This window comes from Ruminococcus sp. YE282 (assembly GCA_900101355.1).
In the GTDB taxonomy this organism is placed as follows: Bacteria; Bacillota; Clostridia; order Oscillospirales; family Acutalibacteraceae; genus Ruminococcoides; species Ruminococcoides bromii_A.
This window is the reverse complement of the sequence record FMUV01000002.1, coordinates 1-57671: the sequence shown is the minus strand read 5'-3', so window position 1 is coordinate 57671 and position 57671 is coordinate 1. Positions and strand designations below refer to the sequence as shown.

Annotated in this window: 56 protein-coding genes and 1 pseudogene (1 of these 57 running past the window's edge); 39 read left to right on the top strand and 18 right to left on the bottom strand. The window is 37.1% G+C overall.

Going from position 1 to position 57671, the window contains the following annotated elements; genetic code table 11:
* The 3 genes in view from BLP46_RS01510 to BLP46_RS01500 are tightly spaced (at most 14 nt apart) and all read left to right on the top strand, a layout consistent with a single transcriptional unit that may run on beyond the window.
* Positions 1-1294 carry the 3' portion of an ABC transporter permease gene (locus BLP46_RS01510; RefSeq protein ID WP_092974525.1) on the top strand. 77 nt of this gene lie to the left of the window's left edge, so only the last 1294 of its 1371 coding nucleotides appear in the window; its start codon lies off the left edge, out of view; the stop codon is at positions 1292-1294.
* A gap of 14 nt (positions 1295-1308) precedes the next feature.
* Positions 1309-1989: an ABC transporter ATP-binding protein gene (locus BLP46_RS01505; protein WP_092974522.1), complete on the top strand. Its 681-nt coding sequence runs from the start codon at positions 1309-1311 to the stop codon at positions 1987-1989.
* Positions 1979-3187, top strand: a complete 1209-nt coding sequence (locus BLP46_RS01500; RefSeq protein WP_092974519.1) for an FtsX-like permease family protein — start codon at positions 1979-1981, stop codon at positions 3185-3187. The genes BLP46_RS01505 and BLP46_RS01500 overlap by 11 nt, the downstream gene beginning before the upstream one ends.
* A gap of 110 nt (positions 3188-3297) precedes the next feature.
* Here BLP46_RS01500 and yajC read toward each other — a convergent pair whose 3' ends face one another.
* The 3 genes from yajC to queA form a co-directional block, all read right to left on the bottom strand.
* Positions 3298-3732: a preprotein translocase subunit YajC gene (gene yajC, locus BLP46_RS01495; protein WP_092974516.1), complete on the bottom strand. Its 435-nt coding sequence runs from the start codon at positions 3730-3732 to the stop codon at positions 3298-3300.
* A gap of 210 nt (positions 3733-3942) precedes the next feature.
* The gene (tgt, locus tag BLP46_RS01490; protein WP_092974513.1) at positions 3943-5073 is read right to left on the bottom strand and encodes a tRNA guanosine(34) transglycosylase Tgt; all 1131 of its coding nucleotides are present in this window, start codon (positions 5071-5073) and stop codon (positions 3943-3945) included.
* Between the two features lie 10 nt (positions 5074-5083).
* Entirely contained in the window at positions 5084-6109 is a 1026-nt protein-coding gene (queA, locus tag BLP46_RS01485; protein ID WP_092974510.1) for a tRNA preQ1(34) S-adenosylmethionine ribosyltransferase-isomerase QueA, read from the bottom strand.
* A gap of 218 nt (positions 6110-6327) precedes the next feature.
* Between queA and asd the strand changes: the two genes are divergently transcribed.
* The 9 genes from asd (at position 6328) to BLP46_RS01440 (ending at position 14870) form a co-directional block, all read left to right on the top strand.
* A complete protein-coding gene (gene asd, locus BLP46_RS01480; protein ID WP_092974507.1) occupies positions 6328-7413 on the top strand; it encodes an aspartate-semialdehyde dehydrogenase in 1086 nt (361 codons plus the stop codon).
* 15 nt (positions 7414-7428) lie between these two features.
* Entirely contained in the window at positions 7429-8331 is a 903-nt protein-coding gene (gene dapA / locus BLP46_RS01475) for a 4-hydroxy-tetrahydrodipicolinate synthase (protein ID WP_092974504.1), read from the top strand.
* Between the two features lie 103 nt (positions 8332-8434).
* Positions 8435-9196 carry a 4-hydroxy-tetrahydrodipicolinate reductase gene (gene dapB, locus BLP46_RS01470; RefSeq protein ID WP_092974501.1) on the top strand — a complete coding sequence of 254 codons (762 nt, stop codon included), beginning with the start codon at positions 8435-8437 and terminating at the stop codon, positions 9194-9196.
* A gap of 224 nt (positions 9197-9420) precedes the next feature.
* Positions 9421-10314 carry an ATP-binding cassette domain-containing protein gene (locus tag BLP46_RS01465; protein ID WP_092974498.1) on the top strand — a complete coding sequence of 298 codons (894 nt, stop codon included), beginning with the start codon at positions 9421-9423 and terminating at the stop codon, positions 10312-10314.
* A gap of 1 nt (position 10315) precedes the next feature.
* Positions 10316-11116, top strand: a complete 801-nt coding sequence (locus BLP46_RS01460) for an ABC transporter permease (protein WP_092974495.1) — start codon at positions 10316-10318, stop codon at positions 11114-11116.
* A 163-nt stretch (positions 11117-11279) separates the two neighbouring features.
* A complete protein-coding gene (locus tag BLP46_RS01455) occupies positions 11280-11507 on the top strand; it encodes a putative Se/S carrier protein (RefSeq protein WP_167669138.1) in 228 nt (75 codons plus the stop codon).
* Positions 11504-12682 (top strand): aminotransferase class V-fold PLP-dependent enzyme, encoded by a 1179-nt coding sequence (locus tag BLP46_RS01450; RefSeq protein ID WP_092974489.1) that lies wholly within the window; start codon positions 11504-11506, stop codon positions 12680-12682. Before BLP46_RS01455 ends, BLP46_RS01450 begins: the two co-directional genes overlap by 4 nt.
* 62 nt (positions 12683-12744) lie before the next feature.
* The gene (cdaA, locus tag BLP46_RS01445; RefSeq protein WP_092974486.1) at positions 12745-13614 is read left to right on the top strand and encodes a diadenylate cyclase CdaA; all 870 of its coding nucleotides are present in this window, start codon (positions 12745-12747) and stop codon (positions 13612-13614) included.
* Positions 13611-14870 (top strand): CdaR family protein, encoded by a 1260-nt coding sequence (locus BLP46_RS01440; RefSeq protein ID WP_092974483.1) that lies wholly within the window; start codon positions 13611-13613, stop codon positions 14868-14870. Before cdaA ends, BLP46_RS01440 begins: the two co-directional genes overlap by 4 nt.
* Before the next feature lie 43 nt (positions 14871-14913).
* Here BLP46_RS01440 and BLP46_RS01435 read toward each other — a convergent pair whose 3' ends face one another.
* Positions 14914-16083 (bottom strand): FtsW/RodA/SpoVE family cell cycle protein, encoded by a 1170-nt coding sequence (locus BLP46_RS01435; protein WP_167669137.1) that lies wholly within the window; start codon positions 16081-16083, stop codon positions 14914-14916.
* Between the two features lie 206 nt (positions 16084-16289).
* Here BLP46_RS01435 and BLP46_RS01430 point away from each other — a divergent pair, with 206 nt between their 5' ends.
* The 7 genes from BLP46_RS01430 (at position 16290) to BLP46_RS01400 (ending at position 21775) form a co-directional block, all read left to right on the top strand.
* Positions 16290-17957 carry a formate--tetrahydrofolate ligase gene (locus BLP46_RS01430; RefSeq protein ID WP_092974477.1) on the top strand — a complete coding sequence of 556 codons (1668 nt, stop codon included), beginning with the start codon at positions 16290-16292 and terminating at the stop codon, positions 17955-17957.
* On the top strand, positions 17957-18382 hold the full coding sequence (tsaE, locus tag BLP46_RS01425; protein ID WP_173311347.1) for a tRNA (adenosine(37)-N6)-threonylcarbamoyltransferase complex ATPase subunit type 1 TsaE: 426 nt from the start codon (positions 17957-17959) through the stop codon (positions 18380-18382). The genes BLP46_RS01430 and tsaE overlap by 1 nt, the downstream gene beginning before the upstream one ends.
* Positions 18379-19086: a tRNA (adenosine(37)-N6)-threonylcarbamoyltransferase complex dimerization subunit type 1 TsaB gene (gene tsaB, locus BLP46_RS01420; protein WP_092974474.1), complete on the top strand. Its 708-nt coding sequence runs from the start codon at positions 18379-18381 to the stop codon at positions 19084-19086. The genes tsaE and tsaB overlap by 4 nt, the downstream gene beginning before the upstream one ends.
* Entirely contained in the window at positions 19083-19535 is a 453-nt protein-coding gene (gene rpiB / locus BLP46_RS01415; RefSeq protein WP_092974471.1) for a ribose 5-phosphate isomerase B, read from the top strand. The genes tsaB and rpiB overlap by 4 nt, the downstream gene beginning before the upstream one ends.
* A 430-nt stretch (positions 19536-19965) precedes the next feature.
* Entirely contained in the window at positions 19966-20220 is a 255-nt protein-coding gene (locus BLP46_RS01410) for a helix-turn-helix domain-containing protein (protein WP_092974469.1), read from the top strand.
* Positions 20221-20551: 331 nt separating this feature from the next.
* Complete coding sequence (locus BLP46_RS01405; RefSeq protein WP_092974466.1) at positions 20552-21082, top strand: GNAT family N-acetyltransferase; 531 nt, start codon at positions 20552-20554, stop codon at positions 21080-21082.
* A gap of 156 nt (positions 21083-21238) precedes the next feature.
* Entirely contained in the window at positions 21239-21775 is a 537-nt protein-coding gene (locus tag BLP46_RS01400; protein ID WP_092974463.1) for a GNAT family N-acetyltransferase, read from the top strand.
* A 95-nt stretch (positions 21776-21870) separates the two neighbouring features.
* Here the strand turns inward: BLP46_RS01400 and BLP46_RS01395 are convergent, their stop codons facing one another.
* The 4 genes from BLP46_RS01395 to BLP46_RS01380 form a co-directional block, all read right to left on the bottom strand.
* Positions 21871-22497, bottom strand: a complete 627-nt coding sequence (locus tag BLP46_RS01395; protein ID WP_092974460.1) for a manganese catalase family protein — start codon at positions 22495-22497, stop codon at positions 21871-21873.
* Positions 22497-22751 (bottom strand): spore coat protein CotJB, encoded by a 255-nt coding sequence (locus BLP46_RS01390; RefSeq protein WP_092974457.1) that lies wholly within the window; start codon positions 22749-22751, stop codon positions 22497-22499. The genes BLP46_RS01395 and BLP46_RS01390 overlap by 1 nt, the downstream gene beginning before the upstream one ends.
* Positions 22744-22944 carry a spore coat associated protein CotJA gene (locus BLP46_RS01385; RefSeq protein WP_092974454.1) on the bottom strand — a complete coding sequence of 67 codons (201 nt, stop codon included), beginning with the start codon at positions 22942-22944 and terminating at the stop codon, positions 22744-22746. Before BLP46_RS01385 ends, BLP46_RS01390 begins: the two co-directional genes overlap by 8 nt.
* Positions 22945-23100: 156 nt before the next feature.
* On the bottom strand, positions 23101-23730 hold the full coding sequence (locus BLP46_RS01380) for a hypothetical protein (protein WP_092974451.1): 630 nt from the start codon (positions 23728-23730) through the stop codon (positions 23101-23103).
* Positions 23731-23923: 193 nt separating this feature from the next.
* Between BLP46_RS01380 and BLP46_RS01375 the strand changes: the two genes are divergently transcribed.
* From BLP46_RS01375 to BLP46_RS01335, 8 genes are all read left to right on the top strand, one after another.
* Positions 23924-25081, top strand: coding sequence for a hypothetical protein (locus BLP46_RS01375; protein ID WP_092974448.1), 1158 nt, complete (start codon positions 23924-23926; stop codon positions 25079-25081).
* Between the two features lie 314 nt (positions 25082-25395).
* Positions 25396-27339 carry a threonine--tRNA ligase gene (thrS, locus tag BLP46_RS01365; RefSeq protein ID WP_092974442.1) on the top strand — a complete coding sequence of 648 codons (1944 nt, stop codon included), beginning with the start codon at positions 25396-25398 and terminating at the stop codon, positions 27337-27339.
* A gap of 11 nt (positions 27340-27350) precedes the next feature.
* Entirely contained in the window at positions 27351-28151 is an 801-nt protein-coding gene (locus BLP46_RS01360) for a M15 family metallopeptidase (protein WP_092974439.1), read from the top strand.
* Positions 28152-28244: 93 nt separating this feature from the next.
* On the top strand, positions 28245-28448 hold the full coding sequence (gene rpmE / locus BLP46_RS01355; RefSeq protein ID WP_092974436.1) for a 50S ribosomal protein L31: 204 nt from the start codon (positions 28245-28247) through the stop codon (positions 28446-28448).
* A 65-nt stretch (positions 28449-28513) separates the two neighbouring features.
* Entirely contained in the window at positions 28514-29143 is a 630-nt protein-coding gene (locus BLP46_RS01350; RefSeq protein WP_092974433.1) for a YigZ family protein, read from the top strand.
* Between the two features lie 149 nt (positions 29144-29292).
* Entirely contained in the window at positions 29293-31059 is a 1767-nt protein-coding gene (dnaG, locus tag BLP46_RS01345) for a DNA primase (protein WP_092974430.1), read from the top strand.
* A gap of 27 nt (positions 31060-31086) precedes the next feature.
* Complete coding sequence (gene rpoD, locus BLP46_RS01340; RefSeq protein ID WP_092974427.1) at positions 31087-32187, top strand: RNA polymerase sigma factor RpoD; 1101 nt, start codon at positions 31087-31089, stop codon at positions 32185-32187.
* Between the two features lie 13 nt (positions 32188-32200).
* Entirely contained in the window at positions 32201-32572 is a 372-nt protein-coding gene (locus BLP46_RS01335) for a metallopeptidase family protein (protein ID WP_092974424.1), read from the top strand.
* A gap of 107 nt (positions 32573-32679) precedes the next feature.
* On the opposite strand, the gene BLP46_RS01330 is transcribed toward BLP46_RS01335, so the two are convergent.
* The 6 genes from BLP46_RS01330 to BLP46_RS01305 form a co-directional block, all read right to left on the bottom strand.
* Complete coding sequence (locus BLP46_RS01330) at positions 32680-34029, bottom strand: peptidoglycan-binding domain-containing protein (protein WP_092974421.1); 1350 nt, start codon at positions 34027-34029, stop codon at positions 32680-32682.
* On the bottom strand, positions 34030-34485 hold the full coding sequence (locus BLP46_RS01325; RefSeq protein WP_092974418.1) for a hypothetical protein: 456 nt from the start codon (positions 34483-34485) through the stop codon (positions 34030-34032).
* A 193-nt stretch (positions 34486-34678) separates the two neighbouring features.
* Positions 34679-36397: a hypothetical protein gene (locus BLP46_RS01320; RefSeq protein ID WP_092974415.1), complete on the bottom strand. Its 1719-nt coding sequence runs from the start codon at positions 36395-36397 to the stop codon at positions 34679-34681.
* Between the two features lie 35 nt (positions 36398-36432).
* Positions 36433-38679, bottom strand: a complete 2247-nt coding sequence (locus BLP46_RS01315) for a YARHG domain-containing protein (RefSeq protein ID WP_092974412.1) — start codon at positions 38677-38679, stop codon at positions 36433-36435.
* A 248-nt stretch (positions 38680-38927) separates the two neighbouring features.
* Positions 38928-39386 carry a TspO/MBR family protein gene (locus tag BLP46_RS01310; protein WP_207645193.1) on the bottom strand — a complete coding sequence of 153 codons (459 nt, stop codon included), beginning with the start codon at positions 39384-39386 and terminating at the stop codon, positions 38928-38930.
* 71 nt (positions 39387-39457) lie between these two features.
* Positions 39458-39847, bottom strand: a complete 390-nt coding sequence (locus BLP46_RS01305; protein WP_092974409.1) for a TIGR04086 family membrane protein — start codon at positions 39845-39847, stop codon at positions 39458-39460.
* Positions 39848-39981: 134 nt separating this feature from the next.
* Here BLP46_RS01305 and BLP46_RS01300 point away from each other — a divergent pair, with 134 nt between their 5' ends.
* Positions 39982-42129, top strand: a complete 2148-nt coding sequence (locus BLP46_RS01300) for a Tex family protein (RefSeq protein ID WP_207645192.1) — start codon at positions 39982-39984, stop codon at positions 42127-42129.
* Between the two features lie 200 nt (positions 42130-42329).
* Here BLP46_RS01300 and pyrB read toward each other — a convergent pair whose 3' ends face one another.
* From pyrB to BLP46_RS01285, 3 genes are all read right to left on the bottom strand, one after another.
* Entirely contained in the window at positions 42330-43400 is a 1071-nt protein-coding gene (gene pyrB / locus BLP46_RS01295) for an aspartate carbamoyltransferase (RefSeq protein WP_092974403.1), read from the bottom strand.
* 119 nt (positions 43401-43519) lie between these two features.
* Complete coding sequence (locus tag BLP46_RS01290; RefSeq protein WP_092974400.1) at positions 43520-44836, bottom strand: dockerin type I repeat-containing protein; 1317 nt, start codon at positions 44834-44836, stop codon at positions 43520-43522.
* 239 nt (positions 44837-45075) lie between these two features.
* Complete coding sequence (locus BLP46_RS01285; protein ID WP_092974397.1) at positions 45076-45960, bottom strand: DegV family protein; 885 nt, start codon at positions 45958-45960, stop codon at positions 45076-45078.
* A 134-nt stretch (positions 45961-46094) separates the two neighbouring features.
* On the opposite strand from BLP46_RS01285, the gene BLP46_RS01280 reads away from it, so the two are divergent.
* The 11 genes from BLP46_RS01280 (at position 46095) to BLP46_RS01230 (ending at position 57093) form a co-directional block, all read left to right on the top strand.
* Entirely contained in the window at positions 46095-46391 is a 297-nt protein-coding gene (locus BLP46_RS01280; protein WP_092974394.1) for a YlmC/YmxH family sporulation protein, read from the top strand.
* A 285-nt stretch (positions 46392-46676) separates the two neighbouring features.
* Positions 46677-47627 carry a hypothetical protein gene (locus BLP46_RS01275; protein ID WP_092974391.1) on the top strand — a complete coding sequence of 317 codons (951 nt, stop codon included), beginning with the start codon at positions 46677-46679 and terminating at the stop codon, positions 47625-47627.
* Positions 47628-47825: 198 nt separating this feature from the next.
* Positions 47826-48554, top strand: coding sequence for a 30S ribosomal protein S2 (gene rpsB, locus BLP46_RS01270; RefSeq protein ID WP_092974388.1), 729 nt, complete (start codon positions 47826-47828; stop codon positions 48552-48554).
* 39 nt (positions 48555-48593) lie between these two features.
* Positions 48594-49505: a translation elongation factor Ts gene (gene tsf, locus BLP46_RS01265; protein ID WP_092974385.1), complete on the top strand. Its 912-nt coding sequence runs from the start codon at positions 48594-48596 to the stop codon at positions 49503-49505.
* A 242-nt stretch (positions 49506-49747) separates the two neighbouring features.
* Positions 49748-50449: an ABC transporter ATP-binding protein gene (locus tag BLP46_RS01260; RefSeq protein WP_092974382.1), complete on the top strand. Its 702-nt coding sequence runs from the start codon at positions 49748-49750 to the stop codon at positions 50447-50449.
* A gap of 1 nt (position 50450) precedes the next feature.
* On the top strand, positions 50451-53162 hold the full coding sequence (locus tag BLP46_RS01255; protein WP_092974379.1) for an ABC transporter permease: 2712 nt from the start codon (positions 50451-50453) through the stop codon (positions 53160-53162).
* 117 nt (positions 53163-53279) lie between these two features.
* Complete coding sequence (locus BLP46_RS01250; protein ID WP_092974376.1) at positions 53280-53534, top strand: DUF1490 domain-containing protein; 255 nt, start codon at positions 53280-53282, stop codon at positions 53532-53534.
* Positions 53534-55633, top strand: coding sequence for a heavy metal translocating P-type ATPase (locus BLP46_RS01245; protein ID WP_092974373.1), 2100 nt, complete (start codon positions 53534-53536; stop codon positions 55631-55633). The genes BLP46_RS01250 and BLP46_RS01245 overlap by 1 nt, the downstream gene beginning before the upstream one ends.
* A gap of 162 nt (positions 55634-55795) precedes the next feature.
* Positions 55796-56089: a DUF2325 domain-containing protein gene (locus tag BLP46_RS01240; protein WP_092974370.1), complete on the top strand. Its 294-nt coding sequence runs from the start codon at positions 55796-55798 to the stop codon at positions 56087-56089.
* Complete coding sequence (locus BLP46_RS01235; RefSeq protein WP_173311391.1) at positions 56082-56639, top strand: DUF3793 family protein; 558 nt, start codon at positions 56082-56084, stop codon at positions 56637-56639. Before BLP46_RS01240 ends, BLP46_RS01235 begins: the two co-directional genes overlap by 8 nt.
* Before the next feature lie 31 nt (positions 56640-56670).
* Positions 56671-57093, top strand: coding sequence for a flavodoxin (locus tag BLP46_RS01230; RefSeq protein ID WP_092974367.1), 423 nt, complete (start codon positions 56671-56673; stop codon positions 57091-57093).
* Positions 57094-57529: 436 nt separating this feature from the next.
* On the opposite strand, the pseudogene BLP46_RS13515 reads toward BLP46_RS01230, so the two are convergent.
* A pseudogene (locus tag BLP46_RS13515) lies at positions 57530-57671 on the bottom strand (IS256 family transposase); the annotation flags it as partial.

Below are 57671 nucleotides of genomic sequence, written 5' to 3'. Positions count from 1 at the left end.
AATGTTTTTTATGGTTATTTCATTGGCGTTAATTCCTTGTTTTTCAATTACGGTTACTAATTCGGTTAATGAACGCAAAGATGATTTTAGGTCTCGTTGTTTAGAATTAGACCCGTGGGACAAAGAACTTACAATTGATGCATTGGACAGTATAAGAAAAATCAATCATGTACAGGAAGTTGATATGCTCCAGGGTATGAGAGATATTGGCTTTGATTTGATTGAAATAGATGATGAAAATGCAAATAATGCTCAGAAACAAAGTTTTACTGTTCCTGAAAATGCTAATATTATAACATCATCATTAATAGGCAGTGAGAAAAGAAACGTTATTGCGGGTAAAAGCCTTGATGAATCACCCGAATACAGTTGCATTGTTCCTAATACCATTGATTTGTCTTCAGGTTCCGAAAATGACGATTCTGATTACATTGACGGCAAAAGTCTTATAGGAAAGACGCTTGTGGTTACTACAAGCGAAACAAATAAATTTGCCTTGCTTTATAATTACTTTAACAATGAGCAAAGCGGAAACGAATGGGTGAGTTTGCCGTCTCTTGTTTTTAAACTTAAAGTAGTAGGTACATATTACAAATCTCCGACAAGTTTTGGGTATGGAGGAACTGTGTTTGTTTCTGAAAAAACAGGTAAGAGTATCGTTGAACAGGAGTTAAAAGCAGGCGGATATGATTTAAACTCTAATAAATCCGATGTTGAAAAATGGTGGAGCACGCCAAGTTTGCGTACACACTATGTTGTTGTAGATAAATATGATAATATTTCATATGTTTATAGCGAGGTAAGTAAGATGGGATATACCTGTGCCAACGACCCCGAGTTGGGAACAAGCGAAAGCGTATTTATTATGGCAAATATTCTTAATGTTGCAAGTTCTGTTTTGGTGATAGCTCCTGTGGTATTGTTTATTTTTATTATTATTCAATCAATAGTTTTTAATATTAAAAATCGCAAGGGCGAGATAGGTCTGCTGAAATCTGTTGGATATAAGGACACACAGATATTTCTTACAATGTTTTTTGAACAGCTTACATTAATATTTAGAGGCTTTTTAATCGGAGGTGCTTTTTCAGCTGTATTTATTGCTGTTGCAAATCTTATTAATTGTAATTCCGAATCTTATGTAAATCGACTTTATATTGTAAAATGGAGCGATTTTATTACATTATTGGTTGTATCATTGGTAATTGCTATGTTTATATTATTTCTATGCCAATTAATAACCGTTAAAAAGATAACCAAAATCCAACCCAAAGATGCAATGTATGATAATTAAATCAAGGAGAGAGTATGAACACAATACAATTAATTAATGTTACAAAAACTTATAAAAACGGAGTCACGGCTTTACACGATGTATCTTTGACATTAAAAGAAGGAGATTTCATATCTGTTATGGGACAGTCAGGCAGCGGAAAAAGCACTTTGCTTCAAATAGCGGGATTGCTTGATATTTGTACATCGGGTAATGTGATTATAAATAATGAGGATGTCTCAATGGTTGCCAAAAATAAGCTTGCAGATATTCGTTTAAAATCACTTGGATTTGTATTTCAGGCTTTTAATCTGAACAGTCATCTTAAGGTTTATGAAAACATTATGGTTCCTATGCTAATAAATCCGGATTTTAAAGATAAAGCTCAAATGAAAAAAAAGGCAGAGGAGCTTACAGAGCGATTGGGGCTTTCTCATCGTATTAACCATTATCCGTCCGAGCTTTCGGGCGGCGAACAGCAAAGAGTTGCAATTGCAAGGGCTATGGCAAACGAACCTGATTTTATTCTTGCCGATGAACCGACAGGTAATCTCGACAGTAAAAATGAAATTATGATTTTCCAAGAGTTGAAAAAATTATCAGAATCAGGCAAAGGCGTACTTGTTGTCAGTCATAATGACGCAGTAATTCATTTTGCAGACAAGATATTCATAATGAAAGATGGTGTATTAGGGGAAAACATAAATGAAAAATAGATATCTTAATATGTTGGTTAAAGCCTCTGTGTTGTCTAACAAGCTTGCAATTTCATTCTTTTCGTGTTTCGTAATGTTAGAAAGTATTCTTGTCTTAATATCATTGGGAATAATTATTCCGTTGAAATCAAATATAGAGAACAATGTAAACAATCATATTGTTTGCAGAGAACTTGACGCTAAGTTTAATGAGAATCAGTCAAATGACGAGATAGAGGAGAGTGTTGCAAAAATTAAGAGCTTGGAACACGTTGTTGATATGTATCCCTTACCTGAACAGATTATCGCAACAGAAGAGTCCGGCAGTTTATTTAGTGAATATAAACTGTCATATGTGCATAACGGTTTTGATTTGAAAATAACTTCAGGAAGAAAATTCGATGAAAACGAGACCGGAGTTGCATTAGTTCCGGACAAAATAAGCGATTTTAACGAAAGTAAGCATATTATTAATGAAGTTTCAGGCTCGGATTTGATTGGCAAAACACTTGAGTTTGCAGATGAATGTCAAAACCTGCATAAGCTGAAAATCGTAGGTGCATATAATGCGTCAGACCCGATTTTTCAAAGCGGTGAAGTACTTATTCCACAGAAAGAGTTGTTGGAATTTGATAAATTGCTTTTTAAAACCTCAAACGGGAGAAACATATCCTCATCATTCGGCAGGTCATATAAAATTCTTATAGATGATGTTTCAAATGTTGATTTTATAAAGAATGAGGTTACATATTATTGTAATGCTTTTCAAGAGCCGCTTAATTTTGATGTACAGCTTTATAATATTGCTCTGTATATATTGCTTGGTGCATTGCTTTTGTTTATAGTTTTAGCAATTATCGGGCTGTATTTATTTGTAAAAGGAAGTACAGATAACAAGACCAATGAACTTGCTTTATATCGTTCTCTCGGGTATAAATCCACGCATATATTTTATATTTTGTTTTCGGAGTATATGGTATTTGGATTTATATCAGTTATATTGGGCAGTTTTATAACTGTGGTTGTTGAGCACTTTTTTGTAAATCCATACCTTTATTCCTTAGTAGGTAACTCTATTATGGAAATTAAAACAAGTGTGAATATCTTTGATGTGGTTGCGATTTTGCTCTTTTTTATTGCTGTACTTTTTGTTGTATGCAGAAAAGCTGTCAGACGTTCAGAGTATATTGATTTGACTGTTTTGTTAAGAGAAAGGTAATCAAAATTACTTTATCATGTAAAACGTTTTGTCTGTTTAAAATGTTTAATATAAAAATTGTGCATCTGCCGTAAACACAGCAGATGCACAATGATTTCTATGAATATTTATTATTTATCAGATTCGGTTTTAGCAGTTGAAGCATTCTGTTCTTCGTTCTTTTTGCGATTGAACAAACCGAAACTCTTTTTCTCTGTCTTTGAATCAGCAGGTTTTTCCTTAACAGTGTCAACAGTAGAAATACACCATTTTTTGAATTTCATTTTAACTCTGTCTGAACCTGTTTCAATTATGATAGCGTCTTCGTCATCTTTGATTGCGACAACTCTGCCCATAATTCCGCCGATAGTAGTGATTTCATCACCAATTTCAAGTGAGTTTCTCATCTCGGCTTCTTCTTTTTTCTTCTTTGAGTTAGGTCTTATCAGGAAGAAATACATAAAAGCAATAATAACAACCCAAATCAAAATCATGGGAAGCATACTGCCCAAACCTGCTGGATTGCTTGCCTGAGTATCGGCTAAAATCGGTAAAATATTTGTCATTCTTTTCATTCCTTTCATACAATATATTGATTATATCAGTTTTGTACATCAGTTGCAAGAATTTTTTGAAATTTTATTAATTTAAAATTCATTCTCTGTGATATTTATGCATAGCGTCAGCTACTCAGTGCTTCAGCGGGAAATTATAGTCTCAGGTGAATTTCCGGTGTGGCGTTTGCCGCCAAAGAATTACGCCATCCGCACCAAGATTTATATTCTTACTCCCAAAATATTACGCTGTTTTTCGTAAAACTGAGTGAAAGTACCGTTGTCAAGCTCGTTTCTGATTACTTCCATAAGATTATTATAGAAATATAGGTTGTGCATAACGGCAAGTCTCATACCCAGCATTTCTCCGCTTTTCAGAAGATGTCTTATATAAGCTCTTGAGAAATTTTTACAGGTTGGGCAGTCGCAATGTTCATCAATCGGCCTGTTGTCAGTTTCATACTTTGCGTTGTTAATGTTTCTTACGCCTTCCCAGGTGAAAAGCTGACCGTGTCTTGCGTTTCTGCTCGGCATAACGCAGTCAAAAAGGTCTACGCCTCTTGCCACTGCTTCAAGAATATTAACAGGCGTGCCTACGCCCATAAGGTATCTGATTTTGTCCTTTGGCGCATAAGGTTCAACGTTTTCAATGATTTCATACGTTTTTTCAGTGGTTTCACCGACTGCAAGGCCGCCTATTGCATATCCGTCAAGGTCAAGCTCTGCAATTTCTTTCATATGTTCAATTCGCAAATCATTATATATTCCGCCCTGGTTAATGCCAAACAACATTTGCTCTTTATTTATGGTAGTATCAAGACTGTTAAGGCGTTTCATTTCTGCAACGCATCTTTTTAACCAACGTGTTGTTCTTTCAACGCTCTTTTTTGTATAATCATACGGAGACGGATTTTTAACACACTCATCAAATGCCATTGCAATTGTTGAACCGAGGTTGGACTGAATTTGCATACTTTCTTCCGGACCCATAAAAATCTTTCTGCCGTCAATATGAGAATTAAAATAAACGCCTTCCTCTTTTATGTTTCTCAGATTAGCAAGGGAAAAGACTTGGAATCCGCCGCTGTCGGTAAGAATAGGTCCGTCCCAGCGGGTGAATTTATGAAGACCTCCAAGCTCTTTTACCTTTGTATCTCCGGGCCTTATATGAAGATGATAAGTGTTGCACAGCTGAACCTGACATTTTAAATTCTTTAAGTCAAGCGCAGAAACTCCGCCCTTGATAGCTCCGCCGGTTGCCACATTCATAAAAGCAGGAGTTTGAAAAGTTCCGTGCGGAGTAACAAATTCCGCTCTGCGGGCATTGCCCTCGGTTTTAATAAGTTTGTACATAATTTTCCTCCTAATATATAAACATAGCGTCTCCAAAAGAAAAGAATCTGTACTTTTCCTGAACCGCAACCTTATATGCATTCATAATTTTATCGTATCCCGCAAAAGCACTGACAAGCATTATAAGGGTGCTTTCCGGAAGGTGGAAGTTGGTTATAAGTCCGTCAAGCACCTTGAATTTATATCCCGGATAAATGAATATGTCGGTAAATCCGTCGCAAGCTTTAATTTCTCCGTATTGTGTTGCCACGCTTTCAAGTGTTCTGCATGATGTTGTACCGACGGCAATAACACGTCCGCCGTTTTTCTTGGTTTTGTTTATAAGCTCTGCGGTTTCTTTAGGAATTTCATAATGTTCACTGTGCATTTTGTGCTTTGTCACATCATCAACCTTAACCGGTCTGAATGTTCCCAAGCCGACATGCAAGGTAACATACGCAATATTTACGCCCTTTGCTTTTATCTTGTCCATTAATTCGGTTGTAAAATGAAGTCCGGCAGTGGGAGCGGCAGCCGAGCCGAGTTCATGACTGTAAACGGTTTGGTACCTTTCCTTGTCTTTTAATTCTTCGGTTATATAAGGGGGAAGAGGCATTTGACCGATTTTGTCAAGAGTGGCAAAGAAGTTCTCGTCACAGTCAAAGTCAACCACTCGATTACCGTCGTCTTTAACCTCCAAAACTTTTCCTTTTAAAATACCGTCGCCAAATGAAAATTCGGCACCCTCACGTGCTTTTTTTCCCGGCTTGCAAAGAGTTTCCCACTTGTTTCCGCTTATTTGTTTTAACAGCAAAAACTCCACTCTTGCGCCTGTTTCGGCTTTGGTTCCGTAAATTCTTGCAGGCAAAACCCTTGAGTCGTTGCATACAAGCAGGTCGCCCTCGTTTAAACTGTCTATGACGTCACGAAAGTGCTTGTGTGATATTTCTCCGCTTTTTCTGTCAAGCAGCAGTAGCCTTGAACTGTCGCGCGGTTCAACGGGAGTTTGAGCAATGAGTTCCTTAGGTAAATCATAATAAAAATCGCTTGTTTTCATTTTAATCCTCTCAACCTTGAAAAATCTTCATAAAATATTAGAAATCATATCAGTAAAATAATTGACAATGATAATGTAAAATGTTATATTATAAATTAATAATAGGCAGTAGATGTTAGTTTGAAACAGCTTTTACAACATACTGTTTCTATAATATAATATTTAGTCGAATAAGGCAACTGCTTTTTTAAAAAAATGTTTAATTCGGAGGTATCATTGTGAAAAATTATAAGGTAGGTATTATCGGAGCAACAGGAATGGTTGGTCAGCGTTTTGCACTTTTGCTTGAAAATCATCCCTGGTTTGAAGTAACTGCTCTTGCGGCAAGCGCAAGAAGTGCAGGCAAAAAATACAGCGAAGCTGTTGACGGAAGATGGCATATGACTGCTCCGTTGCCTGAAAAATTTAAAGATATGGTACTTATTGACGCAGAAAATGTTGAAGAAGTTGCTTCAAAAGTTGACTTCTGTTTCTGCGCCGTAAATATGAAAAAAGACGAAATAAAAGCTCTTGAAGAGAAATACGCAAAGGCTGAATGCCCAATCGTTTCCAATAATTCGGCTCACCGCTTTACACCGGATGTACCTATGGTTATTCCTGAGATAAATGCAGACCACATAAAGATTATTGAAGCTCAGAGAAAACGTCTCGGAACAAAACGCGGATTTGTTGCAGTAAAATCAAATTGCTCGCTCCAGAGCTATGTGCCTGCAATCCATCCTTTAAAAGAACTCGGTGTAGATAAGGTTCTTGCTTGTACATATCAGGCAATTTCAGGCGCAGGCAAAACTTTCAAAACATGGCCTGAAATGATTGATAATGTAATTCCGTATATCGGCGGCGAAGAAGAAAAATCTGAGAAAGAGCCCCTCAAAATCTGGGGCAAAATCGAAGGCGACAAGATTGTTACCACTGATGATATTTCAATCACATCACAGTGCATCCGTGTTCCTGTTTCCGATGGCCACACAGCGGCAGTATTTATGTCATTTAAAGACGGCGTAAAGAAACCTTCTGTTGACGAAATTATCAAAGTTTGGGAAAATTACAGCGGCAGAGCACAGGAATTAAAACTTCCGAGTGCACCAAAGCAGTTTTTACATTACTTTACTGAGCCTGACCGCCCACAGATTAAGTCTGAGAGAAACCTTGAAAACGGTATGGCAATTTCTGTCGGCAGACTCAGAGAAGATACTCAGTATGATTATAAGTTTGTTTGTATGTCACACAACACATTAAGAGGAGCAGCCGGAGGCGCAGTTCTGCTTGCAGAGCTTCTTTGCGCTGAGGGCTATATGGATTAATTTGGAGGTTTATTTATGTCAAACCACATTTTTACAGGCTCGGGTGTTGCAATAGTAACACCAATGAAGTCTGACGGTTCGGTTAATTACGATGAATTTGGAAAGATTCTTGAATTTCATGTTCAAAACGGTACAGACGCAATTATAGCCTGCGGTACAACAGGCGAATCGGCAACTCTTTCAGAAAAGGAACACTGCGAAGTTTTGTCCTTTGTTGCCGAAAAAATTAACGGCAGAATCCCTGTTGTTGCCGGAACAGGCAGCAACGACACTTCAACTGCCGTAATGCTTTCAAAATCAGCTCAAAAGACCGGTGCAGACGCACTTTTGTGTGTTACACCGTATTATAACAAGACTTCACAGGCAGGTCTTATCAAGCATTACAATGTAATTGCAGATGCAGTTGATTTGCCTATAATACTTTATAACGTGCCGTCACGTACCGGCTGCAACATCAAGCCGAAAACTTATCAGGAACTTTGCAAGCATCCAAACATTGTTGCTGCCAAGGAGGCAAGCGGCAATATTTCTCAGGTTGCGCTCATTCGTTCACTTTGCGGTGATAATCTTGATATTTATTCAGGAAATGATGACCAAACAGTTCCGTTTATGTCGCTTGGTGCACTTGGCGTAATTTCTGTGTTTGCAAACATTTGTCCTGCAGAGATGCACAAGATTTGTCAGCTGTGTCTTGATAATAACTTTGCTGAAGCTCAAAAGCTCAATTTCCACTATCTTGAGCTTATGAATGAGCTCTTCAGCGATGTAAACCCAATTCCGATAAAAACAGCTATGAATCTTTTCGGATTTGATGCAGGCGAATGCAGACTTCCGCTTGTTCCGATGAGTGTTGCAGGTTATCACGACCTCAAGGATTGTCTTGCAAAGTATGATTTGCTTGGCAAAGCTCCTAAATAATAACATTAAGTTGGGGCGATTTTTCGCCCCACTTTTTTTAAAGTATTAATCTATGATATTTAAAATTTTCGGAATTAACTAAATTCTGTAAAGGGGAATAAAAATGGTAAATGTAGCGATAGTCGGCTGTAACGGCAAGATGGGCGGTTTTGTTGCCGCAGCGGTTGCCGAAAACAAAGAGACTAAAACAATGTTCGGAATTGACGCTTTTGGTGAAAAGGACTTCGACTTTCCTGTTTACAAAAGTTTTCTTGATGTAACAGATAAACCTGACGTTATAATTGATTTTTCAAACCCTGCTGTTCTTGACGATATGCTTGAATTTGCTGTTAAAGATTCCGTTCCGTGCGTAATTTGCACTACCGGATACTCTAAAGAACAGGTTCAAAAAATAAAAAACGCTTCTAACAAAGTGGCTGTTTTTTATTCGGGAAATATGTCGCTCGGAATCAATGTTTTGATAGAGCTTGCAAAAAGTGCCGCAAAGGTACTTGGCGGTCAGTTTGATATTGAAATTATTGAGAAGCATCACAACCAGAAACTTGACGCCCCGAGCGGAACCGCCCTTATGATAGCAGACGGAATTTCATCAGAACTTTCCGAAGAACCACAGTATGTATTTGACAGACACACTTACCGCAAGAAGCGTGAGAAAAACGAAATCGGAATCTCATCAATCCGAGGTGGCACTATTGTCGGTGAACATGAAGTAATATTTGCAGGTCATGATGAGGTGGTAACAATTTCACACCAGGCTCAGTCAAAGGAAGTATTCGCAGTCGGTTCGGTTAATGCCGCAGTATTTTTGGCTAATCAAAAACCCGGAATGTATGATATGGGCAATCTTCTTTTATCAAAAATCTAATAAATAGTTTTAAAAACGTTAAAGGCACGATTTTTTAAAGTCGTGCTTTTTTTATTTTTAAACTATTTTTAAAAAATAAAATAAGTATATTAAATTATATTTACTGTTTATTGTTGTTGATAAATGATGATTTATAGATATAATTTATTTTGAAATTTGAAGGTCACAGAAAAGTTTAGCAACAAATTAATTGCTATCATGTTTATACTGAAAGGAGTTTTGTTATGAGTACTGTATTAAAAACGTACAACCTTAACAAAAAATACGGCAGCAAATTAGTTTCAAACAATATCAGCCTTACAATTAACAGAGGTGATATTTACGGCTTTGTAGGGAAAAACGGTGCAGGAAAAACCACGCTTATGCGTCAAGTGTTAGGTATGGCTTTCCCGACGGACGGTATCATTCAACTGTTTGACGGTGAACCTCTCGATTTGGCACGTCGGAAAATCGGTTCTCTTATCGAAGCTCCCGCTGTTTACAAAAAATGCTCTGCATATGAAAATATGAAACGCTTTGCATTTCTTTGCAACAGTTCTGACAAACAAATTAAAGATATACTTGATTACGTTGGCTTGGGCAACACAGGAAATAAGACTGCCGGACAGTTTTCACTCGGTATGCGTCAACGCCTCGGCATTGCAATTGCGTTGCTCGGCAATCCTGAATTTTTGATATTAGATGAACCGATTAACGGGCTTGACCCAACGGGTATTATTGAAATAAGAGATTTAATCCTAAGGCTTAACCGTGACAAAGGCATTACTTTTATGGTATCGAGTCACCTTCTCGAAGAACTTTCAAAAATTGCTACCTGTTACGGATTTATTTCAGAGGGACGGCTTATAGAAGAAGTTACCGCAAAAGAACTTGCTGAAAAGTGCAGCGATAGGGTGAAAATTGAATTGGATAATCCCGAGAAAGCAATATCTTTGCTTTCAAATTCTGTTCCGCAAGATATGATTCACCTGCATGAGGGTATCATTTATATTGACACAGGACTTGACAGGACCGGTGAATTTAATAAAATGCTTGTTAAAAACGGTGTAACGGTTAAACAAATCTGTCTTCATTCAATTAAACTTGAGGATTATTTCTTACGTAAGGTAGGTGTCTGATATGAGTAAAGTATTTTCTTTTGAACTTCATAAATTATTCAGATCAAAGAGTTTTTATATTTGGACCGTAATCTCAATTGCATTAAGTACTTTGTTCTTGGTTGTTTCTTTCTTTGTATATAAAACAGTTAATTCAGAAGCTTTTATCCTGGCTGTTCAGGAAAGCGACCCATCAACAAACAGTTTAATCATGCAGCCCGAAAACGGTATTATCAGTATGGTTAGGTTTTTTGCAAAAAGCCCGATAGCATTTTGTATTATGGTATTTGTGTACAGTTTTGTTTGCGATGACTTTGAAAACGAAATTTTGAAAAATGTAATTTCAAAGGGTTACAGCAGAACAGTTATTTTTATCGCAAAATATATCACTTTGTTAATTGCGTCTTGTATAATTACGGCGCTGAACGCAATAATTGTTTTTGCAGTTTCAACCGCTTTATACGGCAATATAGGAGAGAGTTATGGCACTCTGATTCCGCAAATGTTGCTTTTGTTTTTTGGAATTATGACATTTACAGGACTGTTTTTTATGCTTTGTACAATCGTAAAAAAGAATGCTCCCGCTGTTATAATATCAATTCTCTCTCTGTTGCTTTTACCGCAGGCTCTCAGTCTTGTGAATATGGGATTGAAACTTAAGAACTTTGATTTCTGTGTTTTGTGGTTTGGAAGTCAGTTTGATTCTATATCAAATGCAAACGTAACGGCGGGAATGCTTGCGGGGGCCGCAGTTTGCTTTGTTATTTATTTTATAATAACTTATATTGTGTTGATTGTTTCGGTTAGAAAAATGGAAGTTTAATCAGCTTATTCCTATTATAAATGAATATTAAATATAATAAAGCACGGTGTAAAAACCGTGCTTTTTGTGTACCAATTTATTTTCTGACATAGTATGTTATTAATAACAGAATAGCGATATATGCAAAACTATGTGCGGAATAAAACAAGAAAAGGTGAAAAATATGGAAAATAATCTAATAATATTTGATTCGATAACGCCTGTTATGAAAAGCAGAGATTTGCTGAAAAATCACAGAATATCATCAAGAATCGTAAGAACTCCTGCCAAACTTCGCAAAAAATCTTGCGGATACAGTCTTTATGTCAAAAACGGTTTTAGTGATGCATTGAAAATTATCAAGGACAATAACGTGCGGTATATCGGTACTTCAGCCGTTGATTATATATGATTTATTTTGATAACGGAGCAACAACATTTCCAAAGCCTGAATGTGTTGTCAGAGCGGTAAACGGAGCGCTAAAGTATTATGGCGCTAATCCCGGAAGAAGCGGACATAATATGTCGCTGAAAGCGTCCGAAACAATCTATAATTGCAGGGTGAACTGTGCTAAACTTTTTGGTATAGATAAACCGGAAAATATTATATTCACTTCCAATTGTACAGTTGCACTTAATACGGTAATTAAAGGCTTGCTTAAAAGCGGAGACCACGTTATTATTTCATCGCTTGAACATAATGCTGTGGTTCGTCCGCTTGAATTTATGAAAAATTACGGTGTTGAATATTCAATTGCCGATTATGTACCTTATGATGATGAAAAAACAATAGATAATTTCAGAAAACTAATTAAATCTAATACAAGACTTGTGATATGCACGCATGCATCAAATGTTTTTGGTGTAAAGCTGCCCGTTGAACGCATAGCGGCACTATGCAGAATTTACGGAATACTGTTTTGCGTTGATGCGGCGCAAAGTGCCGGTGTTGTTCCGATTTCTTTAAAAGATACCTGCATTGATTTCTTGTGCACCGCAGGTCATAAGGGACTTTACGGACCTATGGGCACGGGAATACTGGTTATAAATTCCGAGGAAACACCCGAAAGTTTGATACAAGGCGGTACAGGCAGTATGTCTTCCTGTCGTCGTCAGCCCGAAATGCTTCCGGATAAATATGAAAGCGGAACGCCTAATTTACCTGGAATTGCCGGGCTTAATGCGGGGGTAAAGTTCGTTTTGCAAAGAAGCCCGGGAAAAATCGAAAAAAATGAGATGATGCTTGCACAGCGTATGTACGACAGATTAAGCAATATTAAAAAGGTGAAACTTTATACAAAGAGACCTGATTCAAAGTCATTTGTTCCCGTTATATCTTTTAACATTGACGGTTATGAAAGCGAACAGACTGCAGTACTTCTAAACGACCGTTTTAATATAGCTGTAAGGGCGGGACTTCATTGCGCTCCTTTGGCTCACGAGTTCTTTCATACGGATGAAATCGGAACCGTCAGAGCAGTAATGTCGGTATTTTCAACACAAGGACAGATTGAATATTTTGCCAATGCTGTTCATAAAATTTCCGATTTTAAAAATCCGTCAAAAAAGGTTGCAATTAACATTTAGTGTGTGTTAAAATAAAATAAAAATTTTAAAACAGATAATTTTATAGAAAGGAGAACGGAATTATGGATTTTTTTCACTATTTATTGTCAATAATTAAGACAATTCAAATTAGAGATATCATTGATATTATTGCGATTGCGTTGATTATATTTGCGTTGTTTAAATTCATTCGTGAGACACGCGCCGTTCAGCTTTTAAAAGGATTTTTCGTTCTCCTTGTTATTTATATTGTATCCTCTGTGTTTGGTTTTGTAATGCTGTCGTCATTGCTCCGAGCCTTTTTTGAAGCCTCGGTTGTTATTGTCGCCATAATATTTCAGCCCGAAATTAGAAAAGCACTTGAACAAATGGGAAGAAACGATACATGGAGTAAATATATCAAAATTTTTTCCAGACACGGAAAGACCGATGAATGGAAAAAAGCTGTAAGAAAATCTATTATAGATTCCGCTGACACCGCAGCACTGTTTTCTCATTCTAAAACAGGCGCATTGGTTGTTTTTGAACGTGAAACAATGCTTTCCGATATTGCCTCAACAGGCACTATTATTGAAGCTGAAACTTCTGTCGCACTGCTCGGAAATATCTTTTTTAACAAAGCTCCTCTTCATGACGGTGCAAGCATAATACGTGACGGAAAGCTTTTTGCTGCCGGATGTATTCTTCCTTTGACAGACAATAAAAATGTTGATATAAACCTTGGCACTCGTCACAGGGCAGCCTTGGGAATCAGTGAGCAAAGCGATGCTGTTGTTCTTGTAGTCAGTGAAGAAACCGGCACAATTTCGCTTGCAATAGACGGTATCTTACTGCGTGATTTTTCACGGGATTCCCTTGTTGCAAAGCTTGAAGAACTTTTGCTTGACGAATATGAGGATGAGGACCTTAATTCCAAACGTTCTCATACCAAAAAAGGGAGGTCTAAATCTTGAAAAAGAAAAAATTCTCCCTTAATGCACTTATGATGAACAACAAATTCTTGTTGGTTTTGTCAGTAATTATTTCACTTGTAATATGGATTTATATGAGTACGGGTACAACGAGCGATACAACATTAACGCTCAGCAATATACCGATTCAGATTGATTTGTCTGATGAGGCAAGAAACTCAGGTCTTCAGATTTTTTCCGGAGCTGAGCAAACCGCTTCGGTTACCGTTACGGGCAGCAGAGCAACTCTCGGAACAATGTCCGAATCCGATGTAACCGTTACGGCGGCGGCAAATACGATTAATTCATCAGGCAGCTATTCTCTTCCTGTTTCAGCTACCAAAACCAATCCGTCGAGTAACTTTCAGATAACGTCCGCCGTTACACCGTCTAATATCAATGTTGTTGTTGATTATTTACGCGAGAGCTCTTTCCAAATTCAGGAAAACGTTGTGTATAAGGTGTCAGACGGTTACTATGCTTCAACTTCTTTAGCCACTAAGTCAATTGTAATTTCGGGTCCGCAAACCGAAATTTCCAAGATTGATAAAGTTTCTGCAACGGCTGAAATAAACGGTACTCTTACGGATTCATCAACTACCGATGCTGAAATTGTCCTTTATGACAGCAGCGGTAATGAACTATCAACCGATTTACTTACAATGGATTTCGATAAGGTAAAAGCAACCGTTTCTGTTTTGCCCGAAAAAACGGTATCCGTAAAACCAACATTTACAAACAAGCCGAGCGGCCTTGAAATTACCGACGATATGATTTCTGTTGAACCGTCAACAATTTTGCTTGCCGGCAATAAAGACATCCTTGAGAAAACAGATTCTGTAAATTTGGAAGCTATTGATTTTTCAAACCTCAAAAATGAAAAAATCACTTTTGATGCACTTGGAATTGATATTCCAACAGATTGCAAAAATATCAGTAATTCCACAACTGCAAAGGTTACTTTGGATTTGAGCGGCTTTACAACCAAAAAATTCACGGTTGACAATTTTACTGTGAAAGGACTATCTGATAAGTATAAATCGGAAATAACTCAGAAAAACATTTCCGTTACGGTTATCGGTCCTTCGTCACAAATTGATGATTTAAGTGCCGATTCAATAACCGGTGTAATTGATATTTCATCTTCAAACGGAACGACAGGCTCTGTCCAAATGCCTTTGGTGTTCACATTTAAGGACGCTGACAGTTGTTGGGTTTACGGAAACTATAAGGCAAATCTAACTATATCAGAAAAATAAACAAAAGAACAACAAGCCTTGATTCTCAGGGCTTGTTGTTCTTTTAAATTCTGATTCTGTTTTGACTTCCGCGGCGTATGCTTGCTTTTTCCATATCGCTGCCGTTGTTATACATTACACTTTGTACAAATCCTAAACATATCAATGTGCTTAACGCTGATGTTCCTCCCGAGCTAAACAACGGAAGTGTTATTCCGACAACAGGCAAAAAGCCAAGCACCATACCGATGTTAATTATTGTCTGAGAAGCTATGGTTGCAAAAACTCCGAAGCAAATATACTTTCCAATATAATCATTGGACTTTTTGGCAATGAGTATTACTTTAATGATAATTGCAAGCAAAATACCCATCAAAATAATGCATCCGATAAATCCGAGTTCTTCGCCTGCAACCGTAAAAATAAAATCGTTTTCTTGTTCCGGAACAATATCATATTCCACTCTTGAACCGTGATAAAGTCCGCTTCCGAATAATTCACCACTTGCAATAGATACCTTTCCCTGATACTGTTGCCATCCGTAGTTGGTCATAGCATTGCCGTCTAAGTCAAAAAGAGCAATAATTCTATTGCGGTGTTCATCGTTCATAAACAGATTCCAAACAATCGGAGCGCCGATAAGTAAAATTCCGAGTAAAATTAAAAAATAACTTGCCTGAACACCTGCTGCAAACGCCATTATCAAAAATATCATTGCAAAGATAAGTACCGTTCCGTCATCACCTTGGAGGTGTATTACAGCCATTGGCAACGCCGCATGAATTACAAGTGTTGATACACCAAGCAATGAGTGTAAAAGTCCGTTTTCTTTCAGATACGACAGGTGCTTTGAAAAGGTTATTATCAAACAAATTTTTATCAGTTCGGACGGTTGAATCGTAAAGCCGCCGGGAAGTGAAAGCCATGCCATATCGTCTGTTCCCTCGACACGTATGCCGAATATGAATACAAGCAGAGCAAGCACAACAGCCGCAGTTGCCGCAAAATACCATTTTCGTACAAAAAATCTGTAATCTGCAACCGAAATGATTACCGCAAACCCAAAACCGATTATAATTGCCGCAATTTGAGTTTTCATATAATTGTAACTACCTGCTCTTTGCATACTTGAAATCAGCAATAAACTGTACACAACAGCCGCAGTTGTCAGAATCCATAGCACGGTATCTGTCTTTTTAAAATAGTTTTTTACAGAAGTGAAAAAAACGTTCAAACGCAACGCCTCTCAAATATTATTTCAGAATTATTTAAATAGAATCAACGCTGTGTTTTGTATAGACAGCGTCAATTCCTGCATTTAGATTATATTAAATTATCATCACAATATCAAGTATATTTTCAAATTAGAATAATACAAATATAATGTTTTGATATAATAAAATAAATATATTGTTATAATATCACGGAGGTACCCGAATTATGTTGTCTGACATTGAAATTGCTCAGCAGGCGAAGCTTTTGCCAATAACTGAAGTTGCATCAAAGCTTAATATTGAGGCTGATGAATTGGAATTATACGGTAAATACAAGGCAAAACTTTCTGATGAGCTTTCTAAAAGGATTAGCAGTAACCCTGACGGCAAACTTGTACTTGTTACGGCAATTAATCCTACCCCCGCCGGCGAGGGCAAAACAACAATAACCACCGGTCTTGGACAAGCAATGGCAAAAATAGGAAAAAAAGCTGTAATTGCTTTGCGTGAACCCTCTTTAGGTCCGGTTTTTGGAATAAAGGGAGGAGCCGCAGGCGGCGGATATTCTCAGGTTCTGCCGATGGAGGATATAAACCTGCATTTTACAGGTGATATGCACGCTATTACTGCCGCAAACAATTTGTGCTGCGCTATGCTTGACAATCATATTCAGCAGGGCAATGCACTTATGATTGACCCCCGCAGGGTGCTAATAAAACGTTGCCTTGATGTGAACGACCGTGCACTCAGAAATGTTGTTATAGGTCTTGGCGGCAAGGTGAACGGAGTTCCTCGTGAAGACCACTTTATAATTACTGTTGCTTCTGAGGTTATGGCTATTTTGTGCCTTGCGTCTGATATTGAAGATTTAAAGCACAGATTAGGTAAAATTCTTGTAGCTTACTCATATTCAGGCGAACCGATTTACGCAAAAGACCTAAAGGCTGACGGAGCAATGACCGCTTTGCTTAAGGATGCAATTAAGCCAAATCTTGTTCAGACCTTAGAGGGAACTCCTGCAATAATGCACGGAGGCCCGTTTGCTAATATTGCTCATGGTTGTAACAGCTTGAGGGCAACTAAGCTTGCACTTAAACTTGCGGACTATTGCATAACTGAGGCCGGTTTCGGTTCTGACCTCGGAGCAGAAAAGTTCCTTGATATAAAGTGCAGATACGGCGGATTAAAGCCATCGGCTGTTGTTTTGGTTGCTACTTGCCGTGCACTTAAATACAATGGTGGTGTTCCGAAAGCAGAGGTTTCAAATGAAAATCTTGACGCCTTAAAAAAGGGTATTGTTAATCTTGGCGTTCATATTGATAATATGAGAAAGTACAATATTCCTGTCGTTGTAGCAATTAATCAGTTTGGAACAGATACTGATGAAGAACTTAAATTTATCGAAAATTATTGTAAAGATAAGGGTGCGGATTTTGCACTTGCCAATGTGTTCGCTGACGGCGGAGAGGGCGGAGTAACACTTGCCCATAAAGTTGTTGAGGCTTGTGAAAAGCCATCGGATTTTGCTCCGATATATTCTCTTGATATTTCAATCAAAGAAAAGATTGAGACTATTGCAAAGAAAATCTACGGTGCAGACGGAGTAAATTACACAGCTGCCGCCGAAAAAGCTATAAAAGAAATTTCAAGGCTCGGTGCTGATAATCTTCCTGTTTGTATTGCTAAAACTCAGTATTCTCTTTCTGATGACCCGAGTTTACTCGGCGCACCAAAGAATTTTAATATAACTGTTAAAGATGTTTCACTTTCAAACGGCGCAGGTTTTGTTGTTGTTTATACGGGCAACATAATGACTATGCCCGGACTGCCAAAAGAGCCTGCCGCATATCGAATTGATGTGAACAATGACGGAAAAATTGTAGGTTTGTTCTGATGATTAAAATTATTTCTAACAGTTCGGATGAGACCGAACAAATCGGTGCCAAAATCGGCGAAAAGCTTACAGGCACAGAAGTAATTGCGCTGTTTGGCGGACTTGGAATGGGCAAAACCGCCTTTACAAGGGGACTTTGTTCTGCTCTTGGAATAAACGAGGGGGTTTCAAGCCCAACGTTTGCCCTTGTCAATGAATACAGCGGCAAATTCAAGGTTTACCATTTTGATATGTACCGAGTAGATACCTGGGATGACCTTTATTCAACAGGATTTTTTGACTATATCGGCAACGGAATTCTTGTTATTGAATGGAGCGAAAATATCGAGGGTGCTTTGCCTGAAAATACTGTCAGAATAACGATTAACCGCGGAGACAGTGATAATCAAAGAATTTTTGAAATAGAGGGTGTTGACATAAATTGAAAATTCTTGCAGTAGATACTTCGGCAACGGCGGCTTCGGTTTGCATTGCTGAGGAAAATAAAATAATAGGTGAATCTTTTATTAATACTGCTCTGACGCACAGCCAAACGCTTATGCCGATGGTTGAACAACTGTTGGATAACACAAATACTTCTCTAAAAGACGTTGACGCTATTGCAGTTAATGCAGGCCCGGGTTCTTTTACCGGAGTAAGAATCGGCGTAGCTGCCGTAAAAGGCTTAGCATTTGCAGATAATATTCCGTGCATATCAATTTCAACTCTTGAGTGTATGGCGTATAATATGCTTGGTTCCGATTGTATTGTATGTGCGGCAATGGATGCACGTTGCTCACAGGTGTATAATGCATTGTTTAAGGTTAGCGGAGAACAAGTTGAAAGAATTTGTGCTGACAGAGCCCTGTCGCTCGATGAATTGGCTCACGATTTACAAAGATTCAATCAGCCGATAGTACTTGTCGGTGACGGAGCGGAAATATGCGTCAAATATTTTGAAAATTCGTCCGTAAACTCAAAACTTGCTCCTGTTAATAAAAGAATACAAACTGCTTCTTCAACCGCTTGTGCGGCAATTAAGGAGGCATTACGCGGCAACACTGTATCGGCAGAGGAGCTTATGCCGACATATTTAAGATTACCGCAGGCTCAAAGAGAACTTAACAAAAAACTGGGGGTTAAAAAATGATAGCACTTGGATGTGACCACGGTGGCTACAATCTTATTGTAGCAATCAAGAAATATCTTGATGAAAAAGGTATTGAGTATAAGGATTTCGGTACATACAGTACCGATAGTGTTGACTATCCTATATATGCTTACAAAGTTGCAACCGCAGTAACAAGCGGAGAATGTGATTGTGGCATACTTTGTTGCGGAACAGGAATCGGAATTTCAATTGCGGCAAACAAGGTTAAAGGTATACGAGCTGCCGTTGTAAATAATGCCTTTGGTGCAGAGATGACGCGTCGCCACAACCATGCTAATATTCTTTGTATGGGCGGCAGAGTTACCACTGAAGATGAAGCTGTTAAATATACTGATATATTTTTAAACACTCCAGAAGAAGGTGGCAGACACGACAATCGTCTTGCAATGGTAAAAGCAATTGAAGACTGTACTTTTAAATGTGAATAATCTTACTTTATTATTTTATTAATTGGTTATAATTTAAGGCGAGATACGGATTAAATTTCTGTATCTCGCCTTTTGGTTACAAAATGTAATAATTTGTATTATTTAAACCTAAATTAGGTCTAAAAACGACTTTTAACATTACTAACATTATTCAACAATAGAATTATAAAGTTTCAACAGAATCAACAAATTTCCACAGAAGAACATTGTGCTGTATAAATGTAACAAAAATAGCTCTGAGAATTACGTTATGGTTATAAGATATAATGCAAAATATTATTTTTGTAACTAAATACATCAAAAAATTTCATTTTTTTAAATTTATTTACAAAAACCACTTGTTTTTTTTCTCTTAAAGTATTATAATAACATCACAATGTTTTTAAAGAATTTTAAAAAAGAATTATAATGGATTTGGAGAGAGTAGAAAATGAGATTACGCAAGCAGGAACTTGGAGACAGAAACCTTGTAGGAAACCGTGTTGAGCTTGTAAGAAAGCAAAAAGGAATGAAACAAAAAGAGCTTTTAGCCCAGCTCCAGGTCAATGGGGTAGATATGAATGCTTCGGGACTTTCAAAGCTTGAGGGACAAATTCGTTTTGTTACTGATGTTGAACTTGTAGCACTTGCCGACATTCTTGAGGTGTCTGTCGATTATCTTCTTGGCAGAGAGGAAGATAAGTGAATATTCTCAAAAAACGCCGCATTTGAGTAAAATCGAAAGCGGCGTTTTGCATATAAATTCAATATTATAAAAACAGCAATTATCGTTAAAACTCCCTTTGGCAAATTAACAAAAGGGAGTTTGTTTTATATCATATTACAATTTTATTTTATATTTCAGTTAAGGCTTAGATTTAGGAAAGGCTAAGTTACTAAGAATTTTTATTGTACTGATTGTATAACTGATATTCAATAAAGGTTGACAAAGCTATTGTCATTTTTTATGATATAATATATCTTAATTTATTTAAAAACAGCACATTGCAAATCTAAATTGAGAATAGGAGAGCAGTATGTTAGAACAGATTAAAAGTAAAGAATTTGATAAAATATTTGATATTATGAAAGGTAGTTTTCCGGAAGATGAATACAGAAATTATGATGAACAGTTAAGTTTGTTTGACGACTCGGATTATGCTGTATATGTTCTCAGAGGTGAAAATAAATCGGTTAAAGCATTTATTGCTGTTTGGAATTTTACTGAATTTCTTTATGTTGAACATTTTGCAGTTGCTCCAAAATTCAGAAGCGAGGGAATAGGAGCTGAAATCTTAAATGAGGTCACTTCAAATTCGGATAAAATTGTTTGCCTTGAAGTTGAGCCTCCCGAGAGCGAAATGCCGAAAAGAAGAATAAATTTTTATAAAAGAAACGGCTTTTTCCTTAATGATTTTCCATATCAACAGCCTGCGCTTTCTAAGAATAAAAAGCCCTTGAAGTTATTTTTAATGACATCTGAAAACACCGTTGGAAAAGATGAATTTGAGAAAATCAAGAATGTTTTGTATCACAAAGTCTATAAATTACAAAAAGCACAAAATTAATAGAAATGATATTTGAATCAGCTTTATTAATCTAATGTCAATGGTTTTTTTGTGTCCCAGAAAATACTGTTTATTGGTGCGAAAATCGTGATTATTAGCATATCCAAAATATGCAAATGAAAACTGCATTAAATTTAATTTGAGGAATGATTTGTTATGTATCTTGAAACTAAAAGATTAATTCTCAGAAATCTGACTGATGACGATTTTAGTTCCTTATATAACGTACTTGCGGATTCAGATATTATGCAGCATTACCCATATACATTTGATAACACCAGAGTTCATAACTGGATACTAAAAAATCAGGAAAGATATGAAATTTTTGGCTTCGGACTTTGGGCGGTGGTTCTAAAGGAAAGCGGAAAAGTGATAGGCGATTGCGGAGTTACGATGCAGAATATTAACGGAAGCATAAAACCTGAAATCGGGTATCATATTGCCAAAAAGTATCAACACCAAGGTTGTGCCAAAGAAGCCTCGCGAAGAGTTCGTGACTGGACTTTTGAAAACACGCCGTTTAATATCATCTATTCATATATGAAAAAATCCAATATAGCCTCATCTGCCACTGCAAGGTCAAAAGGGATGTGTTATGTTGATGAGTTTAATGATGACGAAAATGAAATTACGTTAGTATATGCAATTACTCGCAATGAATGGAATAACTTAAAAACAAATGTTAATTTTTAATTGAGGCAATCCAAAATAATTGGTATATTAAAGCTAAAGCAACCGGGTAATCATAAAAGGATTCCCGGTTGCTTTATTTTATGCCCTTGTTAAGATTACTTTTTCTTCATTTGATTCTTGAAGCACTTTTTGTCAAATTCAGGGTTAAATGCGTAGAAATTCTTTTCGTCAAGTTTATCGGTCAGTAATCTTAAGTTTTCACCAAACCTCTGATAGTGAACTACCTCGCGTTCGCGCAAAAAGCGAATAGCGTCTTTGACGTCATAATCGTCGCACATTCTGAGAATGTTGTCATAGGTGGTTCTAGCTTTTTGTTCTGCAGCCATATCTTCATGCAAGTCTGTTATTGCGTCGCCTTTGCTTTGCAGAGCGGCTGCTGTGAACGGAACACCGTTTGCCCCCTGAGGATATATTCCTGTGGTGTGGTCAACAAAATAATCGTCAAATCCTGCTTTCTTTATTTCGTCAATTGTCAAATTTCGTGTCAGCTGATATACTATTGCACCAATCATTTCAAGATGCCCGAGTTCTTCTGTGCCTATATCTGTCAATGTGCCCTTTAATTCAGGCAGTGGCATTGAAAATCTTTGGCTAAGATATCTTAACGATGCTCCAAGCTCGCCGTCCGGTCCTCCGTATTGTGTTATGATTATTTTGGCAAGCTTTGGATTAGTTTGCTTTATATTAACAGGGTATTGCAGTTTTTTCTCATATACAAACATCAGTCGATCTCCTCGCTTTCCCACGGCCACGGAGCCTTAATCCAATTCCAATTGTTTTGAGTTGTAGCACTCTTGGTGAGAGGTCCGTATTTGCTTTCATATTCAGCAATAAGCGGCTGTGCTTTTTCTTTAAAGGCTCTCATTTTGGTTACGGTTTCAGTGTCATTTGGGTGGGTATCAAGAAAAAGCTGCAAATCAAGCGCTGCAAACTGATAGGTTGATATTTTTTTGAGTAATATTTCTCTTTCAGTCATTAGTTCCACCACATTTGCTTCCATAGAATGGTTTGTTGAGAGATGGGAACATTGTACCTGCAGAAAATCCCTGAGCCGCCGTATAAGTTTTGGCGTTGTTCATTTGAAACGGAACGTATGCCATGGCTTCCGAAATATTTTCGGGAAACTTAGATAATCCGTAATGTTCATTAATCATTTCTGATATTTCCAATTCTATATCTCCTTTCAACTATTAGTGAGTTAATTTAATTCGATATTTACCTTTGTATAGCAATAATAATTTAATAGTAATTTGTTATATCTTATTTACTAATTCTGCAGATACTACATATTATGCAATTTAATTCTTTATGTTAAGCAGTCAAATTTACCCTATTTCAAACTCAGGTAAATACCATTTTAAAGCTTTCTCCGCCGTCATTCCGCTTTTGCAAAGATAATCTAACCCGCAAAGACTTACTCCTGCGCATTTGTTTTCGGGTTCATAATTTACATTAAAGCAGTCCCATGGTGAGGCAACAGGGGAGAGATAGTCATATTCTTTGTCGGTAATGGTTTGACCGTTGGAAATTTTTGCAAAAGGTATGTACAGTGTTTTGTTATCTTTTGTTATTTTTATTTCTGATACAGAATTAACTGCCTTTTCAAAATCCGAATATTTTTCTTTAATAGAATTTTCAGCTTCGTTTTTACTCAGATAAATGTCTTTATTTTTTAAGTGAAATTTTTGCGGTTCAGCATCATAATCCGACTGCATCAGGATCGCAATAGCTCTAATTGTTTCATCGCAATATGATTCATCATACTGTGCCGCAACAAGGCCGCATAATAATGTCTTTTTGTCATTAATCTGTTTACTGTCTGAAGGCTCACTCACGTTATTCTTTATTTTTGAATTTCCGGAATCACTATTTGTAAAATTACACTTTACAATGGAAATAGGAAGTGCCGCCATAATTACGAGAAATAATATTATTGATATTAATTTTAATTTCATATTTTCACCTGCTGTGTATTTAAATCTTTAATTTTAACAATAAACAAATCACAAAAATAATACTATAAAAGCTAAATTGTGCTTTATTTTTCTTGACATACTAATATATTTGTCTTAAAATAATATATGTCCACGTATGAAATAAAATAACTTACACATATATTATCAAGTAAGTATAGAAACGGAGTTTAATATGAAAGTAAAGTATTCTGTTATTCCTTTTATACCTGTTGCAATAGTAATGAGCGTTTTTAAGCTTATGGGAATATTCGGTCTTGACGGCAACGGCCTTTTTCTCGGAATGAATAAAATGGGGTTGACCTACACCGTGATCGGCATTGGTCTCGGGCTCTTTGTTTTATGCATACTTATAAATTTATTTGACAGAAAAACAGCTCCTGTTTATCCGGTCAGAAAGAATTATCCGGCTGCTGCATTTGCGGTTTTGTCCGGAATAGTTATAATTGCAAGTGCCGTAACAAAATTTATGAATACTACGGCAAATTCTGAATATTATTTTATGACAATTGCATGTCTTATTTTTGCAATACCGGCAGGTTTTGCACTTGTACTTATGGCACGAGCTCACTTTGTAGGTAAGTCAAACATCTCGACAGTGTCAATGCTGTTTATTTTCCCTGCATTGTGGGGATGCGCCGAACTAGTTTCCGAATTTTTAGTTGCAACTAAAGTATCGATATCCGCAACAGACCTTACTGCACTTTTCTGTTATATATTTATTACTTTGTTTATGTTCTCTTGCGCCATGGTGCTTTCACGCATTCAGGGCAGAAATCCTGTAAAGGCTTGCTTTATATACGGACTGCCTGCTATTGCAATTTCAGTTGCCGAGGGCTTGGGAGTAATTTGCACATCGTTGGTAGAAGGTATTGATGTAAGTCAGATACTTATGGGAATTGAGTTTATTGTAATTTCGCTTTACGCATTGTCATTTATAATGGAAATGACAATCAAATCATACACAAAGGATGAAATTGAGATAATTGACGGTATGCCCGAAGATAATGATGAAGATGTTTATGCTAATAAATATACGGATACCAGCGACTATGATGATCTTGTAATGTCTCATAATCCTATTGACGATGAGGAGCCTGATGATGAGGCGGCAAGTGAATTTATTGAGTCTATGGGCGATATTGACGACTTTATACTTGGCTATAATAGAGATGAATATTCTGATAACGGAAGCGGTCCGGTGGCAACTGACGATTCCCCAATAGTACTTAACACTGCTGAAGGTGTTACGAAAAGTTCGTCATCTAACGATTCAAAAGAAAGTTTAAGTGAAATTGACCAAATTCTTCAAGACTTGGAAAATAAAAAATAATTTTCAAATTACTGTTGACATCACATAATTGTAGTGATATTATATGAGCAAGAAAAGCTATGATAAGGATATGAAGTATATTTAACCGTTTTCAGAGAGCGAAGCATATGCTGAAAGCTTCGTATTCGGCTTTGTATTTTACCACCTTTGAGTCTGCACAGGAAATGGTGTGGCGTGTGACTGCGTTAAAGTCTTTTGAGGGCTCTAAAGCCGAATTTGGGTGGAACCACGAAGTCCATTCGTCCCAATACTCCTTTTGGAGTATTGGGCTTTTTTATTATTTTGGTATATTTTAATAAGTAAGGAGAATAACAATGATTAGTGTTGAATTAAAAGGCGGCGTTGTAAAAGAATTTGAAAAAAATATTACGCCTGCTGAAATAGCAAAATCAATTGGAGCAGGTTTGTATAAGTCTGTTTGTTGTGCAAGAATTGACGGTGAAATTGTTGACCTAAGAACTCCGCTCACAAAAGACTGTAAGGTTGAACTCCTTACATTTGACGAGCCTGACGGTAAAAAAGCATTTTGGCACTCGGCTTCACATGTGCTGGCGCAAGCTGTAAAAAGACTTTATCCAAACGCTAAATGTGCAATCGGCCCTGCTATTGACAATGGCTTTTATTATGATTTTGATGTAGAGAAACCGTTCTCTAACGAAGACCTTGAAAAAATAAAAGCAGAAATGAAAAAAATAGTTAAGTCCGGAGTTGAAATTGAGCGTTTTGAATTGCCACCTCAGGAAGCAGAAAAACTGCTCTCCGATATGAACGAGCCCTACAAGGTTGAGCTTGTAAAAGAACATTCCGATAAAGGCGAGAATATCAGCTTTTACAAACAGGGTGATTTTACCGATTTATGTGCGGGCCCTCATTTGCTGAATGTTTCTCCAATCAAGGCAATAGAACTTACTAACTGTACAGGTGCCTATTGGAGAGGCGATGCAAAAAATGCACAGCTTTGTAGAGTATATGGCGTAGCATTCCCTAAGACTTCAATGCTTGAAGCGCATATGAAGATGCTTGAAGAAGCTAAGAGCCGTGACCACAACAAGCTTGGTCGTGAGCTTGAGTTGTTTACAACAGTTGATATTATCGGCCAGGGCCTTCCTATTTTACTTCCAAAGGGTGCAAGAATTGTACAGATTTTGCAGAGATTCGTTGAAGATGAGGAACAGCGCCGTGGATGGTTACTTACAAAAACTCCTTATATGGCAAAGAGCGACCTTTACAAAATCAGCGGACATTGGGATCACTATCAGGACGGAATGTTCGTGCTCGGCGACCCTGAAAAAGATGACGAAGTATTTGCTCTTCGCCCTATGACATGTCCTTTCCAGTATCAGGCATACCTGAACCGTCAGCGTTCGTACCGTGACTTACCTCTCAGATATAATGAAACTTCAACGCTTTTCAGAAATGAAGCAAGCGGTGAAATGCACGGACTTATTCGTGTACGTCAGTTTACTATTTCAGAGGGACATCTTATGTGCACTCCCGAACAGCTTGAACAAGAGTTTAAAAGCTGTCTTGAGCTTGCAATATTTATGCTGAAAACTCTTGGCTTGTATGAAGACGTATCATATCGTTTCTCAAAATGGGATCCGAATGACCGTGAAAAATATATCGGCACTCCGGAACAGTGGGATGAAGCACAGGATATGATGGAAAAGATTTTAAACCATCTTGAAATTCCATATGCAATCGGTGTTGGCGAAGCTGCATTCTACGGTCCGAAACTTGATATTCAGATTAAGAATGTTTACGGTAAAGAGGATACCCTTATTACGATTCAGATTGACCAAATGCTTGCAGAAAAATTTGGAATGGAATATGTTGACAAGGACGGCACAAAGAAGCATCCTTACATTATTCACAGAACATCTATCGGATGTTACGAAAGAACGCTTGCGTTGCTTATTGAAAAATATGCAGGTGCTTTCCCAATGTGGCTTGCTCCGACCCAGGTAAAACTTCTTCCTGTTGCCGACAGACACCTTGATTATGTAAATGAAATCAAAAAGGTTCTTGAAGCAAAGGGCATGAGAGTTGAAGTAGACAGCAGAAGCGAAAAAATAGGTTACAAAATCCGTGAAGCTCAGCTTGAAAAGGTACCTTATATGTTTATTATCGGCGATAAAGACATAGAGGCAAATACTGTTTCTGTACGTCACAGAAAAGACGGTGACCTTGGTGCTATGAAGCTTGATGACTTTATTGCAATGGCAGTTGAGGAAATTGAAACAAAAACAATAAAATAAGCAGGTGAAGTATGTCCCGTTGGCTTGCTGAATACGACAAAAAGAGTTACAAAAGCTCTAAAAAACGTCGGTGTCAGGCAATAAATGCAGGAAAAACCGGTCGTATTAAACCAATAGGTAAATTAAAACGAAAAATTACAATAATTGTTTTAGCGATAATTATATTTACAGCTGTTGTTATTGGTGTTATATCTTTATACATTTTTGTGATTTCTCCAAATTCAGCGGAACGCAATAATGAAACTTCAAATTCTGAACGAACCGATGAATTACTTATGGTGGTGAATAAACAGAATCAGCTTGATAAGGATTATGTACCACAGCTTGTTGATTATAAAAATCTAAAGGTAAATGCACTTTTGTTCAATGATTTGATGCGAATGTGTGATGATGCAAAAAGCGACGGAATTGAGCTAAAAGTTGTTTCGGGCTACGTATCATTTGACGAACAGGAAAAACTATATAATGCAAAGCTTAGAGAATTTCTTTCTAATCCTGATTATACACAGGTAAGAGCCGAATCTGCTGCTCAAAAGATTGAACCCCAAGCCGGATGCAGTGAGGCTCAGACAGGTTTGCTAATAGGTTTTGATTTATCTGATGAACATTCTGCCGCTTATTTGGAACGAAATTGCGTAAACTACGGATTTGTTTTGAGATTTCCATATGACAAAGAAGATTTAACCCATATTTCTTATAATCAATCACTATACAGATATGTAGGTGTCGATAATGCCATAAAAATGCGCTCATACAATATGTGTCTTGAGGAGTATGCTGAATATTTGGCTGACGGAAATGAAAATTATTGAAAATAATGCTAAAATTAAAAAAATACTTGCATTTTGTAAACGAATGTAGTATAATAACTTTGTTAATTGTGCATAGTAGGTAGGTGAGAAGCAATGAAAGAGAACATCCATCCAAAGTACGAGCAGACAACAATCACTTGTGCATGCGGCAATGTAATAAAAACAGGTTCAACAAAAAAGGATATCCGTGTTGAAATTTGTTCAAAGTGTCATCCTTTCTTTACAGGAAAGCAGAAATTGGTTGATACAGGCGGACGTGTTGACAGATTTAAAAAGCGTTTCAATATGGACAAGTAATTTTATATGCAAACCTTTAAGGCGACACGTTTGTGTCGCCTTGTTTACTCTTTTGAGGAATTTATATGAATAAAGATTATAAAACTGTCCAAAAATCCTCTAATGATGAATTTGTTGAAAAGAGGTCGAAGTTTATTGGATATTGTACTCCTGTAAAAAGTGAACAGGAGGCTGTTGATTTTATTAATGCTAAGCGAAGCGAACATTGGAATGCTACTCATAATGTATATGCATACTCACTTAGAGATGGCAATATTAAGCGTTACAGTGATGACGGTGAACCGTCAGGCACCGCAGGTATGCCGGTTCTTGAAGTGATTACCAATAATGATGTTTTTGATGTATGCATTGTAGTCACACGTTACTTTGGCGGTGTGCTTTTGGGCACGGGCGGTCTTGTCCGTGCATATTCCAAGGGCGCAAAACTTGCGCTTCAGGCTTCAAAAATTGTACTTAGGCAAAACTGTTTTGTTTGTTCCGCAGCCTGCAGCTACAATCAGTATGGCAAGGTTTCTTCGCTGATTATGGGTGTTGGAGCGTCAATTGACGATACAATTTATGCCGACAGGGTATTGATAAAATTCCATATAAAGCCCGAACTTTTTTCTTTACTTAATAAACAACTTGCAGATGCAACTTCAGGTGAAGTTCAGGCAATCAGCGAGTCTGAACAGTACTTTTATGCTGATATTTGATATTAAATCGGTTATTATTTATCTGAGGTTGTTGAATTTTAGATATATAAGGAAAATACAAAAAATTTTCTGATATAAAGAGGAATATTTTTAATTTTTTCGTAAAAAGATAATAGGACGTTAAAAAACATAGTGAAAGGTGGTTTAAAATGCCATTCCCTGAAAGCTTTTTGCAGGAATTAAAATTGCGCAATGACATAGGAGATGTTATTTCTTCATATGTCAACCTAAAGCGTAAGGGCAGAAATCTGGTCGGATTATGCCCCTTTCATGGCGAGAAAACCCCGTCTTTTACTGTGTATACCGAAACTGAATCTTTTTATTGCTTTGGCTGCGGTGCCGGCGGTGATGTTATTTCATTTATAATGAAGATTGAAAATCTTGATTATACAGATGCGGTAAAATTTTTGGCTCAGCGTGCCGGACTTGAAATGCCGGAAAATACTTATGATGACAGTATGAGCAAACTCAGAAAACGTATTTTTGAGGCTAATCGTGAGGCTGCAAGATTTTACCACTCAAATTTAACATCACAGTCAGGTAAAATAGGTCTTGATTATTTTCATTCCCGTGCTCTCAGCGACCGAACGATACGGCATTTTGGGCTTGGTTTTGCTTTGCCTGACCGTTATTCGTTATGCAATCATTTGCACTCAAAGGGATTTACCGATAATGAAATTGTAGCCGCTAACCTTGCATTTAAAAGCAGACGGGGAAACGGCATTTATGACAGATTTTCAAACCGTGTTATGTTCCCGATTATTGACCTCAGGGGCAATGTAATCGCCTTTGGAGGACGTATTATGACAGATGAAAAACCAAAATATCTGAATACGTCCGATACTCTTGTTTTTAAAAAGAGCGAAAATCTTTTCTCGCTTAATAATGCGAAAAATTCCGGCAGCAGAACGCTGATTCTTTGTGAAGGCTATATGGACGTTATAGCCGTTAATCAAGCAGGTATTACAAATGCTGTTGCAACACTCGGAACGGCATTGACAAACGAACAGGCTGTTCTTATGAAAAGATATGCCGACGAGGTTGTAATTTGTTATGATTCCGATGAAGCAGGGCAAAAGGCCACAGCGAGAGCAATTCCGATTTTGCGCAATGCCGGGTTGCTTGTACGTGTTTTAACTATTCCGAACGGCAAGGATCCCGACGAGTTTATTAAATCCAAAGGTCTAGACGGCGCCGCCGCATTTAAAGCTCAACTTGAAAAAAGCGGTAATGATGTTGATTACAGGCTGCAAAAATTAAAACAGAATTTCAACCTTGAGACATCAGACGGCAAGGTTGCTTATCTTGAAGCGGCAGCAAAAATTGTTGCAACAATCTCAAGTCCGATTGAACGGGATGTTTATTCATCAAAAATCAGCAATGAATTTCAGATTGAAAAGGCTGCATTTGTTCAGCAAATTAATTCTTTTGAAAGACGGAACAGAAGAGATTTCAATAAAAAGGAAGCTCGCAGAATCAGGGCAGAGTTAAGCGGTAAGAATGATAAAATCAATGCCGACCACTATAAAAAACCTCGTTCTTCTTCGGCTGAGGAATCTCTTGTTGTTTATTTAATAAATAATCCGGACTCGGCAGATTATATTTCTGATAATATTAAGTCAGAGCAATTTCAAAATTCTCTTATGAAACGTTATTTTGAATATTTTCTTGCAAGGGAAGAAAACGGATTGCCGCCGCTGACAAGCGTTACGGCAGATTTTTCAGGTGACGAAGCGTCAAAATTATATCAGATGCTTTCAAAGCACTCATCAATTGCTTCAACTCGACAGGCTCTTGATGAATACATAAATGTCATTAACGAAGAAAGTCAAAAACTTTCAAATGATGATATTGCATCAATGTCGGGAGAAGATATAAATGAATATCTAAAAAAACTAAGGGATAATAAAAAGTAATTTGGTTTATGGAAAGGAAAGTATGTTATGGCTGTACAACAGGATAAAAAGACAGTTATTAAAGAACTTGTAGAGCTTGGCAAACAAAAGGGTAAGCTTACCAATCAGGATATCCTTGACGCAATCGGTGAACTTGACTTTGACCCTGAAAAACTTGAGAAACTCTATGATGCTATTGAGGCTCAGGGAATTGAAATTGTCGAGGATATGGGCGATATAAAAATTGACGATATTGACCTTGAACTTTCAGACGGAAAAGCAGGAGACGGCTCATCTCACACCTCTGACCAGGGAATTACAATTGATGACCCTGTAAAGGTGTATCTTAAAGAAATAGGTCGTGTTCCTCTTTTGTCTTCCGAAGAGGAAATTGAGCTTGCTATTCGTATTTCTGACGGTGACGTTGCAGCAAAACAACGTCTTTCCGAAGCAAACCTCAGACTTGTTGTCAGCATTGCAAAGCGTTATCTTGGACGTGGAATGCAGTTCCTTGATTTGATTCAGGAAGGCAATCTCGGACTTATAAAGGCTGTTGAAAAATTCGACTATACAAAAGGCTTTAAATTTTCAACCTATGCAACTTGGTGGATAAGACAGGCAATTACCCGTGCGATTGCAGACCAAGCTCGAACAATTCGTATCCCGGTTCATATGGTTGAAACAATTAACAAGGTTAAAAAAGTTCAAAGCCAGTTGCTTCACCAAAACGGACATGAACCGTCGGCAGATGAAATTTCCAAAGAAATCGATATGCCGGTAGATAAAGTCAGAGAAATTATGCGTGTGGCTCAGGAGCCTGTATCACTTGAAACACCTATCGGCGAGGAGGAGGACAGCCATCTCGGTGACTTTATTCCTGATAATGACGCTCCTGCACCGGCAGACGCCGCCTCACATACAATGCTCAGGGAACAGCTTTCAGACGTACTTTCGACTCTCACACCTCGAGAGGAAAAGGTATTAAGACTTCGTTTCGGCCTTGAAGACGGCAGAAGCAGAACACTCGAAGAGGTTGGTAAGGAATTTAATGTTACCCGCGAACGTATTCGTCAGATTGAAGCCAAGGCTCTGCGTAAATTACGTCATCCATCCAGAAGCAGAAAGCTCAAGGATTATCTTGATTATTGATATTGTTTGAATTATGGTTACTTTTGAAGAATGTGCTGAAATGCTTGATGAAATTGCGGACTCAATGCCGTTTGAACTTTACAGAGATTTAAACGGCGGAATTTCGCTCTTGCCGCAGCAGAAAATTCATCCTGCCGCTTTGCACAACGATTTATTTATTCTTGGCGAGTACATACGTAATTCGCTCGGTAATGCAATTGTTTTTTATTACGGTTCAATCAGTCATGTTTATGGAAACCTGCCAAAAGATAAGCTTTATGAACAGCTTGTGCGAATCCTACACCACGAGGTTCGCCATCATAATGAATTTCTTGCCGGTTGTGATGACCTTGGACTTTATGATAAAGAGCAGATTGAAGATTATCTGAGGAAAAACGGCAAATAATTCTTGTTGTAAAATTAAATATAAGCATAATTTAATCCACCGCATATTTGATTTATACTGAAATTGTTTTTCTGATTTCAGTATCACTCAATAACGGTGGATTTCTGTTATAGATTATTGCCCAGTGTCACAATTTCACTCCATGTTACAGGTCCGATTGCTCCGCTTTGTTCAATACCAAGTTGTTTTTGCAATGCAATTACAGCTGCTTTGGTTGCTTCGTCAAACTCACCTGTAACTTCAACCTTTTTGATATTTGGGTCGTTTTGTGATATTACGTTAAGATATCTTTGGATTATGCTTAAATTCTCTCCTGTATCGCCCTCCACAAGAAATTTTCCGGGAAACGGTTCTCCGATGGCACTTTGATAGTTTGCCGGAAGATCGCTTACGATTGACCTATAAACTTCATCAATTTTTAAAAATGTATTTAAATCCACTTTCCCGTTAACAGGTAAACCGTATGCGCTTTGAAAGGAATATACTGCGTCTCTTGTTGCTTCATCAAAAAATCCTGTGATAGGAATAGGGGGGAGTTCGGGATAAAAATAACCTAAAAACGCAAGGTAATACTGAAGTGCTCTGACTCTTACACCGCTGTCGCCATACTGAAGTTCTGTTGTGTACTTTCGTTCAACATCTGATATGGTGAGTCCTTCACTTGTAAGTTCCGAGAGCTGCTTTACAGCATTGTATATCTGTTTAATTTTGTACCAAGTTGCTTTTCCGACAATTCCGTCTACGGTTAAATTAAAAATCTGTTGAAACGCTTTGACCGAATCTTCTGTTTCAGCATCAAATATACCGGTTGTTGCCGAAGAAATATAGGGGATTGCAGGATAATTAAGACGAATCCTGTTAAGTTGGCGTTTTATTGTCAGAACTTCATCGCTGAATGTTCCGCGCCTAAGAGGAATACCTGGGTATGACGGCGTATTTTCACCAACAGGAGCATTATATACAATTTCAATATCATCGCCATAATAGTATTGTAAAATTTGATACGGCAACAGACCTTGATTTGCAAGGTCAACAGACCCCCATTGTGACAGACCTCTGCATTGTGTATAGACTCCATCACAAAATTTTGCCGCATACGGAACGATGCTTCCTGATTTAACTATATAATTATTGAAGATTTGGTCTACGATTTTACATATATTGTCAAATATTTCTCCGTCCTTAACAAATGCTTGGTCAATAACCGTGTTGTTGGTTATATCAAAGTCATATCCTCGACTTCGGTAATATTCGGTATATATTCTGTTTAATGCAAATGAAATTTGAGCGAGAATATTTGCCCGTATCGCACTGTCGGGCCAAGTAGGATAAATTTCATTTGAGGCAACATTTTTTATATAATCAGTAAAAGTTACAGTCACATTTTCGGCAGCCTCATCGGGTCTGCCAAGATGTACTGTGATTGTGTTCGGTACAACAACAGGATTTGTCGCCATTTAGCCTTGCACCTCATCTCGTGAAGTTGGAGTAAGAGCAACCGGAAGAATGGTTTCAACTTTATCATAGATAGTTACAACAATATTATTTAACGGCAAAAACAACGGGTGATACAGCGACAAAAGGTATTGAGTTTCGCCGTTGCCTACGGTTGAACTGTTTAACGAGTTTTCAAGTGAATTTGCAAGCAAGACTATTCTGTCTACGATTCCTGATGAATTTGTCAAGTCGTTATATAATGTGTAGCGCTTTCCGTTGTGAATTACCGCAACGTCAACAACAACGTCCTTTATCGGAAATGCTTCCCGTGCTGCGCTAACCTGCACTTTCAATGTCCCTCTGCCGGGATTTTCTTTTATAAATTGCTCAAATTCAGGCTTAAACGGACTTTCGCCGCTTACAAGCTGACCCGGTGTTCGAGATTGTGTATAATAATCGGTTATGTTTTCAGCCATTGCAGAATCCCCTCCACATAATTCTAAGTTATTATATTCAGTAAAAAATAATATAATAACTGATTTATTTTGCTTTACAAAATTAATTAAATAAAAAACAAAGACCTGACTTTCTAAATGATGTAAAGTCAGGTCTTTATTATAATCTGATTTAAAAATGCAGGCTGAAAACAATACAGATTAAATGTTGTTATTATTCTACAATAACATTATATATGCAATAGTTGTCAATATTATTCAGTAGCTTGTAACGGACTGTATGACCGTTTCGAGTATAGTTGTTTGTAAAATACCTTTCTTTAATGTCCACAGAGGTTTTGTCGATAACATAAATTTCTCTGTTGGTCAAAACAGCTTCATAAATATTGGTCGGCATATTTCTTTTTATCAAATTTTCTGTATTGTGGAAATATCCAAATGTGTCTACATTGTCAAGATACCCGTCTCTGAATCCCCAAAGCGGATGCATATAATTTTCACTGAACTGATATAATCCGATTGCGGTTTTTGTGTCAAAAACATAGTACTTATGTGGACTTCTTTCAATTTCTGAAATTAAGCTTTGAGGAACGGTGTCTTTATTATTGCTGTTGTGAACGGTATACACTGAAATATAACCGGCGCCAAGGCAAATAATGACCGCTAAGGCAATTATTAAATTTCCGTGCTTGATTTTTAACAATTGCGGTATATGCTTTGTTCTGCCTTTTTCAAAGTTTAGAGAGTAGAACAGCAGAACTACCATCAAAAGCCAATTTCCATACATAAGATACTTGGCACCGGAATAAAAATATCTAAGCAATAAACTTGAAATCAAACCGGCCGCAACATAGAAAATCGGGAAAAATCCAAAACGATTTTTCTGATATATAACAAATAAAATGCCAAGTCCTATAAAAACAAGGATAATGATTGCTTCACAGTCAAATGAAGCAAAGTGATGATAATTATCAGTAAATATATCGGTAAATGATGTCAAAAAGGCATTGCTTTTTTCTTCTTTTTGAATGTCATAAACCGTTTGAAGTGCGTCAAGATTCAATGCTTTTTCAGAATCATAATATCCTGATTTCAACAGTTCATAATCGCCTTTGCTATTAATACCGACATCTGCAAATTTTTCTTCATAATCTTCAAAGTTTGGATACGGAAGATTATTATTGATTGAAGTTTTTAGATACGAATAATTATAAAAATCCGACGCTTCATCGGTTGCATGATTAACCGAATAGGAAAATTGGTTCAGCCCGAAAACTACAATTGTCACCAATAAAAACATAAGCAAAAACGGTCTGAAATACCAGAAAAATTTGCGAAACGGCAGTTTGAACTTTTTCTTTGAAATAAGGTCTCCAAAGAAAAAAGCAACCGCAAATCCAAGAGCAACAAAAAAGTATACATAATTGTAGAATGAACCAAAAGAAATCATTGCAACGCCAATCCAGCAGGGGAGATTATATCTCTTGTTTCTTATTGCATTAAGCACAAGCAAAAATCCTGCTGTAAGCAATAAAGCCGAAGTTCTGTTGCTGTTTATATTTTGATAATGGTTCAGCGCAAAAAGAATATTGATTATTGCAGAAAAGCCAAAAGCAATTTTCTTGTTAAACTTATCCGCAAACACAAAAGTTATTGCAGTGAATGCCGAACAAGAAAGCAAAATTTGTGCAAGTACATAGCAGTTAAAGTCTCTAAATGCATATTGTGCCGAACCGACTATAACAGCTAATATATAGTTTATGAAACTGCTGTAATAAAAGTGCTTTAGACAAATATTTACTGAGTTTAAAAAATCGTCTGAACTTTCAAAAGAAAACGAAGTAACAATAATGCAAATCGCCATTATTGCGACATTAAACACAAAAGCAAAAAGTGTCTTGCTTTTTAAAAATTTAAATATCTTTTCTTTCACGAATTACCTGCTCCCAACAGTTATTTTGCTGCACTTTACCTGTAACCACGCTTTTCCTGCTCGTTAATAAGAAGCTGTAAATTTGCCTGCTCATATTCATTAAATGTCACGTTCTTTGAAAACTCGGCAGCAGTATATTTTGGAGTATACCAATCTTTTGAATTAAAGTATGCCGAAAGGGTAGGGTCTTCAAAAATTCTGCCCCTGCGTGCGTATATTTCGTTAAGGGCGAGGTTAAGTTCCTCTCTGCTCATATTTTCAACTTCTGACTGGCTTATATATGATGTATTATATGAATAATTATTATCCGAAGAGTTGTCAGAATCATTGTTTTTAGAAGAATTTGAACTCTGGCTGCTTTGGTTGTCATCGGAGTTGTCGCTTATAAGACCTGATGAAATGTCAAGTGTGATAACGCTTCCTTTTTGAGCAATTGTACTTTCGTCGGGATACTGTGCGATAACATATCCTTCTTCATACTTTGTGCTGTATCTGTATTCACCGATTTGAACAACAAATCCCTCGTTTTCAAGCATTTCCTTTGCGTACTGATATCCGTAACCAACAACAGGTAATACGAATTTATCAACGTTTTGTGTCTCTGTTGTAGGTTCAACAGTAGTTTGTGCAGCAGTAGTCGGCTGTGCGGTAGTAGCAACTTCGGCGGTAGTCGATTCTGTTGTTTCAACAGGTTTTGAATTTCCAAACCAACCGTTTGTAACTGCAAAATATCCGCATACTCCTAATGCTGCAAGTATTACAACTATTGCGGCAACTAAGATAATAATTCCTTTTTTGCTCTTTTTTGTGTTTTCGTTGTCATCAGAATCAGTATCCGATTTGTAACTTGAAGCCGGTACATCAAATTCTGAATTATTATCATCGTTATCTTTCGACAATTGTTCTGAAGATTTACTTTTTATATCCTTGGGTTCATCATCAAAGTAATCTCCGTAGTCTTTTTCCTCTGAGGGTTGTTTTAGATTGATAATTTTTGTCGGTTCATAGTTATCAAATACCCTGTTGTCAATTTCATTTGAATTTGTTTCAGGGGTTGAGTCAACGTCAGACTTTTCTGTGGAGTTTGTGATACTATCCTGATTTTTTTTGGGTGCTTCAATATTCTCTTTTGGTGCCTCTACAACATCGAAGTTATCGGTTTCGTTGTCATTTTGAATAGGCTTTATTGAGTCATTTTCATTGCTGTTATCTTTGTTTTGAATTGAATCTTTGTCTTCTGTCTCAGCTTTTTCCTCTTTATCATTTTCGGGTTCATCATTATGTGGCTCAATCTGAGGTTCGTTGTTTTCCGAAACAGCCTCTTCGTTATTCTTTTCCTCTGTTTCATCTTCATTGTTTTGCTCGGGAACAGTATCTTCATAATCATATTCTTCAAATACGTTACCGTCAAAATCCGTGTTCTGAGGAATGATAACTTCGTCGTTTGGTTTTTCTTCGACAGAAAGTTCGGATTTTATGGATGTAAGCGCATTTTTAATATTTCCTGCGTTTTTCCATCTGTTTTTATTTTCAGGTTGACAGGCAATAACAATTACACTCTTAAGTTTTTCGCCGCCGTTTTCCGGAGCCGAAACCGGGTTACCTTCAAGTCTCTTGCTTATTGCTTCCTGTTTGTCCTCAGCTTTAAGGCAAAACGGAAGAAGATTGTTGTTGCTCATATAATACATTATAAGTCCGAGCGAATAAATGTCGGTCGTAAAATCCGCCTGCTTGTTTTTATCAATTTCAGGTGCAAGGAATGACTTGTCCTTGATACCGTCAAAATCTGTAAATCCGCCAAGCTTATATTCTCCGTTAGGTGTCACAAAAATATTGTCAGGGTTAATATTGCCATGATATACATTGTTTGCCTCAAGTGTTTCAAGTATTTCACTCATCTTAATACCAAAGTCTACAACTTCGGATTCACTGAAATTTTTTGAACTTAAACATTCGGCAAGTGTAGGAAAATTTTCAAAAAATATGTACAGTTCAGCCTTTTCCTTTGTAGGAATGTTGTCTGTAAATACATCTATATAGTTGCTTATGCTTCCTGTTTTGGCAATGCTTTTAATAAAATTTGCCTCTTCATTTATAAAAACAACATTGTCGCTTGTATATTTTTCTTTGTCAAATACGACATGCAAAAGCTTAGCTTTTGTGGTGCTGCCGTCAAATTCATTTTTGCTTACTTCAAATACTGAATTGTCGTTAATATCAGCTAAACGTGAAACAACTTTCCATTCTTTTAGTTCATTCGGTAATTTCAAAAGTCGAGCCATTTCCACTTCTCCTTTTATCTCTTATTAAAATATGAAAATTAATATATCTAATTATCTTATATATTGTATGTTATGGCAACAATAACATATTGTTTGTGACAACCCATTTCACCATAGATATAGTTAATTATATCATATTATAATTTAAATTTCCATATCTTTTGAGATAATTCATACTTTTGACAAAATAAAAGGCGATAATATTGCCCAAAACAAGATTATCACCCATTATTTTACTTGATATATTATTACAAATTCAGAATAAATATCATTAAATTAAGATATGTTGCAAATATAATCCATAGAAAATAGGGAATTTGCAAAATTCCTGCTAATTTGTCTTTACTGTAAAACAAAAGTCCCATAACAAATACAAAAACATCAAGAATAATGATTATTACAAGTGCGAGCAGTCTCCATTTTAACACAAAAAATGCTATTGGCCACAATAGATTCACGGCAAGCTGAATATAATAGACAAAGTCAATTGTTTTGTCAGTGAGTGATTTGCTTTTGAGAATACCGTATGATATTCCCATAAGTATATAAAGTACGCCCCAAACAATCGGAAATAATATTTGAGGAGGCGAAAGAGGAGGCTTGTTAAGACTGTCATAATCCATAAATCCGGGAATAATCAGTCCGATAATACCTCCGGCAATTATCGGCAAAAGAATAGATTTTGCATAAATTTTAAATTTTGACACAGTAACCCAACCTTTATCAAATTATTAAGAAACAATATGGATATTATTTGATTTGGTTTAGCGTTTATGTGTCAAATGCTGATTCTTTTTCTTTCTCTTAGTCCCAATATTCCTCCTGCACCGCCTGCAAGCAACGCAGCCCCAAGCTTAATCAACGTCATATAGGATACAGGTTCTGAGTTTTTAGTTAATGCCGTTGCCGTTATAATCAAAAACATAACAAATCCGGTTATTAAACCAACCACGAGTCCGGCGGATTTGTTGATTTTTGTAGCGATAAATCCGCCGAAAAAAGCTCCGACCGCAAGAATCCCAACCATTGCAAATTTAATTATGTCGCTTGGAAAAAGTCCTCCCGTAAGCATTACGACAGACAAAATACACATCAAAATAATTGTTGATAACAGACCGCAAAGTACGCCGAAAATAACGGATTTTACGACTTTCTTTTTATCAGACATACAAATACCTCCGAATATATTTTAATAAATTATATTCATCAAGTTTTGCATTAATTCTTTGCAATTCAATTATTGTGTGATATAATTACCGTATTCTAAATTCCGATTTTAGGCGGAATTATATGGAGGATGTAATGGATTATTCAGAAATACTTTCGCAGCAGTTTAATATAAAGAAGGAATATGCCGATAATATAATTAATCTGCTTGATGATGGAAATACTATTCCGTTTATTGCACGATACCGTAAGGAAATGCATGGCTCAATGGACGACCAGCTCATACGAGAGTTTGCCGAAAAACTTGAGTACCTAAGAGGAATTGATAAGCGCAGAGAGGAAATTAAGTCGCTGATTGACGGACAGGAAAAGCTTACCGAAGAATTGGTTTCTCTTATTGACAAGGCTTCAACATTAAGTGAATTGGAAGATATTTACCGACCGTATAAGCCAAAGAGAAAAACAAGGGCTTCAATAGCAAAAGAAAAGGGACTTGAACCGCTTGCGGTTAAAATCTTGAAACAAGAGGAAAATTTCAATCCGAATGACTATGCAGGCAATTTTATAAGCGATGAAAAGGATGTCAGTTCTGCTGAAGATGCAATAAAGGGCGCAATGGATATTATTGCAGAGCAAATATCTGACAGTGCCGAAATTCGCAAAAGAATACGTAATCTGTTTAAGGTGAACGGCGTTGTTTCATCTTCTGCTTCTGATAAAGAAAAGGACAGCGTGTATTCAATTTATTATGATTTTAATGAACCTGTTTCAAAAATTGCAGGACACCGCATACTTGCAATTAATAGGGGAGAAAAAGAAGGTTTCTTAAAGGTATCGGTGGAGCTTGACAATCAAAAACCGCTTAATGTGATTTACAGGTTGTTGGACAAGGACACAAATCCTTTGTGCAGTGATATAATTAAAGAAGCGGGTGCCGACGCATACCAAAGACTGATTTCACCGTCAATTGAGCGTGAAATACGAAGCGAGCTTACCGAAACGGCAGATGAAAATGCAATAAAAGTGTTTGCTTTAAATTTGAAACAGCTTTTGATGCAGCCCCCTGTAAAAGGCAAAACGGTTCTCGGACTTGACCCGGGGTATCGTACAGGCTGTAAGGTTGCCGTTGTTGACGATACCGGCAAAGTACTTGATACCGCAGTAATTTATCCTACTCATTCCGACAAGAAAATACAGGAGTCAAGGCACAAATTGCTTGGATTAATCAATAAATATGATGTTGACATAATTTCAATCGGCAACGGAACCGCAAGCAAAGAAACTGAAATGTTTGCAGCAGACGTTATCAAGGAAGCTGACCACAAGGTTTATTATATGGTGGTAAGCGAGGCAGGAGCGTCAGTATATTCAGCGTCAAAACTTGCCGCTTCTGAGCTGCCCCAACTTGACTTAACTCTCAGAAGCGCTGTTTCAATTGCACGCCGTTTACAGGATCCGCTTGCCGAGCTTGTAAAAATAGAGCCAAAAGCAATCGGCGTCGGACAGTATCAGCATGATATGCCGCAAAAACAGCTTGGTGAAGCCCTTGACGGTGTGGTTGAGGATTGCGTTAACTCTGTCGGCGCTGATTTAAATACAGCTTCTCCCGCACTTTTGCTCAGAGTCTCCGGATTAAATTCTACCGTTTGCAAAAACATAGTAACCTATCGTGAGGAAAACGGAGCTTTTAATTCGCGTTCAGAATTAAAAAAGGTTCCAAAGCTTGGTCCAAAAGCTTTTGAACAGTGTGCAGGATTTCTTCGTGTTCCGGAGAGTAACAATCCGCTTGATAATACGGGAGTGCATCCGGAAAGCTATAAAAGTGCAAAAGAGCTGCTAACTTTGCTTGAATATTCGGAAAAAGAAATAAAAACTTCAAACTTTGCCGATATATTAAGCAGAGTGAAAAACTATGGTTCAAAAACGCTTGCCGAAAAACTTGGAATAGGTTTACCCACCCTTGATGATATTGTAAAGGAACTTGCAAAACCGGGACGAGACCCAAGAGATGAATTGCCCACTCCGATGTTGAGAAGCGATGTGCTTGACATAAAAGACCTTAAAGAGGGTATGAAGCTTAACGGAACGGTTCGCAATGTAATTGATTTCGGTGCGTTTGTAGATATCGGCGTTCATCAGGATGGTTTGGTTCACATTTCACAGATTTGTGACAAGTATATTAAACACCCAAGCGAAGTACTAAAGGTCGGAGATGTTGTAAAGGTGAAAATATTGTCTGTTGATGTAAATAAAAACAGAATTTCTCTTACAATGCGTTTTTGATTTAAGTCGGAATAATACTTGCTTTCCCACAAAATCAAGACTTTGACTTATTGCAAAAAGCGACAATGGTGCTTATATTCAGATATTCAGCGGGAGATTATACCTTCTGCTGATTTTTTTGAATGAAAACTGCTGATTTTGAGGGCACTTGCATTATGGTTATAAAGAAGGGGACTGAGATAATCTCAGTCCCCTTAATTTTAATCATCCAATCTTTTGTCACAAAATTCGCACATTTCCATACCCAGTTTTTCATAAGATAGGCGTGGTAAATATTCTTCGGATTGTATAACGCATTTTGGATTTTTACATTTATGCTCTGAAATCTGATTGTCTCTTGTTGCAATTGTAAAATCTTCATCCTGAAGCATAAGCATAATAAGAGCCATTCTGCCGTACATTCCGTACTGAGCCTGTTTAAAGTATAAAGCTCTTGGGTCATCATCTATATCAACCGTGATTTCATTTACCCTTGGCAATGGATGCAGGATAATCATATCATTGCGTGCTTTATCAAGTTTTTGCTTATCAAGAACAAATACATTTTTTTGTGCCTGATAATCTTTTTCATCTTTAAAGCGTTCTCTCTGAATCCTTGTCATATAGAGAACATCAAGATCACCGATTGAATCGGCAAGGCTGTGTGAAATCTCGTATTTACAGCCGTGTTTTTCAAGTATATCAATTACATAAAGAGGAACGCTGAGTTCCGGCGTTGAAATCAGGACAAAGGAATTATTTTCGTACTTTGCCAACGCTTTAATCAAAGAATGTACTGTTCGTCCGTTAAGCAAGTCGCCGCACAAACCTACTTTGAGGTTATCAAGGCGACCTTTTTCGCAGCTTAATGTTACAATATCGGTCAGCGTTTGTGTGGGGTGGAGGTGACCGCCGTCTCCGCAGTTAATGAGTGGAACTTCCGAATATAATGAGGCTGCTTTTGCAGTTCCCTCAACCGGATGTCTGATTGCAATTATATCTGCATATTCGCTGATGATTGTAATTGTGTCTTTTAAACTTTCACCTTTTGCAACTGAAGAATTCATCGGGTTATCAAAGCCGATAGTTCTTCCGCCAAGCTTTAACATTGCGGTCTGAAACGACATTTGGGTTCTTGTACTCGGCTCATAAAACAATGTGGCAAGAATTTTGCCGTCACAAGCGTGGCGATAATCAGCAGGGCTTTGCATAATTTTTTTTGCTCTTTTAACAACCTTTTCAATTTGCTCGGTAGTCATTGCTTCAACATCAATCAAATTTTTGTTAGTCATAAACTCACAGCTTTCTATGATTTTTTTTATTATATCAAATGAAAGGCTGATTTTGATATATATAAAAGAAATTTGTATATTTTATTGAATATAAGGCTTTGTTGTTTAAAAATTCTAATCTATTGACTTTGACATTTTTGCGCAATTAAAACCAAATCTCTGTTGTCCAAAACACCGTCAAAGTTGTAATCGGCTGCGGCATAAAATTCATTTTCCAACGAATAAAGACCTACAATATTTTTCATAATAACATCAACATCGTTTGATTTAACGTTTCCCTCTCCGGTCACATCGCCTCGCACGGCGATTTTGTATGTATTATCATAAACTTTGCACTGAAATCCGGTAGCAATTTTACCGCTTGCGGAAGCATCTCCGTCCTTGTTATATACCGTTATTTCGTCAGGAAAATTTTTCTTAAATTGAAAAACAGTTGTTCCGCTTTCTATGCCGAGCATTATATTATCTTTTACTTTATATTGGTTTTCTAAGTCTTGATAGCTTTGATTTGTATTGTTGTCATAATCATTATTGCCGCTTCTGTTTTCATACATTTCTAAAATATTTATTGTGTTACATTCATAGTTTGATGATAAAACAGATATTAAATTTGCAGTTGCTGTCAGCATATATGCATCGGGGATGGTAATTTTACCTCCGTCCGATGATTTTAATGTGTTTCCTGTAAAATTAAATAATTTGTTTTCGCATTTTACGACTTTAGACGCTTTTGCGTTGATGATATTTTCACGTGAGTTGTCGGTAAGCGATATGAGTAATTTCCCCTCGGTATAGATATAACCTGCTCCTGCATTTGCAAAATTATGATTATTACCGAGATTATTGCGATAAGTATGCGTTCCGTTTTCAAGGGCATAAATATCTCCGTTAGATAGGACAGCATATGCCTTTGAGTTATTGATAAATAATTTTTCTATATTAAAATCAAATTTATAATTGTATTTTCTTTTTCCGTTTATATCATAACTTGCCGCATATGAATTATAGCTGTCTGTACGTATAATAAATATTTCGTCGTCAATAACTGCGAATGATGAGTTGATTATGTTGTTTTGTGCCCCAATATCAAAGTAATCGCATGCGCCGCTTTGCATATTCATTCTTACAATTAAGTAACTCCGTCCTGTTGTCTTTGATTCATACAGAGCGTAGGCGCAGTTTTCATTATGACATACAGCTCTGATGAGACCGTCAACTTTAATGTATCTTAAATTTATATCAGGTATTGATTGTGCCGAATATAGTGTATCGGATGTATAGCCATAAAAATATGCATAATTATATCCGCTGTATGTGTAAAGTCCTTTGCAGGAACTTAAATCATTCAGACTTTGAATAGATTTGCTTTCAGCACTGTACAACGGTATAAAAACTATTGTTAAAATTATAATCAAAACAGAGAATGCCTTTTTCATAATTACTATTCTTTGTATTGTGGTAATTGTTCACTTGCTGTAAAAAGCACAAATGGCAACAACGTATAAACGCTGTTGCCATCAGTAACAAAAACTTGATGAAAATATTTATTAATCTATAATAAATATTCTATCATATACCAAAAGAAAAGTAAACAGTATAAATAAATTATTTGTCAAAATATGACGAATTATATTGATTATCATCACTTTGGTATTATGTTTAATTGTAAAAGCTGTTATTTTTTAACTGCAAGAGTCAGATCCCTTTTGCCGAGAAACAAAATTGCTAACATTCCGAAACCTACATGCGCTCCGATTACAGGTCCTATTTCACATATTTGACATTCACTGCATTTGCCTTTAATAGCCTTTTGAAGTTCAAGAGCTCCCTGCTCATTATCAGCATGAGCAATAAAAACCGTGCCTTTTTTTGTATCTTCGGCATCACGGAGATACTGTTCAACGAGAGAATTTATTACATTGCTTTTTCCTCTTATTTTAGCAACATTTACAAGTCGTCCTATATTATCTACGCTTAAAAGCGGCTTGATTTGCAAGGCTTTTCCGAATGTTGCCGCAACAGCGGAAATTCTTCCGCCACGTTTGAGCTGTTCGAGGTCATCAACAATAAACCAGTGGCAGACTTTGAGTCTTGTATCTTCAATAAAGGTTGACAGTTCTTCAATTGAAGCTCCGCTCATATATTTTTGACCTGCAAGATAAACTAAGAAACCCAATCCTGCCGAATCGCAGAATGAATCTATTATTACAATCTTTCTGTCAGGATATTTTTCGCGCAGTTCGTTTACCGCAATAAGACAGGTATTGTATGTTCCGCTTAGTCCTGTTGAAATTCCGGTATAAAGAATGTCTTTTCCTGCTTTTAAGTAATCTTCAAAGTAATTATAGAATGTGTTATAATTAATCTGAGTGGTCTTTACATCGGCACCGTTTTTAAGCTTTGAATAAAATTCTTCAAGACTCATCATATGTCTGTCAGGATAGTGAAGAAAACTTTTTCCCTCCATCTGAAACTCCATAGGTATAACCTGGATGCCGATTTCACTTACCTGTTTTTCATTTAAATCGCAGGAAGCGTCTGTAATAAAAACATAATCCATTTTATATCATCTCCCAAAAGTATTTAATCAATATTTTAACAGATATATTTTACCAAACGTGAAATTAAATGTCAATGAATATCACTTTTAATTTATGCATATATATTAGAAAAGAAAATAGGGAGGAATATATCGTGAATTGCAGGCTTACAGATTTAAGACACAAAGAGGTGATAAGTTCTTGCGACGGTGCAAGAATCGGATTTGTAGATGATGTAATTGTAGATACAAAACTTGCTTGCATAGTGTCTTTTGTTATATTCGGAAGATCAGGCTTCTTTGGTATATTCGGTCGTTGTGAGGATTATATCATCCCCTGGGATAAAATAGAGCTAATCGGAACAGACACAATTATCATCTCCTGCAAGACTCCTAACCCTGTAAAAAGGCGCAAAAAGCCACATTTTTTTGAAAAAAATCGTAACAATTGACTTTCTAACAATATAGCAAAAATTAATTTAAAACCTGTATAATTATGTGTAAAATGCACAAGTTATTATTTCGTTGAGAAATTAAAAAAATGAATATTACAAATAAATTACAACGGTTACAACCTCAAAAACCCGATAAAACTTGCATTTCAACATATTTTGTGGTTTAATACAGTAGAAGTTGTGTGTTTGATAAAATTTTAACGACTAAGACGTTGCACCTTTGTGTTTTTTGATTAATTCCTTATTTTTGCAAGGTGCATAAATCACAGGGAGGATAAATTTTTGAGAGCTACTAACTATAAGCACTACGCCGGTGATGATAAGCAGGCAGGCAAACGCTATGCAAATCGTCCAAGCCACAGTAAGTCAAAATCAAACACTAAGTCCAGAAGAAGTGCAAAGTTTTTGACATTTGGTTTGGCTGTAATTGCAGTTGCTGCCGCACTTATTGTTCCTACGACAACACTTGCTCCTGATGTTGATGCTCACGAGGACAGCAAGATTGCTTCGTATTCAATAGGAGATATAAGTGAGTTTTACGGTGTTATCACTAATAACTGTGTGGAGGTAACGACAGCACCTGAAACTCAGGAAGTTACTACCGTAGCTGCTGAAACAGAAAAAGAAACAGAAAAATCAACTGATAAAGCCAAAGAAACCGAAGCTGCTACTAAGGCAGCCGAAAAGGCTTCAGAGAAAAAAAGTGAAACTAAGTCTTCGGAAACTTCAAGTGTAACCAAAGAACCTGATGAAGATAAGAACTCAGAAAGCAATTCTGACAATTCAAATTCTTCTTCCGACAGCGGAAACAAGCAACCGGAATCATATTCTTCATATCTTATCAGCATCAGTAATCCCGATACAAGTTACAGTCCGAGAAGTGTTACATTGTCGTCTTATGACAGAGCTAAGCTTGAACGTCTTGTAATGGGAGAGGCTGGCACTATGGGTTACAACGGATGCGCACTTGTTGCTCAGTCCATCCGCGATGCTATGAACCGTTCAAACACATCTTCAATTGACCAAATTATTACACAGTATAAGTATTATGGTTCAACAGCAACAGAGCCCAACCAAACAGTAAAAGACGCAGTTTCTTACATATTTGACCAAAACGGTTCTGCCGTGCAACACAGAGTTCTTTGTTTCTATACAGGTTACAGTCCATGGCACGAAACTCAGACCTTTATAGTTGGATGCGGCAACGTAAGATTTTTTGATTTAAATTACTAATTACTAATTTAATCTTATTTGCAAAATCAAATCAAGTGTTTTCTGATGAATTTAAAGAAAACACTTGATTTTTTTGTATTTTATGGTATAATATATAAGCATTTCGCACGCTAAAGCTTGTCGGCAAGGTGGCTGTATGCTTTTAAGCCGATAAAATCAAAGCTTGGCGGAGGTTTTAACCTAAGGAGGATTTTTACAATGGCAGTAGTTTCAATGAAACAACTTTTGGAGGCTGGTGTACACTTTGGTCACCAGACAAGAAGATGGAACCCTAAAATGGCTGAATACATCTTCACAGAACGTAACGGTATCTACATTATTGACCTTCAGAAGAGCGTAAAAAAGCTTGAAGAAGCTTACAATTTCGTTCGTGAAATTTCAGCAGAAGGCAAGAGCGTACTTTTTGTAGGTACAAAAAAGCAGGCTCAGGACTCTATCAAAGAAGAGGCTCTCAGAGCAGGCGCTTATTATGTAAACGCAAGATGGCTCGGCGGTATGCTTACAAACTTTGCTACAATTCGCAGAAGAATTGCTCGTTTAAAGCAGCTTCGTGCTATGCAGGAAGACGGTACTTTTGATCTTCTTCCAAAGAAAGAAGTAATTAAACTTAATCTTGAAATAGATAAGCTTGAAAAGTTTATGGGCGGTATCAAAGATATGACAGAGATGCCGGGCGCACTTTTCATTGTTGATCCAAGAAAAGAAAGAATTGCCGTATCAGAAGCTAAGAAACTTAACATTCCGATAGTTGCAATTGTTGATACAAACTGTGACCCTGATGAAATTGACTATGTAATTCCGGGTAATGACGACGCTATCCGCGCTGTAAAACTTATTGCAGGCGCAATGGCTGATGCTGTTATCGAAGGCAGAGAAGGTCAGACCGGAGCAGCTGCAGCAGAAGAAACCGAAGAAGCAGCTGAATAATTAAATTAATATATTCATTTTTGAAAGGATGTTTTTATAATGGCAGCATTTACAGCTCAAGATGTAAAAGCACTCAGAGAGAAAACCGGCTGCGGTATGATGGACTGCAAAAAGGCTCTTACAAGTGCTGATGGTGATATGGATAAGGCAATTGACTTTTTGAGAGAGCAGGGACTTGCTAAGCAGGCAAAGAAGGCAAGCAGAATCGCTGCTGAAGGCGTTGCTTATGCTACTACTTCCGATGACCTTTCAGTAGGCGTTGTTATCGAAGTTAATGCAGAAACTGACTTTGTTGCAAAGAACGATTCATTTATGGATTTTGTTAAGACTTGTGCAAATACAGTTATGACTCAGAATCCTGCAAATGTTGAAGAGCTCCTCACATTAAAGGCTGACGGAACTGATATGACGGTTGCTGAGCTTTTACAGGAAAAGGTTCTTACAATCGGTGAGAACATCCAGATTCGCCGTTTTGAGCGTATGGAAGGTGCTTGTGTGGCTTATGTACATGCAGGCGGTAAAATCGGCGTTCTTGTAAACTTTGATACTGACCTTGCTTCAAAGCCTGAATTTGTTGCTTACGGCAAGGATGTTGCAATGCAGATTGCAGCTCTTAACACACCTTACCTCAATGAATCTGAGGTTCCTGAAGATGTTATCGCTCACGAAAAAGAGGTTATGCGTCAGCAGGTAATCAACGAAGGTAAGCCTGAAGCTATCGCTGATAAGATTGTAAACGGCAAGATTAATAAGTTCTACAAAGAAAACTGCCTTATTGACCAGGAATTTGTTAAGGACAATAAGCAGTCAATTAAGCAGTACACTCAGAACACTGCTAAAGAACTTGGCGGTAAGATTGATATTCTCAAGTTCGTTCGTTTTGAAAAGGGCGAAGGCATTGAGAAGCGTCAGGACGACTTTGCAGCTGAAGTTGCAAGCATGGTAAAATAATTTAATTTATTTTTAAATTAACAGGGTTATCGCAGTTTTATTACTTGCGATAACCCTGATTTTGTTGTTAAAGTGTACTATCTAATTACGAATGTTTCACGCTTTGCTTTTTGCAAGCAAGTCAGAGAGCGTTCATATTTAAATTAAGCACAATAATCTGTTGATTTTGGTTATGAGTTGTAGTATAATATAGTTAGCAGGTACTAACTATATTATACTTGCACCTTTTCGGAGGATACTGTATGTTTATTGAAATTAATAATTTAAAAAAAAGTTATGGTCAAAATGATAGTGCGGTTCAAGTCCTTAATGGGGTTAATATGTCAGTTGACAAAGGACAGATGTGTGTTATTCAGGGCTCAAGCGGCTCAGGTAAGTCAACACTTTTGAATTGCATTGGAGGACTTGAAACAATTGACAGCGGTTCTGTTGTGGTTAATGGAGTTGAAGTTAATACACTTGATTCAGAAAAACTTTCGGAATACCGCAGGAGTAATCTTGGCTTTATATTTCAGTTTTATAATCTGATTCCCAATCTTACTGTGCGTGAAAATATACGTGTTTGTGAATATCTTTCCGATTCCCCACTTAACCTTGACGAACTCATTGAGAACTTGGGGTTAAAGGAACATCAAAATAAATTTCCGTCACAGATTTCCGGCGGTCAGCAGCAGAGATGCGCTATTGCCAGGGCGTTAATTAAAAATCCAAATATTTTGTTGTGCGATGAACCTACCGGTGCATTGGATTCCAAGACCTCCAAGGACATCTTAATATTGCTTGAAAAAATTAATAAGGTTTACGGAACAATAATGTTGATTGTTACTCATAATAATGCGATCAAGAATATGGTTCATAAAGTTGTATATTTAAAAGACGGAATGGTTAAGCGTGAGTATCTTAACGAAAGCCGTGTTTCTGCTTCCGAATTGGAGGATTTGTAATATGCAAAGTGTCTTAAATAAAAGAATCCTGCGTGATTTTAAGCAAAATAAGTTCAGGTATATTGCACTTTTGTTATTAATATCACTCAGTATGTATATTGTACTGTCTGTTGTTGGTGCGGCTGATACGATTATTTCAGGAACCGAGAGATTAAGCAAAGAAAATAATGTTGAGGATGGGCAGTTTTCCACTTTTTTGCCGCTTACAGATACTCAGATTAATAAGATAGCTGACAAAGGTATTGATGTTCAGCAAATGTTCAGCTTGGATATGAAATCTGATAATGGTCATATTATTCGTATAATGAAAAATCGTGATGATATTGACCTTGTTCAGCTTGATAATGGCAGGCTTGCTCAAAGCACTGACGAAATAGCCCTTGAAAAGCGCTATTGTGAGGAAAATAATATTAAAATAGGGGATACCGTTAAAATAGCAGACTGTGAATTTAAGGTTGTCGGTATAGGCTCATCACCTGATTATGACCTGCCAAAACGAAATTATACCGATATATCTGTTGAAAGCAGCAGTTTTGGTATTGCTTTTGTTACCTCAGAACAATATGATGTACTCAGAAATAACAATGTACAGATTGTTGAAGATTATTGCTATGCATACCTTCTTAACGGAAAAATGACCGATGATGAATTAAAAGAGATGATAAAGGGGTTCGATTTTGATTACAACGAAGTTTCGGACAAATTTTTCAAAGAAGAAATTGAAAACGCACTTGAGCAAAAAAATGATTTACAGGACGGCATAACAGAGCTGTATGACGGTTCGCAATCTCTTTCTGACGGACTTAATGAGATTGACGGTAACAGTAAAACTTTAGTATCAAGCTCAAACCAGATTTTCAAAACATTTCTGTTGAACGTTGAAAGTTCTTTGCTTGAAAACTATAAGATTGATGTAAGACTAACCCGTGATAATTATAAAGAAATTTTAACCCCGTATGTTTCGCAACATTCAGAAATACAAACTGCAATTGATACACTAAACGCAGTAAATGAGTATTGCACTGGAGTTGAAAAATATACAGACGGGGTTAATTCAGCAAACAACGGTGCTGAGGAGTTAAACAAAGCTATTTCTGAGTTAAAACTCCAAACAGATAAATTGATTGACGACCTTGTCGATATTGATGTTGATAATTTAACTTCGTTTGTAAAAGCATCTGATAATCCTAAAATTCTTGCAGCAGCTGATGATTTGATTATAAACAAAGAAGTTGGTATTGCAGCGGGAGTAATTATTATTGTGCTTTTTGCTTATGTAATTTCAGTATTTGTTGTGCACCAAATCCAACAGGAAAGCAGCGTAATAGGAACATTATACGCTATGGGCGTAAAGAAAAGGTCGCTTGTTACTCATTACGTAATTTTGCCGACAATTATATGTCTTTTAGGTGGATTAATCGGCTTGGCATTAAGTTATACAGACCTTGGTATTAAAGAACAGATGGCAGATACCTATGCATATTTTTCTGTTCCGGAATTATCTCCGTCAATGCCTTTATACTTGTTGATATATGGTGTGATAATGCCTCCGATTATATCAGTTTTGGTTAACTATATTGTAATTAATCGAAAACTGTCCAAAACAGCCCTTTCGTTAATCAGAAATGAGCAGAAAACAGTTAAAGCGAGTGGAATTTCTCTAAAAAATTCCGATTTCGTACGCGGCTTTCAAATCAGACAAATGTTGCGTGAATCAAGAATCGGAATTACCGTTGTGTGTGCAATGATATTATCAATGCTTATATTAATGTTGGCACTTAATTGTGCTGCCCTTTGCATACATATTCAGGAGCAAAATAAGACTGATACAAGATATGAGTATATGTACAGTTTAAAGTATATGCCAAAGAAAATTCCCGAAGGCGGCGAAGCTGTATACTCTGAAGCGTTATCAAAAACACAATTTGGTAATACACTTAATATAAGTGTTATGGGATTGCCTGAAAACGATAAGTATTTCAATTGCTCTACTGTAAAAGGACAAAGTAATGTTATTATCAGTTCTTCTATGGCACAAAAATACAGTTACAAAATCGGAGACAAAATTATTCTTTCTGATGAGGCTGAGGGTAAAGATTATGCATTTACCGTTCAGGGTGTTGCAGACTATTCGGTCGGTTTATCGGTATTTATGGATATAGACAGTATGCGTGAATTGTTTGGCCGTGATGATGATTACTATAATGTACTGTTTTCTGATGATTCACTTGATATTGAGGAGGGACGACTTTATTCAACTACAACAAAGGCTGATGTTGAGCGTTCTGCAGATATCTTTATTACCTTAATGACTCCTATGGTTATTATGTTGTCGGCAGTTGCTGCAATAATATTCTGTATTGTGTTGTATCTTATGATGAAAGTGATGGTTGACAGATCATCACAAGGCATTGCACTGGTAAAAATATTCGGATATAAAAATTCAGAAATACGAAAGCTTTATCTTAACGGAAATTTGCTCACAGTGATAGTGGGCGCGATTATATCAATACCGCTTTCAAAATATGTTATGGATGCAATGTTTCCTATGATGATAGCTAATGTGGCCTGCGGAATGGATTTGAGTTTAGGATGGATTTCATATATTGGCATTTTTGCTGCGGTAATTATATTATATTTCGTTATTAACGCCTTCCTTATGCGCAAGATAAGAAAAATAAGTCCGTCCGAAGCATTAAAAAACAGAGAATAAACCATTTACATTTTGTATTGACAAACTTCATATTTTCGATATAATATAGATAGTTAGCAATGTCTAACAATGTCTGCTTAAATGTTAACTAATAGCAAATGAAAGGAAATGTACATTATGAATAAGTTCTATAAAAATGAAAAATTTTGGTATGTGATTGCAGGCGCAGCTGCTATTGTAGTAGGTAAGAAAATTTTGAAGTCAGATACAACAAGAAATCTTGCTGTTAGCGGACTTGCAAAGGGTATGAAGCTTCAAAGCGACGCAAAGGTTGCTTTCCAAAACATTCAGGATGAGGCATCTGATATTTGCTATGACGCAAAGGAGGAAGCTGGTCTTACCGATAACGAATCCGAAGAAGTTGTTGATTAATGAAGTATAAAATTGTATATGATAAGCCTTGCCGAATTCGTTTTAGGTGCGGTGCATACGCCTTTGCAAAGCAATACGAGGGTTGTATTTACGACATAGTTACCAAAAAGGATTTTGTCCTTTCTGCTGAAGTGAATTCGACAAACGGCGGAATACTTGTAACATATAAAAAGGGCTTTAGAAATCAGGTAGTTTCCCTGATTGAAGGAATCCAAAAAAATATGTTGGTTCCTTCACAAGCATCACCTGAGTTGGGTATAAAGCAAATTGACAATAATTTTAAGCAGGACCTTATGATTTTAACTGCAAAGCACTTTGCCTTTAAAATGTTTTTACCATACTGTTTTAGAGTTCCGATAACAATTTTCAGAAGTTTAAAGTACATAAAAAAGGCGTTAAAGTCTTTGCTTGATTGCAAAGTTAACGTTGATGTCCTTGACGGAGCTTCAATCACTGCCTGCTTGTTGCAAAGGAACTTCAAAACAGCCGGAACAGTTATGTTTTTATTGTCGGTTTCCGGACTGCTTGAGGATTACACTCACGCACGAACAAAGGCTGTATTAACCGACAGCCTTGCAATCAAGACTGATAAAGTATGGCTGGTTACTGATGACGGTGACGTGCTTATTCCGATTGATGATTTGTCAGTTGGCGATAACATTAGGGTTCAAACCGGAAAAATTATTCCGATTGACGGCACAGTTGTATCAGGCGACGCAAATGTTAATGAATCTTCTATGACAGGTGAGCCTTTGCCTGCGCATAAGCAAGAGGGAGATTCTGTATTTGCCGGTACTGTTGTTGAAGAAGGAAGCTTAGTTATTAGGGTTCGCGAGCTTGCCTCTAATACAAAAATCAGCAAAATTATTGACCTTATCAATGATTCGGAAAATTTAAAAGCCGGTGTTCAAAGCCATGCCGAGCGACTTGCCGACAGAATTGTACCGTTCAGCTTTTTGGGCTTTTTTGCAGTGTTGGCATTTACCCGAAATATTACAAAAGCTGTATCTCTATTGATGGTTGATTATTCTTGTGCAATTAAGCTTTCAACTCCTATTGCTGTTATATCAGCAATAAAAGAGGCTGCTGATAATAAGATTACAATCAAGGGCGGAAAATATCTTGAAGCTTTTGCAAATGCGGATACAATTGTTTTTGACAAGACTGGCACGCTTACTAATGCGGAACCTACGCTTGAAAAGGTTATTTCGTTCAGTGAATACTCTGAAGATGATATTTTGAGAATTGCTGCATGCCTTGAAGAACATTTCCCGCATAGTGTTGCTAATGCGGTTGTAATTGCCGCTGCTCAGCGCGGATTATCTCATATTGAAGAGCATACGCAGGTTAACTATATTGTTGCACATGGTATCTCCACTACTTTGCACGGAAAGCGTGCTGTAATCGGCAGCAAGCATTTTGTTGTAGAGGATGAAAATGTTGAGATAACGCAGGAACAGCAGGAAAAAATTAATGAAAAATCCGGTGCTTGTTCTGTTTTGTATCTTGCTGTCGGCGGAGAACTTATTGGTGTTTTGTGTATCAGTGACCCGCCTCGTAAAGAAGCCAAAAAAGCCATTGAGCTTTTAAAGAGTCATGGTATAAAAAATGTCGTTATGCTCACGGGAGATAGCTTTAAAGCAGCCAAGGCAACCGCAGAAATGCTTGGAATTACCGAGTATAAATATCAGGTTTTGCCTGAACAAAAGCATGGTTATGTCGAAAGACTTAAATCCGACGGTAATAAGGTGATTATGGTTGGCGACGGAATAAATGACACTCCTGCATTAGCTGCCGCAGATGTTTCGGTAGCAATGAGCGATGCGTCAGACATTGCACGTGAAACAGCCGATATAACCATTACAAATTCTGATATAACCGAGCTTGTTCGTATTCGTATCTTGAGCGAATTACTTATGAGACGTATAAATAAGAATTATCGGTTTATAATAGGTTTTAATTCTGCACTGATGCTTTCGGGTTTGATTGGAATCATAACACCTTCATTATCGGCACTTTTACACAATGCTTCAACGATGCTTATTTGTGCTAAAAGTATGTCGCCGCTTATTGATGATGAGAACGACAACAAAAAGTAAATTTTAAACTAAAGCCTTATGCTTTTAGCGTAGGCATAAGGCTTTAGTATTTTAGTGCCATTGCGGCATATATTTTTTATGCATAGGTTAGCGATTGCTAACCTTAAAATTAAACACAACAGTTAGCAAATGCTAACCAAAATGATATTTAGAGGTGATAATATGAGCGTAGTAATAGTCGGCGGAAACGAAAGAATGGAAAGACAGTATGCCGATTTGTGTAAGGAATATTCCTGCAAGGCAAAAGTTTTTACTAAGATTAAGGGAAGTATGCGCAATATCGGAAATCCTGATTTAATCGTTTTGTTTACAAACACGGTGTCGCACAAAATGCTTCATTCGCTTGAATGTAAAACGAAAGGGCAGGATATAAAAATAGCAAGATGTCACTCAAGTTCAATGTCTGCACTTAAAAATGTTCTTGATACATGCATTGGAGGAGTTGCCGGTGTCTGAAGAGATGCTTGTGAATCAATGTTCTCCTACTATGGCAGGAATTAAAACAGGTAATCTGTTTTCGTGCTCCGAAAACAGCAAAGCCGAACTTAACCGTAGTCTGCGCCATTTTAATGAGAGTCTTGTTCCGAAAGGTGTGCGTCTTTTGCCTCTGAAATATGAAAATGGCAGAGCACTCATATATATGTATCGTCCCGACAAGCTTAAAACTGACTTAAAAAACGGGCTTGCAGCAAAAATATTAAGACAAAAATCATATCCTTCCGATAACTGTGAAAAATGCATTGCGGAGTTGATTAAAAGATTAAGAACTCAAAAGGAGTTTCCACACGAAATAGGTCTTTTTCTCGGTTATCCGGCTGAAGATGTTGACGGCTTTATAAAACAAAAAGCCAAAAATGCAAAATGTGTAGGTGCTTGGAAAGTATATGGCGATGAGGAAAAGGCAAAAATAAAATTTGAGCTTTATAAAAAATGTACTGGCGTTTATAAAAATGCTTATAAAAAATTTAATTCGTTTGATAGGCTCGTAGTGAGCTTTCAAAAATAAATTCATATTATAATGAAAGAAGGAAAATATTATGAGTAAGGTAGCAGTAGTTTACTGGAGCGGTACAGGAAATACCGAGGCAATGGCAAATGCAGTTGCCGAAGGGGCAAAAGAAAATGGGGCAGAGGTTTCTGTTTTAACTTCCGCTGAATTTGATAGCAGCCAGGTGGATAATTATGATGCAATCGCATTTGGTTGTCCTGCAATGGGTGCGGAAGAGCTCGAAGACAGCGAATTTTTACCGATGTTTGAAGATTGTGAACCAAAGCTCAAAGACAAAAAAATTGCATTGTTTGGTTCATACGGTTGGGGCGACGGTGAATGGATGAGAACTTGGGAAGAAAGCTGTACCTCAGACGGTGCGGTTTTAGCAACTGAGAGTGTAATCTGCAACGACGCTCCTGATGATGATGCTATAACCTCCTGCAAAGCACTTGGTACTTCGTTGGTTTAATCTCTCTTGAAATGCTCTCCAAAAATGGGGAGCATTTTTTTATTGGTGTCTTTAGACGTGGAAATAAACCACCAGTTTTACTGGGGGGAAGAAAGAGAGCGGAGCAAAAATAAAATGGTGCAAGCTCAAAGCAAGCACAAAAGATAGCAAAAAAATAAAACCTACAAGTATAATAGGTAAGGTTTGACTGCCGCATTACTAAAATAGAGGAGGTTAAAAATATGATTTTTGATGTTTTAGAAATCTTTTTACAGGCAACCCATAAAATTTTGTGTAAATAATAATCCTTCAAGCAATAACAGAATACAGGATTGCGGTTGCAATCAGGCTTTCTGATTTGCCCCGTGTCAACTTTTCATTCCTGTCTGCGGAATGTTATGCATGCCAAAGCGTGAATAACATTTTGCAGACAGGAAATTCTATTCACAGGGGCAAATCAAGCAGGTATTCTGGTCTCAAATATTATTGATAACTGGCTTAAAACTACATCCCAGTTTCGACATCTTTGTGTCCAGCGTTCGACAATTTTTTGAGACGCTAAATACAACATTTTGCGCAGGCTGTCATCGTTTGTGAAT

Bases quoted from the DNA above. Each gene is read 5' to 3' on its own strand.
- BLP46_RS01350 (WP_092974433.1), top strand. From the start codon at position 28,514: ATGAATAAAGATTATAAAACTGTCCAAAAATCCTCTAATGATGAATTT.
- BLP46_RS01325 (WP_092974418.1), bottom strand. From the start codon at position 34,485: ATGGCTGAAAACATAACCGATTATTATACACAATCTCGAACACCGGGT.
- BLP46_RS01245 (WP_092974373.1), top strand. From the start codon at position 53,534: ATGAAGTATAAAATTGTATATGATAAGCCTTGCCGAATTCGTTTTAGG.
- BLP46_RS01285 (WP_092974397.1), bottom strand. From the start codon at position 45,960: ATGGATTATGTTTTTATTACAGACGCTTCCTGCGATTTAAATGAAAAA.
- yajC (WP_092974516.1), bottom strand. From the start codon at position 3,732: ATGACAAATATTTTACCGATTTTAGCCGATACTCAGGCAAGCAATCCA.
- cdaA (WP_092974486.1), top strand. From the start codon at position 12,745: ATGGATTTTTTTCACTATTTATTGTCAATAATTAAGACAATTCAAATT.
- BLP46_RS01260 (WP_092974382.1), top strand. From the start codon at position 49,748: ATGTTTATTGAAATTAATAATTTAAAAAAAAGTTATGGTCAAAATGAT.
- BLP46_RS01255 (WP_092974379.1), top strand. From the start codon at position 50,451: ATGCAAAGTGTCTTAAATAAAAGAATCCTGCGTGATTTTAAGCAAAAT.
- tgt (WP_092974513.1), bottom strand. From the start codon at position 5,073: ATGTACAAACTTATTAAAACCGAGGGCAATGCCCGCAGAGCGGAATTT.
- BLP46_RS01250 (WP_092974376.1), top strand. From the start codon at position 53,280: ATGAATAAGTTCTATAAAAATGAAAAATTTTGGTATGTGATTGCAGGC.
- BLP46_RS01505 (WP_092974522.1), top strand. From the start codon at position 1,309: ATGAACACAATACAATTAATTAATGTTACAAAAACTTATAAAAACGGA.
- thrS (WP_092974442.1), top strand. From the start codon at position 25,396: ATGATTAGTGTTGAATTAAAAGGCGGCGTTGTAAAAGAATTTGAAAAA.
- BLP46_RS01460 (WP_092974495.1), top strand. From the start codon at position 10,316: ATGAGTAAAGTATTTTCTTTTGAACTTCATAAATTATTCAGATCAAAG.
- BLP46_RS01375 (WP_092974448.1), top strand. From the start codon at position 23,924: ATGAAAGTAAAGTATTCTGTTATTCCTTTTATACCTGTTGCAATAGTA.
- BLP46_RS01465 (WP_092974498.1), top strand. From the start codon at position 9,421: ATGAGTACTGTATTAAAAACGTACAACCTTAACAAAAAATACGGCAGC.
- BLP46_RS01290 (WP_092974400.1), bottom strand. From the start codon at position 44,836: ATGAAAAAGGCATTCTCTGTTTTGATTATAATTTTAACAATAGTTTTT.
- tsf (WP_092974385.1), top strand. From the start codon at position 48,594: ATGGCAGCATTTACAGCTCAAGATGTAAAAGCACTCAGAGAGAAAACC.
- BLP46_RS01500 (WP_092974519.1), top strand. From the start codon at position 1,979: ATGAAAAATAGATATCTTAATATGTTGGTTAAAGCCTCTGTGTTGTCT.
- dapB (WP_092974501.1), top strand. From the start codon at position 8,435: ATGGTAAATGTAGCGATAGTCGGCTGTAACGGCAAGATGGGCGGTTTT.
- BLP46_RS01410 (WP_092974469.1), top strand. From the start codon at position 19,966: ATGAGATTACGCAAGCAGGAACTTGGAGACAGAAACCTTGTAGGAAAC.
- BLP46_RS01455 (WP_167669138.1), top strand. From the start codon at position 11,280: ATGGAAAATAATCTAATAATATTTGATTCGATAACGCCTGTTATGAAA.
- BLP46_RS01240 (WP_092974370.1), top strand. From the start codon at position 55,796: ATGAGCGTAGTAATAGTCGGCGGAAACGAAAGAATGGAAAGACAGTAT.
- rpsB (WP_092974388.1), top strand. From the start codon at position 47,826: ATGGCAGTAGTTTCAATGAAACAACTTTTGGAGGCTGGTGTACACTTT.
- pyrB (WP_092974403.1), bottom strand. From the start codon at position 43,400: ATGACTAACAAAAATTTGATTGATGTTGAAGCAATGACTACCGAGCAA.
- queA (WP_092974510.1), bottom strand. From the start codon at position 6,109: ATGAAAACAAGCGATTTTTATTATGATTTACCTAAGGAACTCATTGCT.
- rpiB (WP_092974471.1), top strand. From the start codon at position 19,083: ATGATAGCACTTGGATGTGACCACGGTGGCTACAATCTTATTGTAGCA.
- BLP46_RS01400 (WP_092974463.1), top strand. From the start codon at position 21,239: ATGTATCTTGAAACTAAAAGATTAATTCTCAGAAATCTGACTGATGAC.
- BLP46_RS01330 (WP_092974421.1), bottom strand. From the start codon at position 34,029: ATGGCGACAAATCCTGTTGTTGTACCGAACACAATCACAGTACATCTT.
- tsaE (WP_173311347.1), top strand. From the start codon at position 17,957: ATGATTAAAATTATTTCTAACAGTTCGGATGAGACCGAACAAATCGGT.
- dnaG (WP_092974430.1), top strand. From the start codon at position 29,293: ATGCCATTCCCTGAAAGCTTTTTGCAGGAATTAAAATTGCGCAATGAC.
- BLP46_RS01390 (WP_092974457.1), bottom strand. From the start codon at position 22,751: ATGACTGAAAGAGAAATATTACTCAAAAAAATATCAACCTATCAGTTT.
- BLP46_RS01300 (WP_207645192.1), top strand. From the start codon at position 39,982: ATGGATTATTCAGAAATACTTTCGCAGCAGTTTAATATAAAGAAGGAA.
- BLP46_RS01335 (WP_092974424.1), top strand. From the start codon at position 32,201: ATGGTTACTTTTGAAGAATGTGCTGAAATGCTTGATGAAATTGCGGAC.
- BLP46_RS01430 (WP_092974477.1), top strand. From the start codon at position 16,290: ATGTTGTCTGACATTGAAATTGCTCAGCAGGCGAAGCTTTTGCCAATA.
- BLP46_RS01395 (WP_092974460.1), bottom strand. From the start codon at position 22,497: ATGTTTGTATATGAGAAAAAACTGCAATACCCTGTTAATATAAAGCAA.
- BLP46_RS01360 (WP_092974439.1), top strand. From the start codon at position 27,351: ATGTCCCGTTGGCTTGCTGAATACGACAAAAAGAGTTACAAAAGCTCT.
- dapA (WP_092974504.1), top strand. From the start codon at position 7,429: ATGTCAAACCACATTTTTACAGGCTCGGGTGTTGCAATAGTAACACCA.
- rpoD (WP_092974427.1), top strand. From the start codon at position 31,087: ATGGCTGTACAACAGGATAAAAAGACAGTTATTAAAGAACTTGTAGAG.
- BLP46_RS01315 (WP_092974412.1), bottom strand. From the start codon at position 38,679: ATGGCTCGACTTTTGAAATTACCGAATGAACTAAAAGAATGGAAAGTT.
- BLP46_RS01450 (WP_092974489.1), top strand. From the start codon at position 11,504: ATGATTTATTTTGATAACGGAGCAACAACATTTCCAAAGCCTGAATGT.
- BLP46_RS01380 (WP_092974451.1), bottom strand. From the start codon at position 23,730: ATGAAATTAAAATTAATATCAATAATATTATTTCTCGTAATTATGGCG.
- BLP46_RS01230 (WP_092974367.1), top strand. From the start codon at position 56,671: ATGAGTAAGGTAGCAGTAGTTTACTGGAGCGGTACAGGAAATACCGAG.
- BLP46_RS01305 (WP_092974409.1), bottom strand. From the start codon at position 39,847: ATGTCTGATAAAAAGAAAGTCGTAAAATCCGTTATTTTCGGCGTACTT.
- rpmE (WP_092974436.1), top strand. From the start codon at position 28,245: ATGAAAGAGAACATCCATCCAAAGTACGAGCAGACAACAATCACTTGT.
- BLP46_RS01405 (WP_092974466.1), top strand. From the start codon at position 20,552: ATGTTAGAACAGATTAAAAGTAAAGAATTTGATAAAATATTTGATATT.